General features: G+C 40.8%; 49 protein-coding genes (2 of these 49 only partly in view). 40 read left to right on the forward strand and 9 right to left on the reverse strand.

Features of this window, described 5'->3' with window-relative positions; all coding sequences use genetic code 11:
* From AC59IL_RS18965 to AC59IL_RS19045, 17 genes are all read left to right on the forward strand, one after another.
* On the forward strand, window positions 1–144 hold the 3' end of the coding sequence (locus AC59IL_RS18965) for a PstS family phosphate ABC transporter substrate-binding protein (protein WP_496553757.1). The gene continues 789 nt to the left of window position 1, outside the view; 144 of the gene's 933 nt are visible here — the last part of the coding sequence; its start codon lies off the left edge, out of view; it ends in the stop codon at window positions 142–144.
* Window positions 145–193: 49 nt separating this feature from the next.
* Window positions 194–1,909, forward strand: a complete 1,716-nt coding sequence (locus tag AC59IL_RS18970; protein WP_496553758.1) for a tetratricopeptide repeat protein — start codon at window positions 194–196, stop codon at window positions 1,907–1,909.
* A gap of 144 nt (window positions 1,910–2,053) precedes the next feature.
* Window positions 2,054–2,461, forward strand: coding sequence for an NADH-quinone oxidoreductase subunit A (locus tag AC59IL_RS18975; protein ID WP_496553759.1), 408 nt, complete (start codon window positions 2,054–2,056; stop codon window positions 2,459–2,461).
* 137 nt (window positions 2,462–2,598) lie between these two features.
* Entirely contained in the window at window positions 2,599–3,177 is a 579-nt protein-coding gene (locus AC59IL_RS18980) for an NADH-quinone oxidoreductase subunit B (protein ID WP_496553760.1), read from the forward strand.
* A 101-nt stretch (window positions 3,178–3,278) separates the two neighbouring features.
* Entirely contained in the window at window positions 3,279–3,779 is a 501-nt protein-coding gene (locus tag AC59IL_RS18985; RefSeq protein WP_496553761.1) for an NADH-quinone oxidoreductase subunit C, read from the forward strand.
* Window positions 3,780–3,874: 95 nt separating this feature from the next.
* A complete protein-coding gene (locus AC59IL_RS18990; RefSeq protein WP_496553762.1) occupies window positions 3,875–5,098 on the forward strand; it encodes an NADH-quinone oxidoreductase subunit D in 1,224 nt (407 codons plus the stop codon).
* A 122-nt stretch (window positions 5,099–5,220) separates the two neighbouring features.
* Window positions 5,221–5,721, forward strand: a complete 501-nt coding sequence (gene nuoE / locus AC59IL_RS18995) for an NADH-quinone oxidoreductase subunit NuoE (protein ID WP_496553763.1) — start codon at window positions 5,221–5,223, stop codon at window positions 5,719–5,721.
* Window positions 5,722–5,794: 73 nt separating this feature from the next.
* Entirely contained in the window at window positions 5,795–7,159 is a 1,365-nt protein-coding gene (nuoF, locus tag AC59IL_RS19000; RefSeq protein ID WP_496553764.1) for an NADH-quinone oxidoreductase subunit NuoF, read from the forward strand.
* Between the two features lie 256 nt (window positions 7,160–7,415).
* Window positions 7,416–8,510, forward strand: coding sequence for an NADH-quinone oxidoreductase subunit G (locus AC59IL_RS19005; protein ID WP_496553765.1), 1,095 nt, complete (start codon window positions 7,416–7,418; stop codon window positions 8,508–8,510).
* Window positions 8,511–8,643: 133 nt separating this feature from the next.
* A complete protein-coding gene (gene nuoH / locus AC59IL_RS19010) occupies window positions 8,644–9,717 on the forward strand; it encodes an NADH-quinone oxidoreductase subunit NuoH (RefSeq protein WP_496553766.1) in 1,074 nt (357 codons plus the stop codon).
* A gap of 119 nt (window positions 9,718–9,836) precedes the next feature.
* Window positions 9,837–10,394, forward strand: a complete 558-nt coding sequence (gene nuoI, locus AC59IL_RS19015; RefSeq protein WP_496553767.1) for an NADH-quinone oxidoreductase subunit NuoI — start codon at window positions 9,837–9,839, stop codon at window positions 10,392–10,394.
* A gap of 18 nt (window positions 10,395–10,412) precedes the next feature.
* Window positions 10,413–10,910 carry an NADH-quinone oxidoreductase subunit J family protein gene (locus AC59IL_RS19020; protein WP_496553768.1) on the forward strand — a complete coding sequence of 166 codons (498 nt, stop codon included), beginning with the start codon at window positions 10,413–10,415 and terminating at the stop codon, window positions 10,908–10,910.
* Window positions 10,911–10,996: 86 nt separating this feature from the next.
* Complete coding sequence (nuoK, locus tag AC59IL_RS19025; RefSeq protein ID WP_496553769.1) at window positions 10,997–11,326, forward strand: NADH-quinone oxidoreductase subunit NuoK; 330 nt, start codon at window positions 10,997–10,999, stop codon at window positions 11,324–11,326.
* Between the two features lie 123 nt (window positions 11,327–11,449).
* Window positions 11,450–13,384: an NADH-quinone oxidoreductase subunit L gene (gene nuoL / locus AC59IL_RS19030; RefSeq protein WP_496553770.1), complete on the forward strand. Its 1,935-nt coding sequence runs from the start codon at window positions 11,450–11,452 to the stop codon at window positions 13,382–13,384.
* Between the two features lie 69 nt (window positions 13,385–13,453).
* Window positions 13,454–14,920 (forward strand): complex I subunit 4 family protein, encoded by a 1,467-nt coding sequence (locus AC59IL_RS19035; RefSeq protein ID WP_496553771.1) that lies wholly within the window; start codon window positions 13,454–13,456, stop codon window positions 14,918–14,920.
* A gap of 21 nt (window positions 14,921–14,941) precedes the next feature.
* A complete protein-coding gene (locus AC59IL_RS19040) occupies window positions 14,942–16,327 on the forward strand; it encodes an NADH-quinone oxidoreductase subunit N (protein ID WP_496553772.1) in 1,386 nt (461 codons plus the stop codon).
* Between the two features lie 163 nt (window positions 16,328–16,490).
* Window positions 16,491–17,765, forward strand: a complete 1,275-nt coding sequence (locus AC59IL_RS19045; RefSeq protein ID WP_496553773.1) for an ABC transporter permease — start codon at window positions 16,491–16,493, stop codon at window positions 17,763–17,765.
* Window positions 17,766–17,867: 102 nt separating this feature from the next.
* Here AC59IL_RS19045 and AC59IL_RS19050 read toward each other — a convergent pair whose 3' ends face one another.
* On the reverse strand, window positions 17,868–20,396 hold the full coding sequence (locus AC59IL_RS19050) for a zinc-dependent metalloprotease (RefSeq protein ID WP_496553774.1): 2,529 nt from the start codon (window positions 20,394–20,396) through the stop codon (window positions 17,868–17,870).
* A gap of 355 nt (window positions 20,397–20,751) precedes the next feature.
* On the opposite strand from AC59IL_RS19050, the gene AC59IL_RS19055 reads away from it, so the two are divergent.
* From AC59IL_RS19055 to mnmE, 6 genes are all read left to right on the forward strand, one after another.
* Window positions 20,752–21,618: a MotA/TolQ/ExbB proton channel family protein gene (locus AC59IL_RS19055; protein ID WP_496553775.1), complete on the forward strand. Its 867-nt coding sequence runs from the start codon at window positions 20,752–20,754 to the stop codon at window positions 21,616–21,618.
* A 107-nt stretch (window positions 21,619–21,725) separates the two neighbouring features.
* Window positions 21,726–22,394, forward strand: a complete 669-nt coding sequence (locus AC59IL_RS19060) for an ExbD/TolR family protein (RefSeq protein ID WP_496553776.1) — start codon at window positions 21,726–21,728, stop codon at window positions 22,392–22,394.
* A gap of 42 nt (window positions 22,395–22,436) precedes the next feature.
* A complete protein-coding gene (locus AC59IL_RS19065) occupies window positions 22,437–22,982 on the forward strand; it encodes an ExbD/TolR family protein (protein WP_496553777.1) in 546 nt (181 codons plus the stop codon).
* A 74-nt stretch (window positions 22,983–23,056) separates the two neighbouring features.
* Complete coding sequence (locus AC59IL_RS19070) at window positions 23,057–23,893, forward strand: energy transducer TonB (protein WP_496553778.1); 837 nt, start codon at window positions 23,057–23,059, stop codon at window positions 23,891–23,893.
* A gap of 599 nt (window positions 23,894–24,492) precedes the next feature.
* Entirely contained in the window at window positions 24,493–25,317 is an 825-nt protein-coding gene (locus AC59IL_RS19075; RefSeq protein ID WP_496553779.1) for an energy transducer TonB, read from the forward strand.
* A 187-nt stretch (window positions 25,318–25,504) separates the two neighbouring features.
* On the forward strand, window positions 25,505–26,890 hold the full coding sequence (mnmE, locus tag AC59IL_RS19080) for a tRNA uridine-5-carboxymethylaminomethyl(34) synthesis GTPase MnmE (RefSeq protein WP_496553780.1): 1,386 nt from the start codon (window positions 25,505–25,507) through the stop codon (window positions 26,888–26,890).
* A 362-nt stretch (window positions 26,891–27,252) separates the two neighbouring features.
* Here mnmE and AC59IL_RS19085 read toward each other — a convergent pair whose 3' ends face one another.
* The 4 genes from AC59IL_RS19085 to AC59IL_RS19100 form a co-directional block, all read right to left on the reverse strand.
* The gene (locus tag AC59IL_RS19085; RefSeq protein ID WP_496553781.1) at window positions 27,253–28,275 is read right to left on the reverse strand and encodes a hypothetical protein; all 1,023 of its coding nucleotides are present in this window, start codon (window positions 28,273–28,275) and stop codon (window positions 27,253–27,255) included.
* Window positions 28,276–28,332: 57 nt separating this feature from the next.
* Window positions 28,333–29,880 (reverse strand): hypothetical protein, encoded by a 1,548-nt coding sequence (locus tag AC59IL_RS19090; RefSeq protein ID WP_496553782.1) that lies wholly within the window; start codon window positions 29,878–29,880, stop codon window positions 28,333–28,335.
* 1 nt (window position 29,881) lies between these two features.
* Window positions 29,882–30,925, reverse strand: coding sequence for a protein kinase domain-containing protein (locus AC59IL_RS19095; protein ID WP_496553783.1), 1,044 nt, complete (start codon window positions 30,923–30,925; stop codon window positions 29,882–29,884).
* A gap of 65 nt (window positions 30,926–30,990) precedes the next feature.
* Window positions 30,991–31,332 (reverse strand): helix-turn-helix domain-containing protein, encoded by a 342-nt coding sequence (locus AC59IL_RS19100; protein WP_496553784.1) that lies wholly within the window; start codon window positions 31,330–31,332, stop codon window positions 30,991–30,993.
* Window positions 31,333–31,527: 195 nt separating this feature from the next.
* On the opposite strand from AC59IL_RS19100, the gene AC59IL_RS19105 reads away from it, so the two are divergent.
* The 5 genes from AC59IL_RS19105 (at window position 31,528) to AC59IL_RS19125 (ending at window position 34,720) form a co-directional block, all read left to right on the forward strand.
* Complete coding sequence (locus tag AC59IL_RS19105; RefSeq protein WP_496553785.1) at window positions 31,528–31,818, forward strand: multiubiquitin domain-containing protein; 291 nt, start codon at window positions 31,528–31,530, stop codon at window positions 31,816–31,818.
* Complete coding sequence (locus AC59IL_RS19110; protein ID WP_496553786.1) at window positions 31,778–32,971, forward strand: ThiF family adenylyltransferase; 1,194 nt, start codon at window positions 31,778–31,780, stop codon at window positions 32,969–32,971. The genes AC59IL_RS19105 and AC59IL_RS19110 overlap by 41 nt, the downstream gene beginning before the upstream one ends.
* Window positions 32,961–33,365: a ubiquitination-like system serine protease family protein gene (locus AC59IL_RS19115; RefSeq protein ID WP_496553787.1), complete on the forward strand. Its 405-nt coding sequence runs from the start codon at window positions 32,961–32,963 to the stop codon at window positions 33,363–33,365. The genes AC59IL_RS19110 and AC59IL_RS19115 overlap by 11 nt, the downstream gene beginning before the upstream one ends.
* Window positions 33,366–33,407: 42 nt before the next feature.
* Window positions 33,408–34,292 carry a hypothetical protein gene (locus AC59IL_RS19120; protein ID WP_496553788.1) on the forward strand — a complete coding sequence of 295 codons (885 nt, stop codon included), beginning with the start codon at window positions 33,408–33,410 and terminating at the stop codon, window positions 34,290–34,292.
* Window positions 34,293–34,534: 242 nt separating this feature from the next.
* The gene (locus AC59IL_RS19125) at window positions 34,535–34,720 is read left to right on the forward strand and encodes a helix-turn-helix domain-containing protein (RefSeq protein ID WP_496554059.1); all 186 of its coding nucleotides are present in this window, start codon (window positions 34,535–34,537) and stop codon (window positions 34,718–34,720) included.
* A 319-nt stretch (window positions 34,721–35,039) separates the two neighbouring features.
* On the opposite strand, the gene AC59IL_RS19130 is transcribed toward AC59IL_RS19125, so the two are convergent.
* Window positions 35,040–37,817 carry a hybrid sensor histidine kinase/response regulator transcription factor gene (locus AC59IL_RS19130; protein WP_496553789.1) on the reverse strand — a complete coding sequence of 926 codons (2,778 nt, stop codon included), beginning with the start codon at window positions 37,815–37,817 and terminating at the stop codon, window positions 35,040–35,042.
* Between the two features lie 452 nt (window positions 37,818–38,269).
* Between AC59IL_RS19130 and AC59IL_RS19135 the strand changes: the two genes are divergently transcribed.
* Window positions 38,270–38,872 carry an RteC domain-containing protein gene (locus AC59IL_RS19135; RefSeq protein ID WP_496553790.1) on the forward strand — a complete coding sequence of 201 codons (603 nt, stop codon included), beginning with the start codon at window positions 38,270–38,272 and terminating at the stop codon, window positions 38,870–38,872.
* 6 nt (window positions 38,873–38,878) lie between these two features.
* Here the strand turns inward: AC59IL_RS19135 and AC59IL_RS19140 are convergent, their stop codons facing one another.
* The 3 genes from AC59IL_RS19140 to AC59IL_RS19150 all read right to left on the reverse strand — a co-directional run bounded on the left by AC59IL_RS19140 (window position 38,879) and on the right by AC59IL_RS19150 (window position 43,297).
* Complete coding sequence (locus tag AC59IL_RS19140; protein ID WP_496553791.1) at window positions 38,879–40,591, reverse strand: NPCBM/NEW2 domain-containing protein; 1,713 nt, start codon at window positions 40,589–40,591, stop codon at window positions 38,879–38,881.
* A 127-nt stretch (window positions 40,592–40,718) separates the two neighbouring features.
* Window positions 40,719–41,879 carry a glycosyltransferase family 2 protein gene (locus tag AC59IL_RS19145; protein ID WP_496553792.1) on the reverse strand — a complete coding sequence of 387 codons (1,161 nt, stop codon included), beginning with the start codon at window positions 41,877–41,879 and terminating at the stop codon, window positions 40,719–40,721.
* Between the two features lie 38 nt (window positions 41,880–41,917).
* The gene (locus AC59IL_RS19150) at window positions 41,918–43,297 is read right to left on the reverse strand and encodes a hypothetical protein (protein WP_496553793.1); all 1,380 of its coding nucleotides are present in this window, start codon (window positions 43,295–43,297) and stop codon (window positions 41,918–41,920) included.
* A 986-nt stretch (window positions 43,298–44,283) separates the two neighbouring features.
* On the opposite strand from AC59IL_RS19150, the gene AC59IL_RS19155 reads away from it, so the two are divergent.
* The 11 genes from AC59IL_RS19155 to AC59IL_RS19205 form a co-directional block, all read left to right on the forward strand.
* Window positions 44,284–44,532, forward strand: coding sequence for a helix-turn-helix domain-containing protein (locus AC59IL_RS19155; RefSeq protein ID WP_496553794.1), 249 nt, complete (start codon window positions 44,284–44,286; stop codon window positions 44,530–44,532).
* A 320-nt stretch (window positions 44,533–44,852) separates the two neighbouring features.
* Window positions 44,853–46,271, forward strand: a complete 1,419-nt coding sequence (locus AC59IL_RS19160; protein WP_496553795.1) for an FAD-dependent oxidoreductase — start codon at window positions 44,853–44,855, stop codon at window positions 46,269–46,271.
* Window positions 46,272–46,378: 107 nt separating this feature from the next.
* Complete coding sequence (lepB, locus tag AC59IL_RS19165) at window positions 46,379–47,359, forward strand: signal peptidase I (protein ID WP_496553796.1); 981 nt, start codon at window positions 46,379–46,381, stop codon at window positions 47,357–47,359.
* Window positions 47,352–48,461 (forward strand): hypothetical protein, encoded by a 1,110-nt coding sequence (locus AC59IL_RS19170; protein ID WP_496553797.1) that lies wholly within the window; start codon window positions 47,352–47,354, stop codon window positions 48,459–48,461. The genes lepB and AC59IL_RS19170 overlap by 8 nt, the downstream gene beginning before the upstream one ends.
* A 21-nt stretch (window positions 48,462–48,482) precedes the next feature.
* On the forward strand, window positions 48,483–49,904 hold the full coding sequence (locus AC59IL_RS19175) for a hypothetical protein (protein WP_496553798.1): 1,422 nt from the start codon (window positions 48,483–48,485) through the stop codon (window positions 49,902–49,904).
* Window positions 49,901–50,479, forward strand: coding sequence for a hypothetical protein (locus AC59IL_RS19180; protein WP_496553799.1), 579 nt, complete (start codon window positions 49,901–49,903; stop codon window positions 50,477–50,479). Before AC59IL_RS19175 ends, AC59IL_RS19180 begins: the two co-directional genes overlap by 4 nt.
* Window positions 50,480–50,582: 103 nt before the next feature.
* Entirely contained in the window at window positions 50,583–51,875 is a 1,293-nt protein-coding gene (locus AC59IL_RS19185; RefSeq protein ID WP_496553800.1) for a DUF4934 domain-containing protein, read from the forward strand.
* A gap of 20 nt (window positions 51,876–51,895) precedes the next feature.
* Window positions 51,896–52,546: a hypothetical protein gene (locus AC59IL_RS19190; protein ID WP_496553801.1), complete on the forward strand. Its 651-nt coding sequence runs from the start codon at window positions 51,896–51,898 to the stop codon at window positions 52,544–52,546.
* 37 nt (window positions 52,547–52,583) lie between these two features.
* Window positions 52,584–54,650, forward strand: a complete 2,067-nt coding sequence (locus AC59IL_RS19195) for a TlpA family protein disulfide reductase (RefSeq protein ID WP_496553802.1) — start codon at window positions 52,584–52,586, stop codon at window positions 54,648–54,650.
* Between the two features lie 29 nt (window positions 54,651–54,679).
* The gene (locus AC59IL_RS19200; RefSeq protein ID WP_496553803.1) at window positions 54,680–55,750 is read left to right on the forward strand and encodes an efflux RND transporter periplasmic adaptor subunit; all 1,071 of its coding nucleotides are present in this window, start codon (window positions 54,680–54,682) and stop codon (window positions 55,748–55,750) included.
* 9 nt (window positions 55,751–55,759) lie between these two features.
* A protein-coding gene (locus tag AC59IL_RS19205) for an efflux RND transporter permease subunit (RefSeq protein ID WP_496553804.1) crosses the window boundary here: on the forward strand, window positions 55,760–57,671 show its 5' portion. Its footprint extends 1,283 nt past the window's final position; the window shows 1,912 of its 3,195 coding nt (coding positions 1–1,912); the start codon lies at window positions 55,760–55,762; its stop codon lies beyond the right edge, outside the window.

A 57,671-nucleotide genomic window follows, 5' to 3' on the forward strand; every position in this document is an offset into this window, starting at 1 on the left:
ATATTAAAGGAAAATTATGACGGGCTTGGCAACGGATTTGCTAATTTTCTTATCTACGAAAAGGGGCAAAAGATTTTTTACAGGGCATATCTGCTACCTGCCAGAATGAGCTTTGAGCAGCGTAACATGCAGATATCCAAATAAAATGCGGATTCCTAATTCATTATAAAACTTAAAAAAATAGCAACTTACAATGAGCAAGCGATTCATCAGTTTTGTAACCATGGTTGTACTGGGTAGCAATGTGCTATTTGCCCAGAGTGTGGAACAGGGAAGGAAGTTCTTTTATTACGAACGCTTTAAAAGTGCCAGAGAGAATTTTGAAAAAGTGCTGGCAGCGAATCCGAATAATATAGATGCAACATACTGGCTCGGTCAAACCATGCTTGAGCAGAAAGATTCTGTTGCAGCTAAAAATTTATATCAGAAATTTCTTACGCAAAATGGCAATGCTCCTTTGATAATTGTTGGTGCAGGAGAGCTTGAACTGCGTGAAGGAAAAACCAACGATGCCCGCCAGCGTTTTGAAACAGCCATCTCCTTAACCAAAGGAAAAGATATTGAAGTGCTGAATGCTATTGGCCGCGCCAATGTTGATACAAAAGCAGGTGATGCCAGTTATGCCATTGAAAAACTGAACCTGGCCACACAGATCAAAGGATTTAAAGATCCTGAAACTTACCTGATCATGGGTGATGCCTACCGTAAATTAACCGATGGCGGTAATGCAATCACTTCTTATAATAAAGCGCTCGCTCTTGATCCCAAACTGGCCGCTGCAAAACATAAGATCGGTAAAGTATATCTTACCCAAAGAAATACCGACTTTTTTATGCCTGCTTTCGAAGATGCCATTAAACTGGATCCGGCTTATGCGCCCACTTACTTTGAATTATTTTATTACTGGTATTTCAGAGATGTAAATAAAGCCGCTCCCTTATTGGATAGCTATATTGCCAATACCGATCAGGGACCGGATGCTGAATATTTAAAAACCGACTTTTTATATGCCTCGGGCAAACATGCCGAAGCAAAAGAAAAAGCATTGGGTTTAATTAACCAGTTGGGCACCAAAGTAGCTCCCAGAATGTATAAACTGGTGGCTTACGCCTGCGATACCCTTAAGGATATAGCCTGCGCCAATAAATACATGACCGATTATTTTGCCAAACAATCGCCCGATGATGTTTTGGCCGCTGACTATGAAGAGTTTGCCAGCATCAACGCTAAAACACCGGGCAGTGAAGCACAGGCTTTTGTAAACCTGCAAAAAGCAGTTGATAAAGACACCGTTGTAGAAAACAAAGTAAAATACATTAACAAGGCTGCCGCACTGGCTAAAAAAATGGGCGACCGCAAACAGGAAGCTAATTGGCTGGGTGTTACTATTGCCTTAAAACCCGCTCCTTCGCAAACCGACTATTTCAACTGGGGTATGGCCCATTACCAGGCTGGTAATTACAAAACAGCTGATAGTGTTTTCTGCGGATTATACCAATCGAAATTCCCCGACCAGATCTATGGCTACCTGTGGTGCGCCAAAAGCAAACTGGCTCAGGATACTACCATGACATTAGGACTGGCAGCGCCGGCTTATGAAAAACTGGGAGAAATGGCCATGAAGCTCGATTCTGTGAAATTCAAATCACAGGCAACCAGTGCCTGGACTTTGCTGACCACCTATTATAATGACGTTAAAAAAGACAGCAAAACAGCCCTGGCATATGTTGACAGAATTTTACAGGTAGATCCTACCAATGCATTTGCCTTACAGGTGAAACCGATTCTGCAAAAAGCCAGCAGCAAACCTTCTACTCCCGCCCAAAAACCTAAATCGGGCGGTGGCGGCGGAAGCAGCAGTACCAATACGGGAAAATCTGCAACGGCAACAGACGCAAAGAAAAAATAACTGTTTAACAAACAGTAATTGCATCATATTCAATCCCCCCGACCGGTTTTTTATAAAATCGGTCGGGGGGAATTTTATTTTATTGGTTTTGAAGTTGAAAATTACAACCGCTGTCTTATTTTTGCGACTAAACCAAAGCGGGTTATGATTATGTACCTGTTACAAGCCTCCGCCGTTGCCCACGATTCCAATAGTTCCTTCTGGTATCTTCCGATTGCTATTCAGTTAATTTTTGCTATACTTTTTGTGGCGGTAATGATGGGTGTTACCCATTGGCTCGGCCCCAAACGTAAAACAGCCGACAAGCTCGAAACATTTGCCAGCGGTATCAAAAGTCACGGCGACGCACGTCAGCCCATGGCCATTAAGTATTTTCTGGTAGCCATATTATTTGTATTGTTCGATGTGGAAGTGATCTTTTTTTACCCCTATGCGGTGAATTTTAAAGAACTGGGGTGGAGTGGATTTGGCGCCGTTTTAATGTTCATCGGGTTTTTTCTGGCCGGTTTTATATACATTATCAAAAAAGGAGCGTTAAAGTGGGAAGATTAAAAATTAATATGCTAATGTAAAAATATGCTAATGTGCTAATGCTTTTGCACAGCGTAAAGGAACATAATGGTTGTGCGGGGTGTTATACTTTGAAACGTTATCCAATTAGCTAATTAGCAAATTATCAAATTATTATTATGGCACGTCCTGTTCAATATAATATATACGGTCAAACCGATGTGAAACTGGTTAAGGAAGGCCCCGAAGGGTATATGGGCGAAGGATTTTTTGGTACCAGCCTCGATAAAGTAGTGGGGCTGGCCCGTAAAAATTCTATCTGGCCCCTGCCTTTTGCCACCTCCTGCTGCGGAATTGAATTTATGGCAACGATGGGATCGCATTACGACCTGGCCCGCTTTGGGTCGGAGCGCGTAGGTTTTTCGCCCCGTCAGTGCGATTTATTGATGGTTATGGGTACAATTGCCAAAAAAATGGCACCGGTAGTAAAACAGGTATATTTGCAAATGGCAGAACCGCGCTGGGTTTTAGCCATGGGTGCCTGCGCCAGCAGTGGCGGCATCTTTGATACCTACAGCGTATTACAGGGAATCGACCAGATAATACCTGTTGACGTATATGTTCCTGGTTGTCCTCCACGGCCTGAAGCTGTTATCGACGGTATTATCAAAATTCAGGACCTGATAGGAAAAGAAAGCTTGCGCAGAAGAAACAGCGAAAAGTATAAACAATTAATGGAGAGTTACGGAATACAGTAACTAATTTGAAAATTTGAAAATGAGCAAATTTGAAAATGCTCAAAAGACCTGAACAGGTATTTAATTTTCAAATTTTCAGATTCACAAATTTTCAAATTGCAATGTTGACGAACGACTATATTAAACAACGGTTAACAGAAAAGTTTGGCGACCAGGTTCAGCAATTTCAGGAGCCTTATGGGATGCTTACGTTTGAAGCACCCAAAGACCTGAACCTGAAAGTGCTTCAGTTTTTGTACGACGAGGAGGCGCTGGCATTTCGCTTTTTAACCGATCTGCAGGCAGTTCACTATCCTGATAATAAAGGACGCGAACTGGCGGTTGTATACCACCTGCATAGCCTTACCGCTAATGTGCGTATCCGTTTTAAAGTATTTACAGAAATTGAAAAACCCGATGTGTACAGCGCAACCGCCCTGTTTTCGGGCGCAAACTGGATGGAAAGGGAAACCTATGATTTTTACGGGGTCAATTTCATTGGACATCCTAACCTGAAGCGGATATTGAATGTAGATGAAATGGACTACTTTCCTATGCGAAAAGAATTTCCGCTCGAAGAGCAGACCCGTGTTGATAAAGACGATGATATGTTTGGTAGATAATTTGAAAATTTGAAAATGAATTAATTTGAAAATGGAGGCCAATCCGTTTTCGTTAATTTTCAAATTTTCAAATTGAATTATTTTCAAATTAATTTATGAGTGATCATCATATAAAGTTACCCGAAGGCTCAATTGAGAAACAAACCACCACGCTTAATTTAGGACCTACGCATCCTGCCACCCATGGTGTATTTCAGAACATCCTGGAACTGGATGGCGAGCGGATCATATCTGCCGAACAAACCGTAGGCTATATTCACCGTGCGTTTGAAAAAATTGCAGAACGCCGACCCCTGTACCAGATCACCCCACTTACCGACCGGTTAAATTATTGTTCAGCTCCCATTAACAACATGGGCTGGCATTTGACCTGCGAAAAACTGCTTGGTGTAAAAACGCCCAAGCGGGTTGATTATCTGCGTATCATTATAATGGAACTGGCGCGTATATCCGATCACCTCATTTGCAATTCAATTGTAGGGGTTGATACCGGGGCCTATACCGGTTTTTTGTATGTAATGCAGTACCGCGAGCTGATTTACGAAATATACGAAGAAGTATGCGGCTCACGCCTTACTACCAATATCGGGCGCGTTGGCGGTTTTGAAAGGAATTTCACCAACACAGCATTTGAGAAGCTCGAAAAATTCCTGAACGAATATCCCAAAGTGCTCAGGGAATTTGAAAACCTGTTTACCCGCAACCGTATTTTCATGGAGCGTACGATTGGCGTTGGTCCTATCAGCGCCGAAAGAGCCCTGAACTATGGTTTTACCGGGCCTAACCTGCGTGCAGCCGGTGTTGATTACGACGTAAGAGTACATTCTCCATACAGCAGCTACGAAGATTTTGAATTTGAAATACCTGTAGGCAGTACTGGCGATTGCTACGATCGTTACCTGGTAAGGAACGGCGAAATGTGGCAGTCGTTGAGCATTATTGAGCAGGCTTATCGCAAAGTGAAAGAGTTCAAAGGCAAAGAAGCGGAAGTATTTCATGCCGATGTGCCTGAATATTATCTGCCCGAGAAAAAGGATGTTTATACAAAAATGGAAGCGCTGATATGGCACTTCAAAATAATAATGGGTGAGGTTGATATTCCACCGGGAGAAATATATTTTTCGGTAGAAGGAGGAAATGGCGAATTAGGATATTACCTGATCACCGATGGTGGCCGTACACCGTACCGCCTGCACTTCCGCCGGCCTTGTTTTATTTATTACCAGGCTTACGAAGAACTGACCAAAGGAAGCATGCTGAGCGACGCCATTATTACCATGAGTAGTTTGAATTTGATTGCCGGAGAAATGGATGCGTAATAATTTGAAAATTTGAAAATGTGCTAATTTGAAAATGTTAGCACCCTGAGTGTTGAACCTGATTTTAAATTTTCAAATTTTCAAATTCACAAATTTTCAAATTAATTATCAAATTAAATAAAGTGGTTCAATTTTCTGCAGAGAAACTGAGTAAAGTAAACGAGATCATCGCACGTTATCCGGCAGGAAAACAAAAAAGTGCATTGATCCCTGTGCTGCATATAGCCCAGGAAGAATTTGGAGGATGGTTGAGTGCTGAAGCCATGGATTATGTAGCTTCTTTATTGAAACTGGAGCCAATTGAAGTATACGAAGTGGCTACCTTTTATTCGATGTACAATTTAAAACCGGTGGGCAAATATGTGTTTGAAGTTTGCCAAACCGGTCCATGTATGTTGAACGGCAGCGACGACATTATTGATTATATAAAACAAAAACTGGGTATAAAACCCGGTGAAACTACCGCCGACGGTTTGTTCACTTTAAAAACCGTTGAGTGTTTGGGCGCCTGCGGTTATGCTCCCATGATGCAACTGGGCAAGCATTACCGCGAACACCTGACCAAGGAAAAGATCGATGCAATAATTGATGAGTGTGAGAGGAATGCAGTAACGAATAATTAAGCTTAAAGCCGAACGCTTAACGCTGAACGCGGCGTTAAGCATTTTGCGTTAAGCGTTGAGCATATAAAATAATATGGGAAGAAAATTATTATTAGAAAAAGCGCATGTTCAGGGGATCCGGAATTACGATGTGTACCGTCGTGAGGGAGGTTATCGCAGCGTTGAAAAAGCGCTGAAGACCATGAGCCCCGACCAGGTGACCGAAGAAGTTAAGAAAAGTGGTTTGCGCGGTCGTGGTGGTGCAGGGTTTCCTGCGGGTATGAAGTGGAGCTTTCTGGCCAAACCCGAAGGCGTTCCCCGTTACCTGGTATGCAATGCCGATGAATCGGAGCCCGGTACTTTCAAGGACCGTTACCTGATGGAGTTTATTCCGCATTTGCTCGTCGAAGGGTTGATCGTTTCGTCGTATGCGTTAGGTTCGAACAGAACTTATATATATATCCGCGGTGAATACGCGTGGATCGTTGATATTCTTGAGCAGGCGATTGCCGAGGCAAAGAACAATGGCTGGCTGGGTAAAAATATCCTGGGCAGCGGGTTTGATTGTGAAATTTATGTGCAGCGCGGCGCCGGTGCCTATATCTGTGGTGAGGAAACCGCCCTGCTCGAATCGCTCGAAGGTAAAAGAGGCAACCCCCGTATAAAACCACCGTTCCCTGCGGTAAAAGGTTTGTGGGATAGCCCCACTGTGGTAAACAATGTAGAAACCCTGGCAGCCGTAGTGCCTATTTTGAATATCGGCGGCGAAGAATATGCTAAAATCGGCGTGGGTAAATCTACCGGTACCAAACTCCTTTCGGCCTGCGGCAATATTAACAAGCCCGGCGTTTATGAAATAGACATGACCATTTCGGTTGAAGAATTTATATACAGCGATGAATACTGTGGTGGCATAGCCAATGGCAAACGCTTAAAGGCATGTATTCCCGGTGGTTCATCTGTTCCCATTTTGCCGGCCAACCTGTTGCTGAAAACAGCTAAGGGTGAATCGCGCATGATGAACTACGAAAGTTTGGCCGACGGTGGTTTTGCCACCGGCACCATGATGGGGTCAGGCGGATTTATTGTGCTGGATGAAGACCAGTGCGTGGTTCGCCATACGTTAACACTGGCCCGTTTTTATCGCCATGAAAGTTGCGGACAATGTTCGCCCTGCCGCGAAGGAACCGGCTGGATGGAAAAGATTTTAAAGAACATTGAATACGGAAAGGGCAAGAAGAGTGATATTGATCTGTTGTGGGATATTCAACGCAAAATAGAAGGCAATACCATTTGCCCCTTAGGCGATGCAGCCGCCTGGCCGGTAGCAGCAGCTATTCGTCATTTCAGAGATGAGTTTGAATGGCATGTGCAATACCCGAATGCTGCACAAAACAGGAATTATGGATTAGCGCATTATGCAGATCCCTTACCCCTGGCCCCTAAAGGGGTATCATAACCCCCTTATCCCCTAAAGGGGAATCAAAATGGGCGATATGAAGAAAAATACACGACCTTGAAGAAGTAAAAAGGGAAGACGAAGAGAGGCAAAAGCAACTTGAAATGGAGAGATTGAAAGTGGTAAGATTTACAAACGAAAAAGTATTGAAGACCGGAGAAGTTTAATTCAAAAGATATATCTATTAATAACCGAACTTTCTAAGGTTTAATTAAAACGTAGAGAGTTTTTAAAAGCCCCTTTAGGGGTTTGGGGTATGGCTGAAGAAAAAAAATTATTTAAGGTAACTATCGATAACATCACCGTTGAGGTGGAGCCGGGAACAAGCATCCTGAATGCAGCGCGTAAGATAGGAGGAGATGTAACACCGCCTGCAATGTGTTATTATAGCAAGCTGAAAGGCAGTGGTGGTAAATGCCGTACCTGTTTGGTCGAAGTATCGGCAGGCTCTACGGCCGATCCGCGTCCGATGCCCAAGCTGGTTGCCAGCTGCCGTACCAATGTAATGGATGGCATGGTGGTGAAAAATATTACCAGCGAACGCGTACTGGAAGCAAGAAAAGGCGTAGTAGAGTTACTGCTCATCAATCACCCGCTCGATTGCCCTATTTGCGATCAGGCCGGTGAATGTCACCTGCAGGATTTAAGCTTCGAACATGGCGCTGAAGGTACCCGCTACGAATTTTCGCGCCGTACATTCGAAAAGCACGCCCTCGGCCCCTATATACAACTGCACATGACGCGTTGCATTTTGTGCTACCGTTGCGTGTATACGGCCGATCAGCTCACAAACAAACGCGTACACGGCGTATTAGACAGGGGCGATCATGCAGAAATTGCTACCTACATCGAAAAATCGCTTGATAACGACTTTATCGGCAACGTGATCGACGTTTGTCCGGTAGGAGCATTGACCGATAAAACCTTCCGCTTTAAAAACAGGGTATGGTTCCTGAAACCTGAAGATGGGCACCGCAATTGTCCTAAATGTTCGGGCAAGGTAACGCTGTGGTACCGGGGCGATGAGGTATTTCGTGTAACTGCCCGTAAAGATCAGTGGGGCGAAGTGGAAGACTGGATCTGTAATGAATGCCGCTTTGAGAAAAAGAAAACCAGCGACTGGGTTATCGACGGACCAACCAAAGTAAGCCGTCATTCGGTGATCAGTGCTAACCATTATGTTGATGTGAAAAAACCGCATGAAACATTACCCGAAGTTATGGGTGGCCGCCAGCCGCGTTTGCTGATGGACATTCATACAATAAGCGAAGTGAATAAACCCGAAATAGATCTGTCGAAGATAAAAGGACCGGCGCACTCGAATGATTTTAAAAACGGAAGTCAGAAGTAGGATGTCTGAAGTCGGAAGTACGAAGTAAAAGGTTGATAAGTTAAAAAGTTTACAAGTTAACAGGTTTACGGATTGACAGAAACGGAGGCAATTGCCGTTTGCCGATTCACGATTCACGCAATAAAAATTTAAAATGCAATCTGCTTTATTAGCTATTGATCTGTTTTTTGTGATAGAGAAATTAGTGCTAATCATAGGTATAGTTTCTATATCACTGGTTATTGCCATGTACGAAACCTATGCCGAACGTAAAGTAGCGGCTTTTATTCAGGATCGCCGGGGACCCAACCGGGCTGGTCCGTTTGGTTTGTTACAACCGCTGGCCGACGGATTGAAGCTGTTCATGAAAGAAGAGATCATTCCCAATACTTCGAACCGCTTTTTGTTTATTCTGGGCCCTTGTTTGGCCATGCTGGCGGCGATGATGACATCGGCCGTTATTCCCTGGGCCGGCAAGCTGAATGTATTTGGTCGTGAAGTAAACCTGCAGATCGCCGATATTAATATTGGAATTTTATATGTGTTTGGTGTGGTGAGCATGGGTGTGTATGGTATTATGATCGGAGGATGGGCTTCGAACAATAAGTTTTCTCTGATGGCCGCTTTGCGTGGCGCATCGCAGGTAATCAGTTATGAATTGCCGATGGGTTTATCGCTCATCGCCCTGCTGATGCTTACCGGTTCTTTAAAAATGAGTGAGATCGTTGGTCAGCAAATCGACAGCTGGTACAACGTACTATATCAGCCACTGGGCTTTTTTATTTTCCTGGTTTGCGCTTTTGCAGAATGTAACCGTACGCCGTTCGACCTGCCTGAAGCAGAAAACGAGCTGAACTTTGGTTACCACCAGGAATACTCATCCATGAAACTGGGTTTTTACCTGTTTGCAGAATATATTAATATGTTCATCAGCAGCGTGGTAATGGCTACCTTGTTCTGGGGTGGATACGATATTCCGTTTGTGAACGATGCCCATCTTACGCAATCTGTTGGGGTTAACCTGATGGCGCTGTTTCAGGGACTGTCGCTGTTTATAAAAGTGGCGATATTTATTTTTGTGTTCATGTGGGTGCGCTGGACGATTCCGCGCTTCCGCTATGATCAGCTGATGAACCTGGGATGGAAAGGATTGATTCCTTTAAGCCTGATCAACATGGTTGTTACCGCCGCTTTGGTATTATTGAAGGCCAACGGCTGGAAATTTTAATCCCGCGAAAACGCGGGACGTAGACGTGGGAAATTAATTGGAGTATTGAAGGGAGAAAAATACTTTTGCGGTTTTATAGTAGTGAAGATTGTTCAGCAGATTTAAGTTAACTATTTATAATGCAAACATTAACAAGCAGAGCCAAGCCGGTAAGTCGTAAGCCCATGACACTCGTGGAGCGACTCTACGTGTGGAATATTGCAAAGGGCATGATGATTACCCTCGGCCACCTTTTTAAAAAGAAAGCCACCATTAGCTATCCCGAGCAAAAACGCCCGTTTAGCCCGGTATTTCGTGGTTTGCACATCCTCAACCGCGATGAAGAAGGACGCGAGCGTTGCACAGCCTGTGGCTTATGTGCACTGGCTTGTCCGGCCGAAGCCATAACTATGGAAGCTGCCGAGCGTTTGCCGGGTGAAGAAAATTTATATCGCGAAGAAAAATATGCCGCCAAATATGAGATCAACATGCTGCGGTGTATTTTCTGCGGATTATGTGAAGAAGCCTGTCCGAAAGATGCTGTTTATTTAAGCGAAACCTTTGCGCCTTCAAATTATCAGCGTAAAGGATTTATATATGGAAAAGATGATTTATTAATTCCAAACCCCAAAGAAAACCCAGGCGAGTATCAGAAAGCTGTGGGCAACCGGCGAATTAATAAAGAACAGGCCAATTAACCGAACCAACAAGCTGCAATGGATATATCACAAGTATTATTTTATGCTTTAAGTGCGCTGGCACTCGGCAGCGCCATTATGGTAGTGATCAGCCGTAACCCGGTACATAGTGTATTGTGGCTCATCGTCACTTTTTTTGCTATTTCAGGACATTATATTTTAATGAATGCCCAGTTTTTGGGTATTGTGAACCTCATAGTTTATGCAGGTGCCATTATGGTATTGTTCCTGTTTGTGATCATGTTAATGAACCTGAATGTTGAAACAGAGCCGCAAAAAAATAAATGGCTTAAGCTGGCCGGTGTGGTTGCCGGCGGATGTTTACTGCTGGTGCTCGTAGCTGCCCTTAAACAGGCCGAAGTAAAAGGAAAAGTGGCGCTGCTGGGAACCGGCGATATTGGTTTGATACGCAATCTCGGCAAAGCTTTATTCACCGATTATGTAGTGCCTTTTGAAATCAGCAGCGTTCTGTTTTTAAGTGCTATGGTAGGCGCTGTGGTGATCGGCAAAAAATAATGAACAGATGAATAACGAATGTCGAATGATGAAGTAAATACAACTTCGATGTTCAACATTCTACATTTAATATTCGATATTTTATTATGGTAATTGAAAGATATATCTACCTCGCTATTGCCCTTTTTTGTATTGGAATTGTAGGGGTGCTGGCACGTCGCAATGCCATCATTATTTTCATGTGCATTGAGCTGATGCTGAATGCCGTGAACTTATTGCTGGTTGCGTTTTCAAAAATGCATCACCTGGCCGGTGTTGCTAAAAATGCATCGGCGGGTATCGACGGGCAATTATTCGTATTCTTTATTATGGTAGTGGCGGCCGCTGAAGTAAGTGTGGGACTGGCCATTATTGTTATGATGTATCGAAACACCCATTCGGTAGATGTGAATTTTTTAAACAGGCTCAAACATTAAAATGCTAAACGCACAACGCTAAACGCATAACGCATAACGCCAAAAGCAAAATGTTTTTTACTACGCATTCGGCGTTCAGCGTTCAGCATTAAGCGTTCGGCATTCAGCATTAAGCTTAAAAATATGAACGTGTTACAATTAGTTTGGCTGGTTCCCTTTTTTCCGCTGGTTGGCTTCCTGCTCAACGGTTTGTTCAGGAAACAACTGAGTAAACCGCTGATCAGCATCATTGGCTGCGGTATGGTACTGGGTTCCTTTATTGTGAGCATTCTTCTGTTTGCAGAAGTAAAGACTGGTAACACCTATGTTGCCAATTTGTTTGATTTTATCAGCTTCGGAAACCTGTCGATCCCTTTTGCTTTTCAGATCGACCAGCTTTCTTCGTTGTTCTTACTGATCATAACCGGTGTAGGTTTTTTGATACACGTATATTCTGCCGCCTACATGCATGAAGAAAGAAATGAGCATTATGGCCGCTACTTCTGTTACCTGAACCTGTTTGTGTTTTCGATGCTGTTGCTGGTACTGGGCGCCAACTATGTGATCATGTTCATTGGCTGGGAAGGTGTGGGATTATGTTCGTACTTACTCATCGGTTACTGGTTTAAAAATACCGAATACAATAATGCCGCGAAGAAAGCCTTCATCATGAACCGCATTGGTGACTTAGGCTTTTTGATCGCAATCTTCTGGCTCATTGCCAAACTGGGTACTGTGACCTTTAATACACCCGGTCATACCGGTGTTTTTGACCTGTATAGCAAACTCACCAGAACCGATCTTATTGGTATAACGGTGTTGTTGTTTGTAGGCGCTACCGGTAAAAGTGCGCAAATACCATTATACACCTGGTTACCCGATGCCATGGCGGGTCCAACACCTGTATCGGCCCTCATCCATGCTGCTACGATGGTTACTGCCGGTATTTACATGATCGCCCGCAGTAATGTTTTATATACCAAAGCGCCTGAAACGCAAAGTCTGGTGGCTGCCATCGGTTTGGCCACTGCGTTATTTGCTGCTACCATTGCTTTAAAACAGAACGATATTAAAAAGGTGCTGGCTTACAGTACCGTAAGCCAGTTGGGTTATATGTTCCTGGGTTTGGGAGTAGGGGCTTACACCGGTGCTGTGTTTCATGTTATGACGCATGCCTTTTTTAAAGCTCTGTTGTTCCTCGGCGCCGGTTCTGTAATTCATGCCATGCACCACGAACAGGATATCCGCCGTATGGGTGGATTGAAAAAATATTTACCGGTAACGCATATTACCTTTTTAATTGGCTGTATTGCCATTGCCGGTATTCCTCCTTTCAGCGGTTTCTTTTCAAAAGATGAAATATTATCGGCGGCTTATACCAAAGACCCGATTTATTATTACCTGGGTGTTGCCGGCGCTATGATGACGGCCTTTTATATGTTCCGTTTATATGCCACTACCTTCCTCGGCAGTTTCCGCGGAACGGAAGATCAAAAGCATCATTTGAATGAAAGCCCCGCAGCCATGACTATACCGTTGGTGGTATTAGCCATATTAAGTATTGCCGGCGGCTTTTTGGGTATTCCCGAAGTGCTGATGCCGGATGCACACTGGCTCGAACATTTTCTGGCCCCGGTATTTGAGCCTTCGGCCCGGATAGTACAAGCTGCACATGCAGGTGAGGTTGTTCATCCCGACCATAATACCGAGTACATGCTGATGGGCATTTCGGTTGGACTGGCATTTATTGCATTGATTGTTGCATTGGTACGATACAGCAAAAAGCCCGAATTGAACGAACCAGCCGGCTTTGGCAAAGTGCTGGCCGATAAATGGTATATTGATGAAATTTACAATTTCATCGTTGTAAAGCCCATGCAATGGCTGGCTAAAGTGCTGAATAGTTTTGTTGAAAGAGATCTGATCGATTGGATCGTTAATGGTATTGGCCGTGCCGTGAATTATACCAGCCGCCAGGTTCGCCTGTTGCAAAGCGGACTGGTTGGTAACTATGTGTTGCTGATGGTGCTGAGCATGCTGGTGTTTTTTGTAGTGCAGTTCTTTTTGAAAGGCAAGTAAAGAGTGGTCCCGATAGCTATCGGGTAGGGAAATCTCAAAATCAAAAAATTTCGAAATCAAGAAATCGCAATGATACCTGTTCTGCTGATAGTTATTCCGTTGGTGAGTGGTTTGCTTGCATTCCTGATAAAACAGGAAAAGGGCGTAAAAACCTGGGCGTTATTTTCTTCTTTAGTTACGCTTGTAATAGCTATACTGGGTGTAGCTGTTCTTCATAAAGAATCTTACCTGCAAACGCAGGTGGCCTGGTTGCCCGAGTTGGGCAGCAGCTTTTCAGTTACCATGGATGGCATGAGCAAACTATTGTGTTTGCTTACAGGTGTTGCCTTTCCCGGTATTTTTATCGCTACCTGGAATACCAGTTATAAAAATGTGCATCAGTTTTATGCCCTGATGTTGTTGATGCAAACCGGTTTACTCGGTGTGTTTGTTGCATCGGATGCACTGTTGTTTTACTTCTTCTGGGAACTGGCATTGATACCCGCTTACTTTCTGTGTTCAATTTGGGGTGGGGAAAGAAGAATTGCTGTTACTTTTAAATTTTTCATATACACGTTTGTAGGCTCCCTGTTAATGCTGGTGGGCATCATCTGGGTATATTATCATACCGGCGACCATTCATTTGCCATGACCTCTTTTTACAAGGTGAACCTGCCGGGTAATCAACAGGGCTGGCTGTTTTGGTTGTTCTTTCTGGCCTTTGCTATTAAAATGCCCATATTTCCTTTTCATACATGGCAGCCCGATACCTACGAACAATCGCCTACTGCGGTAACTATGGTACTGAGCGGTGTGATGGTTAAAATGGGTGTGTTCGGCATATTGCGTTGGCTGGCGCCCGTATTACCCATTGGCGTTTGGGCCTGGGGCGATACTGCTGCTACCTTATGTGTGATAGGAATGATCTATGCATCGCTGGTGGCCATGCAGCAGGATGATATGAAACGCCTGATTGCCTATTCATCTATTGCCCACATGGGTTTGATGGGGCTCGCTATTTTTGTTACTTCATCGGTAGGTATACAGGGCGTGATGGTGCAAATGTTCAATCACGGTATTAATATAATCGGCATGTGGATAGTGGTTGAGCTGATCGAACGCCAGTTTCATACGCGTAAAATGTCGGAACTGGGCGGGCTGGCACAGCAGGCGCCTTCACTGGCCATTATGCTGGTGGTAGTGGCATTGGCCAACGTGGCCTTACCGCTTACCAATGCATTCATTGGCGAGTTCATGATGTTCAACGGTGTGTTCGGATCAAAGTCAAGTAACTATCATTATATTTTCATGGTAGTGGGTGGTATCAGCATCATTTTGTCGGCCATTTATACCCTGAACATGATTCAGAAAGTATTTTTTGGCAATACCAATACGTTAACAGCCGGCGCGAAAGATATCCGGTTAAACGAAAAACTGGTATTGGCTGCACTGCTCATTGGCATTGTAGTAATGGGTGTATATCCCAAACCTATGATAGAAGCAACCCGCCATGCGGTGGATGCTATTTACTCGAAAATGTTTGTCAAATTACCATAAGCGAACGTATAGAATTGAATTATGAATGCAATTGTAATTTCGGCTGTTCTTGGTGTAGTGATGATGTTTAGTGGTGTGTTCACGAATAATAAAACCGCTATTCGCACAGTAGCTGTTATTGGTTTATTGTTCTTAACCATAGCGAATGTGATGGATTTGGGGGGGTATCATTTTTTTAACGTGAATGTTAAAAATATGCTGGTCTTTGAAGTGTTTGGTTTGTTGTTCAATACCATAGCATTTGCCAGCACCTGGATATACTTTTTGTTATCGGGCCGCGAAATGGACCGTGTGGGTGTAAACGTAGCCGAATACTATGCACTGATATTTTTTGTATTGTGCGGTATTGCCATTGCATCTACTTTCAATTCGTTGCTGATGCTGTTCTTAGGTATAGAAATCATTTCTATTCCTTTATACATTTTAACAGGCAGCGACAAACGTAACCTGAAGAGCAACGAAGCTTCGCTGAAATATTTTTTAATGGGTGCTTTTTCTACCGGTCTTATGCTGATGGGTATCACCCTCATCTACGGCGTAAAAGGTAGTTTTGATATGGATGTGATTCGCATGGGCGCTACCACATTAACACCTATGATGGCAGCCGGATTATTGCTGCTGTTGTTTTCAATGGCGTTTAAAGTATCGGCCGCACCTTTTCACTTTTGGACGCCCGATGTATACGACGGGTCGCCTACCGTATTTACTTCTTTTATGGCAACCATTGTAAAGGCAGCTGTGTTTATTGCCTTTATCCGTTTGTTCGAAGGTTGCTTTGGCGACATGCACCGCCAGTGGCAATTGCTGGTGGCCATTATTACTGCCGCTACTTTGTTTATCGGAAATATCACCGCCGTGTTTCAGCAGAGCGTTAAAAGAATGCTGGCCTATTCGAGTATTGCACAGGCCGGCTTTATGCTGTTTGCCCTGGTTGCGATGAACAACACGGCCAAAGAAGGATTGATTTTTTATACAGCGGCTTATAGCCTTGCTACCATCGGCATTTTTGCCGTGCTGCTGAAAATGAAAGATTATACGTTCGAAGGCTTTAACGGACTGGCCAAACGCCAACCCGTGCTGGCTGCTACCAATACCATATTTCTGCTGTCACTGGCCGGTATTCCTGCAACCGCCGGTTTCTGGGCCAAATTCTATATGTTATCTGCCGCCATTAACGAAGGCCATGTATTGTGGTTGGTGATTGTTGGGGTGCTGTGTGCGGCCATCAGCGTTTATTATTACTTCCGCGTTATACAGGCCATGTATTTTAAAGACGGCGAGCCGCAGGAAATTGAAACTTCTGCCGGCTTTAAAGGATTGCTCATTTGCATTGCTGCGGTGGTAATTCTGCTCGGCATCTTCCCGCAATGGCTGATCAATCAGTTGTATTCGTTTTTTTATCTATAATTGAAAAACTCTTTCAGTCCGTCGGCAGACGGGCTGCTTTAAATACGCTATTACGCCCCGGATTACCCGGGGCTCTTTATTTTATACCATAACTCCTTCACCATCCATCCATCTTTTGGTGTGTCGCCCGTAATATTTCTTACATTAGTCGTACCAATTCAGTATGACACTTCGCGACACCCTTTCGCTGTCTTTTCGTACGGTACGCAGCAATAAGTTACGTACGGGTATTACCGTGGCCATCATTGCCCTCGGTATTACCGCCCTTATCGGCATCAATACCGCTATTGCGGCCATCAAACAAAAGTTTGTCGAAAGCTTTTCTTCCATGGGCGCTACCGGTTTTACCATCCGCTACCAGGAACCCCGGCGATTTTTCAGGAACGAAGAAGTTAAAAAAGAAAAAAGAGGGGCAAAGAAAGAAAAGAAGTCGAACATGGGTAAGCCCGTTACCGAGCGACAGGCCGAAGAATTTAAACAATACTACCATTTCCCTTCACTGGTTAGTATCAACATTCAGGGCGCCCGCGATGCTATCGTTTCTTACGGAAATAAAAAAACGAACCCTACTGTTTGGGTGGCAGGCGGCGATGAGAATTATGTAAACCTCAATGGCTTTTCGATTTTATATGGCCGCGACCTGAATTCGCTTGATATTCAAACCGGTCGTAATGTATGTTTGATTGGAAAAGATGTTGCTGTAAAGTTTTTTGGAGAGAACATGGAACGGCCGATCGATAAAATCATTCGTATCAACAATATTCCTTTTCGTATAGTTGGTACGTTAAAACCGAAAGGATCAACCTTTGGCCGCAGTTTGGATAATTGCATTTTTACATCTTATACAAGCGTTCGCCGTTTTTTTAATTCAAACCCCAATGCATCGTTTAATGTACAGGTAAAAGTGAGTGATATTAAAATGATCGATGGCGCCATTGGCGAAGCAACTGCCATTTTCAGACCCATTCGCAAACTTGCCGTTACCGAATCGGATAATTTTCTGATCGACAAAAGCGACAGCTTTGCCGAAATGCTCATTCGCAACCTGAGCTTTATTACTATTGCAGCCCTGCTCATTGGTGTAATTACGCTGGCAGGCGCGGCCATCGGATTAATGAATATCATGCTGGTGGCCGTTACCGAACGTACCAAGGAAATTGGACTGGTAAAAGCCATTGGTGGTAAAAGAAAGAATGTACGCTACCAGTTTTTATATGAATCGATCATCATCAGCCTGCTGGGCGCCGCCTTTGGCATTGTGCTGGGTATTATTTTAGGAAATGTGGTGGGTATTTTACTGAGCACCAGTTTTGTAATTCCGTGGGATTGGGTGATTACCGGCGTAATTATCTGTTCGCTGGTTGGTTTGCTGGCCGGTTTGTATCCTGCACTGAAAGCGGCGAGACTGAATCCGATTGAGGCTCTGCGTTATGAATAAAACAAGTGGGGCGGTGCTATAACCTGCCGCCTGATAAAAGAAAAAGCCCGAAAGAAAGTTGCCATGCAACTGTCTTTCGGGCTCGCTTATTTTTTGAGCTTTTTATCTCGGATTTAATATTCTGTCTATACGTTCATTCAGATCCTGCAAATGATAACGGCTCATTTTATCGGTGTAAGCAGGTAAGGCTGCGGCAATTTCTGCTTTTAGCGCACGCAGGGTTCCGCGGGCTATTGAAATAATATCGGTTTTCTTTACTTCAACTGCCGGGCCAAAGGAGATCATAATTCCGCCACCTCCGCCAAAAGAGGGCGATGATGCGCTTGAAGCCAATGCACCAAGCCGCTCAACGAATGCCTTTTGCAGGTTGCGCCGGTAGTTGTCGATAGGTTTACGGGTGGGCAATTCGCTCCAGATGCCTTTTTTAAGGTCGTCGATAAATTCATCGAGGTGATAGGCACTGGCATCGCGGTTGGTTGAAGAAATAAGGCGTTGCAAGCGGGGCGTGCTTAACAGGCTGCCCAGCCAGGTATCCTGTAAACTGCTGATGCGATCATCTATCGGGGCATCTATTTTATCAAGAATAGATTTATTCATTAACCAGTTAGGTGTGGTGAACAGGTTCTTTTGCAAAAAGGCAACGGCTTCTTTTTGAAGTGATTTGGGTACAACGGTATAAACTGATCCTTCCTGATCGGTGGTTTTAAAATCGGTATATACACCACCGATATAGGTAACCGCATGGCCCATATACCGGCTGAAGGTGCCAATCACTTCATCGTACACTTCATCGAGCGTTTTATAATTCTCCCCTTTTTCATTTACCCATTTAGGCAACTGGGGCACGATCCATTTCAGATTTTTAATGCCATATTCGTTGGCCTTCATATTGTTGTCGCCCAGGCATTCGGTTTGCGCACGCGGGTCGATATTATCCATATGTAAAAAGCGCAGCCGGGGATCGTTGTAATGACTTTTCACCCAGTCGTTTAAAATGGCTTTTTCTTCTTCTTCAGTTTTGCCGGGCAGCATTTTGTAGCCCCATTCAATACTCCACAGGTCGTAATCGCCAATACGCGGGTACAAACCGGCGGGGCCAATATGGTCTTCAGGTTGCGCCACATAATTAAAGCGGGCATAGTCCATAATAGAAGATGTATGGCCGTGGGCTTCAACCCAGGCTTTATCGCGCAGCTTTTCAACCGGCGTGGCAGACGAAGCGCCCATGTTGTGTGGAAGTCCGAGGGTATGGCCAACCTCATGCGATGATACAAAGCGGATCAGTTCACCCATCAGCGTATCGTCGAAATGAGCTTTGCGGGCGCGTGGATCGCTGGGCGAGGCCTGAATCAGGTACCAGTCGCGCAGCAACTGCATTACATTATGGTACCAGTCGATATGCGACTCCAGAATTTCGCCGCTACGGGGGTCATGAACGTGCGGGCCACGGGCATTGGGTATTTCGGAAGGTTTATATACGATGGCCGAATACCGGGCATCTTCAAGGCTCCAGGTGCTGTCTTCACCGGTGACCGGGGCTCTGCGGGCCACAATAGCGTTTTTAAAACCCGCTTTTTCAAAGGCTTTTTGCCAGTCGTTTACCCCCTGTATAAGGTAGGGTATCCATTTTTCGGGGGTATTGGGGTCAACATAAAAGATGATGGGCTTTTTGGGTTCAACCAGTTCGCCGCGTTTATATTTTTCCATATCCTCATCTTTAGGTTCCAGGCGCCAGCGGGTGATGAGGCTTATATCTTTTACACCTTGCGGATCGGCATCAAAATCGGTATATTCTGTTGTAAAATAAGCTACCCGGTCGTCGTAAAACCTCGGCCGCATGGGGTTTTTGGGTAACAACACCAGGCTGCTGTTCAGCTCAAAGGTAGCATTACCGGCAGGTGCAATAGAGACGCCCGGCATCAGACCGGGAGCTGGCATTTTACTGTATGTTTTAACCGTTTTTATTTCGGTATTGATGGGATAGGTTCTTATATCGGTTATATATGATTTATCAGTTTGCACGCCTCCTAAACGCAATGATGATTTAAAGAAGGATGCAAAAAACAGGATATCGTTATCGCTGTTTATAAAATCGGTAATATCAATTACAACACCGGCGCTGTCTTTCGAAAACGTTTTAATATCAAATGCGGCGGCAATAGGTTGAATATTGGAATTTTGCACCGACTTGAACATGGGCTTTGATGAATCTTTGGCATATACCGAGTACGATATATTACGCAGGAAGATTTTATTATTGGGGCCTTTATCAAATCTTATAACGTTTTCATTGATTTCATCGCCGGCATATCCGAAAAAGCCGGCGCGGGTATTAATAGGGGCTTTTGAAATGCGATTCACTACCAGAATATCTCTGCCTAAAACAGAATCACTGATTTCGAAATACCATTTATCTTCTAACTTATGAACTGTAAAAAGACCTTTGCGGGTTATTGCTTTGTCGGTTATAATCTCTTTATAAGGCTTCGGGCCCAGTGACCGGGGAGGCGCTACCGGCGGGCGTTTTGCAGTGTCAACCGCAAGGGGAGCGGGGGTGGATTTTTTGTTTTGTGCGAAACCGGTTTCGCTGATGCAACATATCAACCCCACAAATAAAATGTACTTTTTCATTTGAATCATACAAACCATTATCAGTAGTTTAATGGATGAAGATAGGGAAAACAAAATGTGTGAGTACCAGACAGCCGGTGCGTTAACTAAAAATGTATAATTGCTTATTCAACAAATACATTGATTTATACATAGCTTGTTTTGTTTCTAATTATGACATATATTGTTGCCGTTTTATTCAATGAAAAGGCCTGTTTTTTAGGCTACCAGTTAAGAAATTTCTTAACTTGTGAACCTTATCAAAAAATTTTCCTGATCAAATTGATCGGGGAAAAAGACTTTTTCCTTAGAATTGTGAGCCCATTTAGAATCTACTGATAGCTTAAAATTTATAAAACACTAAAAAAAAACAATCATGGCTGAAACAAGACCCGTTGCGACTGCAACCGCAGCGAAGAGTAGTACATCCGTTCAACCAAAAAAGAAGAGCAATGCCATTTCATGGGTAGCCCCTGTTATTTGTATTATTGCCGGTTTCTGTATCTGGCGTTTTATTCTCGGCAATCCTAATAATTTCAATCAGCCCGATCTTTCCGGTGGTTTCTGGCCTCAGCATAAAGGACCCAAAGGCGGTCTGGTGAGAATGTATGAAGGTGGTATCATTGTGCCTATTCTTATCGCTACGTTATTAACCGTTATTACTTTCGTTATCGAGCGTTTATTAACTATCAGCAAAGCTACCGGTACAGGTAATATTGCAGAGTTCATTCGTAAAGTACAATATCACCTGGCTAATAAAAATGTTGACCAGGCAATTTCTGAGTGCGATCGTCAGCGTGGCAGTGTTGGTAATGTAATGAAAGCCGGCTTACGCAAGTACAAAGAAATGATTTCAAATACTGAGTTGGATACCGAGCAAAAAGTATTAGCAATTCAAAAAGAGGTAGAAGAAGCTACTGCGCTTGAACTGCCCATGCTCGAGAAAAACCTCGTGTTCCTTTCAACCATTGCCTCTGTTGCAACCCTGTTGGGTCTGTTAGGAACGGTATTAGGTATGATCACTTCATTCGCGGCCCTGTCTGCAGAAGGTGGTGGCGGAGCAGCCGCAGAACTTTCAAGAGGTATCTCTGAGGCCCTGTACAATACCGCATTGGGTATCGGTACATCAGCATTCGCCATCATCATGTATAACATCTTTACCACAAAGATCGACTCAATAACTTATGGTATAGATGAATCTGGTTTTACGTTAACACAAAGCTTCGCATCTCTGTACAAATAAGCGATAATTCCCCAAAATGGGGTGTATTTGCTTTGCAAAAATGTACGGGATGTTTGTGGAAACTGGAAGAAAGTGTATCTAATAACAGAATCAGAAATTATTAAATCATGCCAAAAGTAAAATTGCCGCGCAAGAGTACGTCTGTTGATATGACAGCGATGTGTGATGTGGCGTTCCTGTTGCTTTCTTTCTTCATCTTAACTACCAAATTCAAAGCTCCTGATCAGTTGGCGGTCATTACCCCAAAATCTGTATCTACTAAACCAGTAGACCAAAAAAGAGTGGTACAGATACTTATGGATAAAGATGGTAAAGTATACTTTACTGTCGGTGACGAAAGCGTTAGCGAAAAGCAGGATATAATTGATATGGTAGACCAGCAGAAATCGCTGGGATTAAGCGCCCAGGAAAAAGCAGCTTTTGCGAAAGTCGGCTCATATATCGGGGTTCCTTTTACGCAGTTAAAGTCGTTTTTATCGTTGAACGCCGATCAGCTAAAGAGATTTAGCGCTCCGGGTATTCCTATCGATACGGCTAATAACGAACTGACAATATGGATGAACGCTGCTGTCCGTGCCTTTTCCAGTTCCGGTGACAAAAAAATGAACCTGTTTGTTAAAGGCGATAACAGCGCGAAATACCCATCTTTCAAAGGAGTGATCGACGCATTCAAAAAGAATGAAATATTTAAGTTCTCGATGATCACTGATCCTGAGGGAGTTCCTGAAGGTACCGCCTTGTTCAAAAAGAGACAATCAGGCGGCAAAGAGGAATGATGTTGAGGGTAATAAAATTTTTAACTAAAAAAACAGTGTGACATGGCAGAAATGGATACCTCGTCGAAAGGCGGGGGACATAAAAAAGGGCCTGGCGTTAAGAAAGGGAAAAAACTTTCTACACGCGTTGACCTTACGCCAATGGTGGACTTAGGATTTCTGTTGATAACCTTCTTCATATTCACCACTACCATGAGCCAACCCACTGCTATGAAGCTTTTCCTGCCGAAAGACACGGAAAAGCCCGAAGAGCAGAATAAAGTAAAAGCGTCTGGTGCTTTGACCATTATGCTGGGTAAAGCCAATGGGGTATATTATTACGAAGGTGAATTGTTACCGGATGGTTCGAACTTTAAAATGACCAATTTTAAAGATATCCGCGAAGAGATTATCAATAAAAAGAAAGCTACCAATCCCGAAGACTTTGTAGTGGTGATAAAGCCAGGGCCCGAAGCCACCTACAAAAACACCGTTGATATACTTGATGAAATGACAATCAACGATGTAAAGCGGTATGCAATGGTCGATATCTTTGATACGGAAATTCAGTTAATGAAGGCGACTGAAGCCAGTGCAGGAATAAAATAAAATTTCGTTATGGAATTTTATCTTCGTTGCATCTTAGTTGAGATCGCTTTCGATTTATTGTAACAATTTTTAATATGGAAGTCAATAAAATATTAAGCGCTGATGTTCTTGACATCATCTTTGAGGGCAGGAATAAAGACTACGGTGCTTATGAGTTGCGTAAAACCTATAATAAGCGGCTGGTAATGTCGCTTCTTGCGGTGGCCGCACTTTGTCTTCTGTTGTTCATCGGGTACATTGTTTCAAATTTGCTCGAAAACAACAAGGCGAATAAGGACGTAGTGGTGCAGGACGTGCAGCTCGAAGAGATTAAACAGGAAGAAAAGAAGGAGGAACCACCTCCGCCACCGCCACCAAAACCACCGGAACCACCAAAAGTGGAAATGGCCAAATTTACTCCTCCCAAAATCGTAAAGGATGAGGAAGTGAAAGAGGAAGAAAAACCACCAGAGGTAGAAAAACTGGAAGAGACCAAGATTGGTACTATGAACCAGGAAGGTGTGAAAGATGAAGGTATTGTTGCTCCTCCTGCAGATGATGCAGGCAAAGGGGTGGTAGAAGCACCAAGAAAAGAAGACGAAGACTGGGATAAAACATTCACCAAAGTAGAAATTGAGTCTGAATATCCCGGTGGTGCAGCTGCCTGGCAACGTTACCTCAACCGTAACCTTCGCTATCCGCAGGAAGCAATCGATAATGAAGTACAAGGTGCTGTAGTAGTACAGTTCATTGTTGATAAAGAAGGAAACGTGAGTGATGTTGAAGCGATTAGCGGACCTCAGGAATTGCGTGCAGAAGCGGTGCGTGTAATTAAGAAAAGTGGTAAATGGACACCAGCTGTACAAAATGGCCGTCAGGTAAAATCCTACAAGAAACAGCCGATCGTATTCCGTCTTGAAACAGAAGGATAAATTGGTTGGTCAATAAAAAGATTTCAAATCCTCTCCATAATGGAGGGGATTTTTTTATTTGTAGTCGGGAAGACGGGAAGTCCGAAAGACCACAAGACCGCAAGACCGAAAGATGAAGACGGGAAGATTGAGAGGCGGTAAAGAATTGTTGAAAGAAAATATTTTACAGGTTTAATTACTTCGTTTGCGCTGAATTGTTATGATTGTATAACAGCCCTGCTATACACTTTCTTTCCGTCTTCCGGACTTTCTGACTTTACTGACTTTATTATATGGAATGATTCAGATTATGCATCTAAAATATAAGGAGTATAGCCATGGAAATTTCAACCATTTTAACTGCCGATATAGAAGGGTAGGTTGGTTTATCATTAAAATGATTGCAGGATCCTCTCCATAACGGAGGGGATTTTTCATTTATAGTCCGGAAGACTGATAAACAGTATGATGGTTTTACCTTGCTTCGATTATTCTGCATTGATATACTAATATCAGTCCTTGCTAATCATTTCTTTCCGACTTGCGGACTTTACTGACTTTTCCGACTTTTTTTATGGAAACCCACAAGACTATGCATCTAATATATAAAGAGTATAGCCATGGAAATTTCAACCATTCTGACAGCTGATATCCTCGATATCATCTTCGAAGGGCGCAATAAAGACTACGGCGCGTATGAGCTGCGCCGTTCGTACAAGCGCCGTTTGGCAATGTCCATAACTGTTATGTTATCGGTGATATTGCTTATATTCGTCGGGTTTGCGTTTAGCAATAAAATTAAAAAGCCAAACGCACAATTATTGGTGAAGGATGTAATACTTGAACCACCACCTCCGGCTGAAAAACCGGTACCACCCCCGCCACCGTTAAAGCCACTGCCTCCTCCGCCACAGGTTCAAATGGCGAGGTTTACGCCTCCAAGGATTGTACAGGATGACAAGGTGCCGCCGGATGAAAAACCTCCGGTAAATGACGATCTTGATGATGTTAAAATCGGAGATAAAACTCAGGACGGAATTAAAGATGATGGGGCAATAGCACCTCCCGCCGACGAACCAGGAAAAGGAATTATAGAAACACCTAAAAAAGAAGAAGAAGACTGGGATAAAACATTTACCAGTGTACAAATTGAATCAGAATATCCCGGTGGTTCGGCTGCCTGGCAGCGATTCCTGAACAAAAATTTTCGGTATCCGCAGGAAGCGCTTGATAACGAAATACAGGGTTCTGTAGTGGTTCAGTTCATAGTAGATAAGGACGGTTTTGTAAGCGATGTAGAAGCGGTCAGTGGCCCGCAGGAGTTACGGGCAGAAGCTGTTCGTGTAATTAAAAAGAGTGGTAAATGGACGCCGGCTATACAAAACGGCCGCCAGGTAAAATCGTATAAGAAACAACCGATATCATTTCAAATACCTAATGAGTAAGTAATTCTGGTAATGCATTCGGTTCATTGGTCTCATTGTAATTCTAAATAGGGTCATTTGAGTGGGCTGCCTTTTATTGGGCGGCTCACTCTGTTTTAGGGAATAACTCCCTTTACACCATTTAACCCCTAACCTGTATTTTTGCACCTGCTAAAAACAGCGTTACTTTTGATAAAATAGTGATCATATGCAGGGAAAAACAGCAGGATGGGATGATACGATCGTTGCACTGGCTACACCGCAGGGGATAGGGGCCATTGGCATTATACGGTTAAGCGGCAGGCAGTCGTTCAACATTATAAACCACTTATTTCCCTCAAAAGACCTTACCCAACAGGCTTCACATACTCTGCATGTTGGTTATTTAAAACAAAACGGAAAAGTGCTCGATGAAGTGGTGGTTTCGCTGTTTAAAGGCCCAAGGTCGTATACCGGCGAAGATGTGGTAGAAATATCAGGTCACGGTTCACCCTACGTATTGCAGCAAATTATACAGGCCTGTGTAAACGAAGGTGCGCGGGTAGCCAAACCCGGCGAATTTACCCAGCGGGCGTTTTTGAATGGTAAATTAGATCTGGCGCAGGCCGAAGCCGTAGCCGATTTAATTGCCAGCAACACCGAAGCTTCGCGCAAAACAGCCCTGCACAATATTCGCGGCGGGTTTTCAGACAAACTAAAAGATCTGCGCGAACGGCTTATCCGTTTTTCGGCATTGATAGAACTGGAGCTCGACTTTTCGCAGGAAGATGTGGAGTTTGCCGATAGAACGCAGCTATTTGCCCTGATCGATGAAGCACAGCAAACAACGCAACAACTAGCTTCCTCCTTTCAGTTAGGCAACGTAATAAAAAATGGGGTAAGTGTTGCCATCATCGGCAAACCCAATGCCGGTAAAAGCACCCTGCTCAATACACTGCTCAATGAAAACCGCGCCATTGTAAGCGACATTGCCGGCACTACCCGCGACACTATTGAAGAAATACTCAACATCGATGGCATTTTATTCAGACTGATAGATACCGCCGGTATACGCGAACATACGCACGATGTAATTGAAAGCATCGGTATGGAAAAAACGCTGGCCAAAATGCAACAGGCCGATGTGGTGATTTACCTGTTCGATGTAAGTGAAACAACAGCCACTGAGTTAAAGCAAACCATCACTGAGTTCAACAACAAAAAACTGAAATACATACTCGCCGGCAATAAATCAGATACGTTGCCCGACACCGAACTGCAAACCCGCTTCAGCCCCATCCCCGGTATTGTTTTCATATCGGCCAAAGACAACCGCCAAACCGACTTATTAAAAGAAAAATTAGTTGACCTGGTACTGCAGGGCAAAGTACAAACCGACGATACCATTATCACCAATGCACGCCATTACCATGCACTGCAGGAAGTGTTGCAATCACTGGTTGATATTCGCACGGGTTTCGAAAATAAGATCCCCGGCGATCTGGTGGCTCTCGACATACGCAGGTGCTTACATTATTTAGGTGAGATAACGGGCGAAATCACAACAGAGGATCAGTTGGATTATATTTTTAGTAAGTTTTGTATTGGCAAATAAATATATGTAACTTAATGATTTTCAATAAGTTAAAAATTCTAAATCCTTCATTTTTATTGGCATTTATGTCTGGTAATCAATCTGTTATAAAATTGGCCCTATAATTTTACCTCTGTTTCTGGACACTTTTTGACATTCCCTGCCAGGCTATTTTAAACCATTATTGCTTTCTTTTTTTGTTTTGCAATTCGTTTTATTCCGATTTTCTAAGCAAATATGGGGCGTTGGAAAAGCGATTATTCACAGATAGGAGAAAGCTGGGAGAAATGATTTGCAAAAGAGGGAAAAGATGATTCGTACATTTACTAAATTTTTCAAGCCAGGCACAAATTGTTCAAAATCGCCCACCCATTTGTTGACTGTCAAAGTAGAAATGAAAGGCCAAGTAATTGTGCTTTGCCGTTCATGCAGAGGCTAGGCATTGATTCTGCATTTTTGTAAAGTTTAGTTTTATAGTTTTCCACTTTCTCTGCGTTGTTTTTTAGATCCTCTGCGACGTCTTTTACAAAGTCATATTCTGGATCGAAAATGTCTGTTCCTTCAAACATTCCTGATGAAAAGTTATCTGCGTCAATAATCGCCTTCTCAGCATCGAATTGCAAGTGTTTAGGCAGATACTTCCGTACTTTATCTATTATATTATGTGTTATGATTTCCTTTCTGATTTGTGGATCTGGGTATTTGCCTTTTTCGAGTTGGAGATCTTTCTCTCGAATCGCTCGATAAAGAAAATTGGTAATTGCCGCTAGCTCGATGCTAAGTTCGCCTTCGATGTCTTCGGGGGATGGCGTGGTCAATGCGCCGTCATTGTCTTGAAATTTATTGACGATTCGTTGAGCAAGTTGTTCGGTAGCGAACCAATCGGCATCAATTTCCCGAACATGGCTGTCAAGGATAGTGTTATTATGTTCTTTAAGCCGTATGCTTTCTTCGCTAGCGGTAGTTGGTTCTACCAAATCTTGAAGTTGGTGTGCAAACTCATGGTCAGTTTGAAATTCTGCGATGTCTGAAATCAGTACTTCGGCGGCTGGCTTGCCACGCTTAGCAAAAGCTTTCTTTAAATTTTCACTAGCATGGTTTTCGACAACGTATTGTGCATTGTCAAAACGCTCGTAGAGACCGCTGACGATTTTGTCACTTAATGTTATTGTCTTAAAAGACGACCTGGAAATTCCAGTGGGGTCAGGGTCGGACTCATAGGCGAAGGCAATCTCAATAAGTCCTGTTTTTTCGGCCAGTTTTTGGATGTTAGTATTACAGGTTATGAAAACTGAATTATACAACGGTACCAAGTTTCCTTCACTGCTATAGTCAAATACACCCATGAAGCGAGGTCCGGTTCCCTCTCTATATTGTTTTAAAATAGTCGCGTATTGCTCTATCATGTTTGTTGGTATCAATAGCATCAACTAAGGCGCCTGCCTTCCTGATTCTAGCTTTTTTTATCTGTGTGACGCTTTTTCGTATGCTTTTTTAACCGCAGCAATAATATGCCTTAATTGTTCTTCAAGATCGTACTCTTTACCGTCTTTGAGTAGCCTTTCTAAGGCACTAACAACTATCGGATAAGGACGTTCTCCGGAAAAGTAGCTTTCGCGTAGATAGTTTGCTTCAGCAAGTCGCTTTAGGCCTTGGAAGTTATTCTTAGTGGCGACTTCAATAGCTTTTTGATAATACTCTTTTCCAGCGATTATATCCTTTGATCGATAGTGATAATATCCTGTTGTTGCAAGCGCAAAGCATTGTTGCCTAGGGTTCGAAACCAATTGATCTAAATGTGGCAACAATTCTTGAGCTTTAAAAAGATTATTATCTGAGATATATGCAAATACAAGGTTGTTGATAATTGGAAAATAATCCCAGTTTGTTTTTGCGCCAAGTTCTCCAACCTCTATCGCAGTTTCATAATTTTCGGTAAGTCCAGTGCAAAGGTATGATACAAAATGGCATGCCCGTTTTGAGAAGGGTTGATCCATTACCCAAAGAAGCGCTTCGTTAAGGCATTTATCATATACTTTCTTGTGTAAGTACTCAAATGTTCGGGCTTCAAATCCAAAAGATATGGTATCAAGCCAAGGCTCAATGGAAATTTCATTGATTTCATGAGCAATCCATTCAGCTTGCGCTAGGCTATTGTCGTTAGGCGATAAAAGCGACTGGCGAGTCAGCTTACGTGCTTTCCTAAAAGAATCGTTTTTAAATTCCATTGTTCCAAGCACTCCGGCAAGCTCAGATATAGATTCTGGGCTGTAGTTATTGGAGCCGAGGATTTCAAAGCCCCGTTTGGCGTTTACAGCATGTCGTTCCATTTTATTCGCATACGATATATCAACAGATAAAAGCCAAGGGTCAGATTTTAAATATGGGGAACGTCTTATGAGACTTTGAGCTTCATCGTACCGTCCGATGTGATAAAAAAAGCGAGATACACTTCTTAAAAAGTATTTATTCTGATTGTTGGAAAAATGCATAGCAATGTAAATGCATTTTTCAGCTTTTTTGACGTCACCAGTAATCGAATATAACCGTGCGAGCTCTAACCATAGGAATTCATTTCTCAGATAGAACGATATCTTTCGCTTGATGGATACAATTTCACGTTTCGTTGACTCAAAGAGCCTCAAAACCGGGACAACGGTAATGTCTTCCGCTTGTTCGTTAGTCGAGTCGTCAATCAATATCTCCTTTATGATTTTCCGCAATATGGGCGATAAGTTCGCAGCATGTTGTTTTAAATATATTGCTGCTCCACGGGCAAGTTCAAATTCTCGATTAACATATGCGGAATGTACTAGCTCCCAAGCTTCGCCCACTGTACCATTAATATGCCATTCCTTAACTTTTTTGTCAAGTGTTCTAGCTATTACAGTGGCAGCGTCAGCATTTTCTTTTGGAAACAATAGTTTATGTTCACCTGTAATGATTTGAGGGCTGAATTTTCTCCAGCGTGGGATGATTAGCCGATTAGTCTGTTCGAAGTAGATTGCCATATTACAATAGTTTACTTTCGAACTTGTTTGCAAGTACGTCGAAAGTTGTAATGAATCTCTCCATAGAGTATTGGTCAATAGGTAGACTATCCGGATGTCCTCTTTTCGCAGGGTCGGGATCACATAAATATTTTACGAGCTTTGTTATATTGCGTACAATTTCCTTATCAGAAAAGGTAATGGTCAGTTGCTCCTCCAAAAATTCAAGAATCTCTTGGAACGCGACCTTGAGAACAGCGAGGACTTGGTCAAAGTAGCCTCGCCAGGCTCCTTTTTTAAACTCAGGAGCTAAATAAGTTTCATACAGGGCAGTCATCGGCATTTGTGTATAATAAAATGAAACCAGGCTACCAAGGTGATATAAATCCGTAGCTCTTCTCCTTACATCCCACGTAGAGCCCACAAAATCTAGGCGCTGTTCTGGGGGCGCATAGTCAGGATCTCCGGCGATAATATTGTTAAAGAAAATTGATTGCTTTGAGTTGATTTCCGCATGACCAAGATCAGCTACTTTGCATGATCCGTTGTTGTTGAAAAGCAAAATATTTGAACCTTTCAAATCCTGATGAACAATTCCCGCCGCATGAAGTTGTGAAATTGCAACAGCGACATTATGCAAAGACCGCATAAGAGAAGCATTGTCTAAATTGTGAGCGATTTGAAGCACGTGCTCTCGAATTGTGGTCTCTGCTAATTCAAAAATTAAATATGGCACAATTGTCGGCACATGTGCCAAGGGCATAACATCTCCGGCGCCAAGAATTCTCACCACACGATCCATCTTTTTTCCTTCGCATGTACTACAAAGTTCCTTTTCATACTCAAAAGCATTAAAAAGTATACGGAGTTGATTGGTTGGATTGGGGCCTCGCATTGCCCTGGATACATCCAGAGCCTTTAGAAATGCTATTTGTCCGTTCCTTTTTACTTTGTAACAAATAGAAAAATTGCCACCTGAATGGTCTTCGCCATGTTCAATTTTTTCTGTAACAAGCCAACCGTCGACAAGAATTAGCCCTGTCAGATGCTCTGCGGGATTTTCCATGTAGTTCGGATTTAAGTATGGGCATTAAGTTTACTGTGGATCCCGGCGATATGAGCAGGATATCCTTACTTGCTGTTCTGATAACGTAGGTATCGCAGGTATTTAATCAGTTCCTGTTCTTCCTCATCTGTTATTTTTTCAGTACTTAGTACTTGTGAATTGGAAAAAAAGCCTCCTTTCTGTGGTTTGTAATCGGGAATGATACCAGCGGCACCTAAAAAATTTTCAAGAGGTACATTATATATAGTAGCTAGCTTATACAAAACGGCGGCCGAAGGCTTCTTGATTTTGTCGTTTTCAAGTTGACTAAGATAAGCATTCGAAATACCCGTGGCTTCCTCTACCTGGCGCAACGTAAAAGGTATTAATTCCCGGGCGTCTTTGAGAGTTTTGCCTAAAGTATCCATGCTTAGAATTTAACGAAGCACAAAGCTACGGAATAATCTCAGTTTAGCAAACGAATCTAAGTTATTGCTTGATTAATATTTTTTCACTAAATATTTGCTTGATAAATTTAGATTTGCTATTTTTGCTTTGATTTGATCATGGGAAGTGGATAATAAGTGTTTATAGTCAATCAGTTATATTATAAAAAAAACAAGATGAATCAATTTACAGAAAACAAAGGTGGGGGCCAGGGGCCTGACAAAGACAAGAAGAAAGTCACAATTATTATTAACGGTTCAGCAGAGGAGGTGGAGAAGGAGGAAATGACCTACGAGGAGATCGTAACATTGGCGTTTCCTGATTTCCCACAGCACCCAGAACGGAATTATTCAGTAAAATATACCAGGGGGCATGGTAATAAGCCGGAAGGCATTCTGTCTCCTGGTGGTAAAATAAAAGTTAAAGATGGAATGGAATTTACGGTTACGCCAACTGGTCAGTCATAATGAAGATCTGAAAAAGCTTTTGGAAAGGGGGTACGCTATTGCGCTGGATAATAACCATTTAGTGATAAGAGATATCCCGTACTTGGATGAACATGGCGCGCTTAAGAAGGGCGCAATTGTATCTAAGCTCGTGGATATTGGTCAAGATCGGGTTCAGCAGAGTGACCACCAAATCTATTTTTGCGGTTCTCATCCTTGTGAACTAAATGGCCAAAAGATCGCAAATCTTGGTGGAGGAGCTGCGGTGATACCATTAGGCTCATCCGATTTAAAAGTGGAAAGGTCTTTTTCCAATAAACCTACAGCAACTGGAGTATTTGCCGACCATTTCGAAAAAATTGAAAATTATGTGGCGTTATTTTCGGGGCCGGCTATGGAAAAATACCCTACTGAAACACCATATACTTTTAGGCAATATGAAAGCGTTGGAGATTCGGTGTTCAAGATCAGCGATACCCTTACAAGTCGCGCAGAAATAGTAGATCTTTCGGCCAGGTTTCAAGATGACGTTATTGCAATTATTGGGCTGGGAGGTACCGGGGCGTATATTCTCGACTTTCTTGTAAAAACGCCTGTGAAAGAAATACGAGGATTTGATGGCGATAGATTTCATGTACATAATGCATTTAGGTCACCAGGAGCGCTGGATAACGATGAACTCGGAAAAAGCAAGGCGGAAATATATCAAAACAGATATGATAACTTTCGGCATGGCCTTATGCTCAATTCTAAATTTATCCTGGCAGATTCTGAAGATGACCTAAATGGTGCAACTTTTGCATTCGTTTGTGTTGATAAGGGCTCGGCTCGCGCAGGTATATTCGAGTTGCTGTTGAAAATGGGCATTCCCTTTATTGATGTCGGAATGGGGCTCAACCGTGAAAAGGGATCGATTGGTGGAATGGTTAGAACAACTTATTATTCTCCCGACGACGCTGCCGTGATAGCCGCGAAAAAGCTTGCGCCGATGGCGGACTATCCTGATGATGTCTACAAGGCGAACATTCAAATTTCCGAACTGAACGCATTAAACGCGTGCCTTGCCGTGCTCAAATACAAGCAGCTGCGTGGTTTCTACAAAGATAGCAACATGTTTTATAACATGCTTTTTGATATAAGCGATAACCGAAATGTTGGCGAAAATGAACTCTAAGATTCAGTTAATGCTTGTAGAGTTTTTACCCAAGAGTCTTGAAACCGGGATACTCTACGTGTCAGAACGTTTCAACATCGCAGCCCACATGTGCCCCTGCGGATGTGGAAACAAAATTGTCACACCGCTTGGTCCCAGCGAATGGTCATTCTATGAAAAAAACGGAAAACCGACGCTATCACCATCAATCGGGAATTGGCAGATACCCTGCAGATCACACTATTGGATCAGGGAGGGCGAAATTGAGTGGTCGTATCAATGGTCTGAAGAAAAGATAGAAGCTGGACGAAAAAGAGATCACGCCAGGTTGATGGCCTACTTTAAGCAAAAGGAACATGCGAAAAAGTATTCGATTTGGAGACGTTTTAAAAACTGGCTCTTCAGAAACAGGTAAATGACCAAATTGAAATATCCGCGTAGCGGATAGGAATGTTGTATGAATCAAAAGAAGTACTTAACTCCAGAATTAATTAAAGAAGTATTGCGCCAGGCGAGCGATATCGTCTGGCAAATGGGTGTACTTGCCAAATTCACGAAGAAGTGGTATGATGTGCTGACCGTATCGCCGCTTGGGTTAATTCATATTGAAGGAAATGAAGATACCGGCTGGAAGCATATTTCAGAAAGGCATGGTTTCTTTTCTGATAAGCGTTACTTCGGGGATGGCGCAATAGGAAACCCGAATAAATTTACCCGCAGAAGCGTTCCGATCGAGGACTACAGAAGGATTGCCGATGACATTTACAGGCAGCATCAAATAGACAATAAAGAACATGCTGACGCAGCACTTTTTGTAAAATACAGGGGTAAGTCAGCCATGTACAATGGGTCAAATGGTATGGAGATGGAGTTTCACTTAGTGCTGTATAGGGGAACAAAAATAGTTCACTCGCTGTACCCGGCTAAAAACTTGGAGGGAAAGCTTCCCAAAAAAGTGTTGAAAGAATTTATCAGGGCCAATGATAAAATCCGAGCAGAACATAAAATAGCCGATGACTATTTTATGGTGTATATACCGTACGAAAATAAGGAGGACGTTATTCGATACACTATAATTTTCAAAATTGACAAAGAATCGTTGATGACAAAGGGATATATCCAGACACATGCGTTGAATGGTTGCCCTATATTTATTACCTACTCGGAGCTTTGCCATTTTAAGATTAACACCGTTCTGCCGAAAGGCTTCGAAGAAGCCGATATTGAATTCGTAAGATTTATAAACGGGCTCACTCTGGCTGATTTGTCTAAATTAGAAGCAATTATCGAAAAAATAGAAGAACAGGTTCAGATCGTGGTGGAAAGAGGCGAAGAGTTATAAGTCAATATATGGAAATAGCAGGTAATCTGTTTAGTAATACTGTTTATAATTGACTGGCTTTATGCATATTTTTGTTCATCGAACAGATTTACTGGAGAAACATTTAAACAGGAAGTGCAGTAGTACTTCTTGCTGTATTTTTTATGAGACGTGAAATATTATTTGTGGGATATACTGAGGATGAAGCGAAAAGTTTCATTAAAAACATCGTTAAAGACTGCTTGAATGAATATAAACTACAAATGGGGAATGAAGAGCAACAGTTGACAATAAAGCAAGCTTGTAAATATATGAGTGTATCGGCGCCTACGTTGCGGAGATATGTGCAATTAGGATATATCAGACGGCACGATTTAGGGCCTAAGAAAAAATATTTTTACTTGTCGGAATTGAAAGAAGATATCAAATCGTTTTCAAACCTACAGTAGGTTTAAATTCGTTAACAGAAAATATTTCGATGTGAAGACTCTTGTTGTGAAGGCAGTCACAGGTATATCGTTTGTACATTGTGAACCTCTTATTATTCTAATCAGGCATTCTTAACAGGTAGCTAGCCTGCTTATTTATCGGTAGCATCAGGAACATATAATCGTTTTATGGGGATGTCTTCCTGGTGTTAACGTAAAGCAAGAAACGAAAAATATTGAGATAGGCATGGCCGTGGATTGTACCTCTTGATAGGCAAATATTTGAAAGTCAAAGGAATGTAAATTCTGTATTGGAAGTAGTTAAAGCAGGATTCACCATTCACCTCTCCCTGAACTCTTTCGGTGTAACCCCCACTTTTGATTTAAAAACGGTTGAGAAATAAGCGGGAGATGTGAACCCTGTTCTGGATGCTATCTCTGCAATAGTAAAGGATTCATTCTTTAAAAGATATTTAGCCTTCTGCAATCTCGTACTTAAAATATAATCATTGACATTCATGTTCAATAATGTTTTCACCTTCTTGTACAACTGAACTCTTGAAACACCCATGTTCTTACAAATGCTGTCTACGCTGAAATCTTCGTTCGACAAATTACTTTCTACCAAAGCCGTAAATTCACTGATGAATTTCCTATCGGGTTTACTTATTATTTGTGTATTTAAAGCAACAGGCGTTTCACCGGTAAAATGTTCTTTCAACCGCGCGCGGTTGGTGAGCAGGCTTTTTATAGTTTGATCAAGAAACGCTGTGTTGAATGGCTTTGCAACATAGGCATCTGCCCAGTTTTTCATGCCTTCAATTTGTTGTTCTATCGAAGTTTTGGCAGTTAATAAAACAACAGGAATATGCGAAGTACGGAAATCAGTTTTAATAATACGGGTTAGCGCCAGGCCGTCTTTACCAGGAATCACCACATCGCAAATGATCAGATCCGGAATATGATCGAAAGCCTGCTGCAAAGCCGTTTGACCGTTATCTGCTTCCAGTATTTCGTATTGCGTATTTAATTTTCCTGCCAAAAAATGTCGCAGATCTGCATTGTCTTCGATAATCAAAACCGTATATTCTTTTTTTGTTTGTTTGGTTTCTTCTTCATGCTTTACAGTTTGTTCGGTAGTAAGATCAGCAGTATATATTTTTTCATGTTCGTATAAAATTGAGCTGATTGCCTCAGGCGATGAATCTGCCATTTCATCTTTTGAAAGATGTTCATTGCCCAGCGGAAGGTAAATTTCGAACGTTGTACCTTTCAAATTTTCACTTGCTACAGTAATGGAACCTTTATGCAGTTCAATCAGATTTTTCGACAACGCCAGTCCAAGCCCTGATCCCTTGTAGTTCTCATATTCACCCTGGTAAAATACATCAAAGGCGTGTTCAATAGCATCTTTCGACATGCCCACTCCATTATCTTCAATTTTTATAACTGCGTTGTTGCTGTTTTCGCTTTTGCTGATGTAAATATGTATATAACCATTGTCTTTGGTAAACTTGAAAGCATTGGACAGCAAATTAAAAATAACTTTGTCCAGCATCGTTACATCCATCCAGGTATTCAAATGTGGTTCCGTTGTAATCAACCTTAAATCAATATTTCTTTTTTGAGCAATGCTTTTATACGATTGAACAATATCGGAAACAAAAATTATCAAATCGTTTTCAGATGCTTTTAATTTCATTTTATCCACCTCTATCTTTCTGAAATCCATTAACTGGTTCACCAGTCGCAACAACCGCATTACATTCTTTTGAATTAAACCAAGGGTTTGGCTGGTGCTGTACTGGTTTTTGTTACTGGCCATCAATTCTTCCAGTGGTCCCAAAATGAGGGTTAAAGGCGTTCTGAACTCATGGGAGATATTGGTGAAAAAGTTCACTTTTGCCTCATTGGCAGCTTTTGCTTTTTCCGACATTTGTACCAATTGCGCCTGCTGTTCAAGAATTTCCTGGTTTTGCAGCTGCAACTTTTTACTGATTTTACGATATTGCTGCAGCGAGTAAAATGCCAGGCCCCCTAAAATAAGTGATAAAAAAAGCGATGAAACCAGTATATATACAAAAGTGCGCTGGTTGTTATAAATCCTTTTTTGTTCCTGTAACATGTTTTTCTGCCGCTCTATTTGTGTTTGCTGACTGGCAGCTTTCGCAACCTGCAATTGCATAATACGCACGTTGGTTGAATCGATGACCGTAGTTTGAATCAGATTTTCTTTAGGAAAACTTTCTTTATTAAGAATCTTTACGGCTGTTCTGATAATTTCCTCACCCCCTGTAGGGTTTAGCATGGTAGCTGTTATTGTTTTGTCGGAAACGAATTTCAAACCGGTACTCGGCAAACCATCCACTCCAATGATAGCCGGTTTAATGCCCACCCTATTTTTAAATACCTCGTAAGCAGCTTGCGCCATCATATCGTTTTGGGCAAATACCAGGTTCACATCCGGATAGCGTGCTGCTATTTTCGACAATTCATTTTTTGCCGTTTCGTGTAACCACTCGCCGTTTATCTGCTGTATCACCTGTAGCGAAGGATAGTTTTTGATAGCATCGGCAAATCCGTTGTGTCGTTCTATGGCAGGCGACGATTTGGGCAACCCGGTAATTTCAATGATCTTTCCTTTGCCGTTGAGCAGATGCACAGCATACTGGCCAGCCATTTTGCCGATTGCATAATTGTCGCTGCCTATATAAGCGGTGTAATGGGGCGTAGCTACTTTGCGGTCGACTACTATTACAGGTATACCTTTAAGAAAAGCCTGTTTTACCACAGGGGTTAATGGTTCGCCTTCGTTGGGAGAGATGATAAACAGATCAATAGCCGACTGCAGCAACTCGTTCGCCTGCACTACCTGCTTTTGACTGTTGCCATCTGCTTGCCGGTAAATGAAATGTATATTAGGATGAAAAGCCAGTTCGCGATTCATTTCCTGCAGCATGGTTTTTCGCCAGTCGTCTGATTCAACGCATTGAGAGAACCCGATTGTATAATACCGCTGCTTCTGATCATTGGTACAGCCCCCTAAAAATATAAGCAAAACCATGGTGCTTAAAACCAGGCGGGCTATATAAAAGCTACCCCGTTCGGTTGATGACAAGCAATTCGTTATTGATGGTATAAAAAACATGCTGGCGGCAATGCAAAGTGGAAAAACAACTCCTTTTAAAATATAAATTTACGCAGTCGATATGGGGTGTTCAGCTTTTGAGCAACTTGTAGGGTGCTATGATGAAACAAATTCGAAAGACCACATTACAATTTCTAAAGACCGTAAAAATTTAAATTATACTATTCATTGAACATTAGTCTTTTATAAAAGCATAAGGCTGTTTTATTAATTAGAAATTATTTGAAACAGGATCAGAATATCCGCGGCCACCAATTAAAGTATTTTGCAGAGAATTGCTTGTTGTATGGCCAAAATAAAATTGCTTCTGTGCAGTTGACGGATACCATACTTTTTAATTGAAATAATCTGCCTTTGTGAATGATTGAATGCCGGGGTTTGTATTTACTTACCCTATTTTTCAATTACTTAAGTAAAAATGTATGAAATATTCATCCCTATTAACAGAAAGCAGCCAGGTTTATAAATCGATTGAACAGCAAATTGAAAAGGGTACATTGGAAACCGACGAGGGAAAATGGATAGAGCGGGCGTTTGGGTTGGCTATGAAAACCTGGCTCGACATTGAGGAAATGGCCAGTAATTACCGGTTTTTGAATCGGGAGGAAGAAATATATTTTTATAAAAACCTGAAGCCGGGGTTTACTGGGTTGATTGAATATTTTACACTTTTATATAAATGTGTTGTATTTCAGCCAGAGGATTCTCTGGCAAGAGGGGAATACTGGAAACATGAATTGAAGAATTGCAGGGAATCGATCTCCATATATGAGTCAGGCTGCCTGTATTATGAGCAACAACAGTCCAATACGGATATGTGTTTTTTGCAACAAAACAATCAGCAACCGTTACTTTTCGGACTCAAATTAAATCGGTTTAATTTTACGGCTACTTCTTACAGCCATTTGCGTGGCAGGTTGAATGCTATGAAAAGATATAAAAAGTACATACAGTTTAAATTGTATGAAAACACAGGTTCATTGGAATACCAACCATTTTTTGAACGCCATTCCTCTGCTAATTGAACGTTCTTATTTCACGCTGGTAAGTCGGTATAATCCTGCACCATGTTTTCTAATACTAATAGAAAATTTATCCTTAAACAGACCTAATTGCTTACCGGTCCATAAATCCACGATTTTACATTGCTGCAAACCCAATGTAGCCAAATCTATATCAATGATGGCCGAAGCGGGTGGCACAGGACCGAAAGGCTTCTCGGTAAAAACCATAAACTTAATGGTTGCACCGATGTTCTGATCGGCTGCTGCTTTATCAAGGCCAGCCATAGCTGTAAATCGGGTAACTCCTTCAGGAAGGTCATATTCAATTACCGAATTGGCATGTACTCCCAAACCCGAAACATATTTTTTGCCTTCGACTGTTAACTCACCGCCGGATACTGATTTGTTAACACCGGGCTTTCCCCATCCTGACGTAGCCTTCGTCCACTTTAGCGTAGTTAATAAAATGGAATCATTTCCCTTATATAATATGGGATTTATCCAGTCTGCATGGTCGCAGTCAATATTATCTATTGCTGAAGCGGCCAGATAGAGTTTTTTATCACCGTTTATTTTAATATCCAGCATTTCGGATTGCCGTTGCCTGTTGATTACCTTGCTTTTCCATATCGCTTTGCTTTCTATTATATCCTCTTCGTCGGCAATGTTGAATACGGCCAAAAATGTAGAGCCATTGGCCGGGTCTTCTGCTATCCAGGCAGCCTGTTTTTCATTGCGAAAAATGGGTCTGTTGCCGATGCTCTTATTCAATACATACAACACGTTTTTATTTGTAATAAGCAAATCTGTAAAAGGATCGTTATCAGGAAGGTTACCACCGAACATCAGCGGCGATTTAAATATACTCCAAAGCGTCATCAATGTGTATTGTTCATCTCTGGTTAAACTGGTCATTCTCGGATCCCCTATTTCAGCGCGTATGCCTATTCGACCCAGCGGCAATATATCACCATCAGGATATGCGCCGGATGAACGCCATTTGTTCCATCGCTCAAACAGTTCAAAGTGTTCTTTTATTTGTCGCCATTTATCCCAGAAATCGTTTGCTATGCGAAACGTATTGGCATGTTGTTGCAGATGCGCCGCATAATTAAGCGATGTTTCACCCGGTGAGGTGCTTAACACTATCTTACGGCCTGTTTTTTCAATGGCCCTTCTGATCATTTCTACTTCACCGGAAAAATAAGTGGGCGATGTAAGGTCATCTACCTTTACCAAATCAACTCCCCAGGAAGCGTACAATTCAAAAATGGAATTATAATATTCCTGAGAGCCCGCTTTGCCGGGAATAATGGTGCACATATCATGCAGCCAGCGGCAATTATCGGAAAGTGAATAAATGTCATTGGCGGTGAGCGGTGTGCCTTTAATGGGAAGGTTTCGTTTTACTGCTTCTATCGGCACGCCACGCATAATCTGAATTCCAAACTTCAGCCCTTTTTTATGCAGGTAATCGGCCAGAGGTTTGAATCCCTTGCCGCCGGCAGCAGACGGAAACCTGTTTATGGCAGGCAAAAACCTGCCGAAGCTGTCGATTGAATATTCCGGGTTTTTTTCGTTATAACCATGTGCTTTACCGTTACCAACATACCAACGGATATCTACAACAATATAGTCCCATCCGTACAGCAATAAATGATTGGCCATAAAATCTGCATTGGCCTTTACTTCTTCCTCTGTAACGGTTGAACCAAAACAATCCCAACTATCCCAACCCATGGGAGGGCTTGGCGTCCAATTGTGAAAATCATTTTTTTTGTGTGGCTGCGTACATGCGGCACATACAGTAATTGCGAAAAGTACAAACTTAAATAAAGTTTTATTTGATATTGACTTTATTGCCATCCTAAAAAGTTACCTGACTATTGTATTTTTGAAGATGCAGAATACTGGTAAAAAAACTGTTGAATATAATTTGAATCCCCAGCAACAGGCATGTGACAGCCGGTATAACAAAACGCAATACCTGCAACGGATCAAGATCTCCAAAGAACTGCCTGTTCCAGATACTGAAACTATAAACTGTTAATATAATTCCTGATAATAAAACAAAGACGCCGGTGCCAAGCCCTCTTTCTAATGAAAAGTATTTGTTGAAGTTTTTAAGCCATTCATTGTTATTATCCAGTCCGGCTTTTATAGCGAAAATTCTTGCTAAAAAATAAAATGTTACCGACTGAAAGCCTATAACTATTGTTATGGCAGAATAAAGCATGGTATGAATATCAAAATGCACAGAGCCGATTTTTACTGGGCCATGAAAAAGCACTGCGGTAGTAAATATGCCAGCCATCATAAACACAAAGCCAGGATATAGGAATAACCATTTAGGACTAAACAATAAAAGGAAACGCAAATGCCGCCATCCATCGCGCCAGGTTCTAAGGTGTGAACGCTTGCTTCTGCCATCGGGATATAGCTTTGTTGGAACCTCGGTAATTTTTAATTTATTCAATGACGATTTTACTATCATTTCTGAAGCAAATTCCATCCCCGGCGAACACAACCCGATGCTTAAAATCGAGTTTCTGTTAAATCCTCTTAGTCCGCAATGAAAATCGCCTATGGTTGTTTTGAAAAAAAGCCTGCCGATAAACGACAGAACAGGATTGCCAAGATACCTGTGTAAAAAGGGCATCGCATTCTTTTCAATTCCACCTTTGAACCTGTTCCCCATTACGAGGTCATAACCATCTCTTAATCTATTCATAAACGGAATAATATCAGTAAAGTCGTAGCTATCATCAGAATCACCCATTATTACATACGTTCCGTTTGCCTGTTCAATACCTGCATGCAAAGCTTTACCGTATCCCTTTTCAGCCACATGTATAACTCTTGCACCCATGCTTTCTGCAATAGTTGGCGAACAATCGATGCTACCGTTATCTGCAATTAAAATTTCGCCCTGTATGTTATTTGTGTTCAGTGCATATTGCGCTTTTAAAACGCATGCCCTGATCGTTTCCTCTTCGTTCAGGCATGGCATTAAAATGGTTAATTCCATAAAAATAACCTTGTTGTTTTTATGTAAGATTGGGTTAATTATCGTGCTGTTTTTATAACAGGAAGTTTCCTATGGATGTAGTTCGTAAGTTTATCTATAAAACCAAACATACTAATGATGACGAATGGCAGTGCTGGTACCAATACCCTTTCCTGGGTATTATCGTTTATGCCGGTTGTTAAAACAGTAAATATCCAACCTGCTAAAGCCAGAAAAACAAAAACTCCGGCCCACTGCACTTTTCTCAAATAAAAAGCGGCATATCCTGTTAATAATAATTCTGCCAGCAAGAGTGCATACAATACATAGCCCTTAATAAATAACAGTTTAAATTGAACGAAGTGTGTGAATCTGTCAATTGTATATTGCAGGTATTTTTTCGTCAACATAGCTTTCCTTATATAGGAGTCAAGCTGCGCTATACTATAATTGTACCGGCTGGGAGGCACATTGAATACGCCGGTCATATCTCTTGTAAACCCATAATCTGTAGGGAAGTTATTATAAACACGCTGGTATTTATAATAATCGTTATTCAGATAGTATATGGCATAATAATGTCCTTCTCCCTTTATGCTATCTATAATTGAAATAAATGTAGGGTCTTCCAGTGTTTTATAGGCATTGCTTAGTATTACGTTGGCAAAATTATTATCATGACTTACAGATGATATATTGAAATGACCGTTTTGCTTTTTATTTGCCAGGCAATAACCTGAAATTATTAAAACACTCACCATTAGGCCGGCAATTTCGAACCTAAGAAATTTACTGTTCTTTTCGTAAACGTATCGTAGTATCCATAACAATCCCATTACGCCATATAAATAAATACAAACCGGTTTTAGCATAACGAGGAACACCATCATGCCATTCACTGCAACAGACTTACCGTATCCGGGATGAATAATATAGTTTGAAATCAAATAAAGCAGGAATGGAAGCGATGATATTAATAATGACTCCGGACAAATTCCATGGTTATAATGTAAAATAACCGGCAAACAGCCATATAAAATGGTAGCGGAATACCCGATAATTTTACTGCGAAACCATTGCCGGCAAAATAAATAAAACGGAACTATACTTATTCCGGAAATAACGCTTTGCACTACTACCACGTTGTCAAAGAAGTCCCCGTTGCTGATTAGCTCTATAAGTTTTAAAAAAAACGGGTATACGGGTGTTCTGAACGCATCTACTTTTCCTTCGAGAATCTGCCGCGATGCGTAATAATAAGTGGCAGTATCCGAGTACCACCATACTCCTTGCTGGTTTACATATTGATATAAATTTCTGAAAGTAACGCACAGTAACAGCAACCACATCACCTCGCAGCCTATTAACCATGAAACAAAGTTTCCTGTTTTTTTCATAACGTTCCACCTGTCGGCTTCCCTGTTATTTATTTCGATCATAATATTATCGGGCTATATTTATATTACTGCATAGGAATCCCTGTTATGCAGTGCTTTATATAACCTGCATAATAAAATAATTACTAAATCATTTTGGCATTTTGATTAACGCACAGTTGCTACAATAAGTAAAACGCTTACCAGTTAGGTTAATGACATGCAACTCTTATTCATAATCTTACTATTATTACAGCATTATAGAGTGTTTGTAAAAGCTGAATCCAAAATTACAATCCGGCACTGCAAATAACTTGCAGCAGATAGAAGTAAGTTTTTTTTTGTGAATTTTAGCTATCTGGTAATGACTGAATATGAGTGTACCAGTACAACATGTGTAGTAGGATATTCTTCTGTTACGTTCATAACTACAAAACCGATATGTCATACAATTGCATTTGAAAATCAATAATCCCCAAATACCCTTGGTAAGGTACTTTTCATACAGTGAAGTAGTAAAACGATTTTGTTTGAATAACGCAATGATGAATGTCTGAAATGCCCGCCGGGTCTTAATTCCATACATCTCTGATAGTAGTAGAATGTGCTTGTATAGGTTAACCTTATTAGATCAATTAAGATTTTATTAAATGTAATTATCACACTTATCGTCAGAAATTACACGTTTTTACTTTAAAACTGCACACTTATCAAATTGATGACATTTAATTACTTTTTCTATTAAATCATTTTTATCTTTAGATAGATTAAACGATACCTTAAACCTAAACAAACTTTGCCATGATGAAAATTAGTTGGCTTTTGAAAGAAGCAACGTGTTTTTCCTTGCTACTAAGTCAAATTACATTGTTCGTGCAAAGGCAACCGATTGGGATGCCACTGCCTGTTTCGCTTCTTCCCTGTTGCCTGCTACACCTTCCCCGCACCAAACGGGTTACAATATAAATCATAGAAAAGCTTCTGGCATAAACGCCTTCACCTACAGGGTGTTGATTGAATTATCTATACGCTTAACCTTATTGCACCATATGGCAAGACACCATTTTAATCGCCTTGAATACCTCGATTATTTAATCCGGCTTAAGGCAACCGGCAGCCCCGATAGTCTGGCAAAAAAATTACACCTCTCAGTACGAACTGTTTTTGGCTATATTGATATATTGAAATCACTCGGAGCACCCATTGCTTATAATAAAGAAAAAGAAACCTATTATTATACCGAAAGTGGCAGCTTTTACTTTAAGTTTCAAAAAGACAAAAGTATATCCGAAAATTGATCATTCCTGCCCTTGTCTTTTTATGTTAAGCTGTTCAAAAAATTAACTACTGATTCATCGCTGCAAGTAATTTGCAGCAGCGGTATGTAATTTTGTTTTAAATGTGAAGAGCGATTTCCTGATTGAAATTATGTTGTTCGTTTTTACGTGATTTTATAGTAGTTATTCTGCAATGATCCGGCTCTTGGCAAAGAGCCGGCAGCTACACCATTACCATAAGTTACTATTTTATAAAGGGCGATACCATGTATCGTTACAAAGAATGCAGTTTACAGGAGTATTAAAACTTCAGGAAGCTGATTTTTTACCAAACTTAATATATGAAGATTGCTGTTATAGGAGCAGGTGTAGCAGGCATAACAACTGCTTATTCCCTAACTAAAAGTAATTGCCATGTCGATGTGTTTGAATCAGGCGGTAGGGTTGGAGGTATGGCAGCCACTTTTACTTTATGGAATCAGAAAGTTGATATTGGCCCACACCGGTTTTTTAGTAACGACAAACAAGTGAACGACCTATGGTTAGAGGTAGCAGGGGATGATTATGAAATGGTAAACAGGCTTACCCGTATTTACTATAATAATAAATTTTATAAATACCCTCTTAACATAGGCAATACATTAAGTAATCTCGGAATTTTTGAAGCAGGCAGGTGTGTTTTTAGTTATTTAATGGAAAAGTTTAACACATCAAAAGAGGAAGGGTCTTTTGAAGCCTGGGTACAAAGCAAATTTGGAAAGAGACTGTTTTCTATCTTCTTTAAAACCTATTCAGAAAAGCTATGGGGCATACCTTGCAACGAACTTGATTCAGATTTCGCAGCCCAGCGAATCAAAAAGTTATCCTTGTATGAGGCCGTAAAGAATGCAGCTTTAAAAGGGAGAGGTAATAAACATAAAACGCTGGTTGATCAATTCGCCTACCCCCTGGGCGGCACAGGTATGGTGTACGAAAGAATGGCCAGGTTTGTAAAGCAATCCGGAAATCATGTTTATATGAATACGCCGGTTTACAGAGTGGTTAATTATAATAGCAAGGTAATAGGAATTGAACTGGAAGACGGAACTTTTAAAGAATATGACCAGGTGGTTTCTACCATGCCTTATACTTTAATGGTACAAACCTTAACCGAAGTGCCGTACGAAATCACCGCTCTTGCCAATAAACTTACATTTAGAAATACCGTAATTGTGTATTTATTGGTTAACAGTACTAACATTTTTCCCGATAACTGGATCTACATTCATTCATCCGAATTATTAATGGGCAGAGTGACCAATTTCAGAAATTGGGTGCCACATATTTATAACGATGAACAAAAAACAATTTTAGCCATTGAATACTGGTGTAACCATGATTCGGAATTATGGAAAAATAAAGATGAGGATTTTGTTAAGCTTGCTTCAACAGAGATCGCTAAAACAGGATTGGTAAAGCCCGAATTAATCGAAGATGGGTATGTTTACCGGGTCAACAAATGTTATCCGGTGTATAACAAAGGGTATAAAGAAATCCTGAAGCCCATCAACGACTATGTTTCCACAATTGAGAACCTTTCTGTTATAGGACGATACGGTTCTTTTAAGTATAACAATCAGGATCATAGTATTCTTATGGGTTTAAAAGCTGCTGAAAATATAGTGGCAAAAACGAGGCACAACCTGTTTGAGATTAATACTGATTATGAAACCTATCAGGAAGCCTATGTTATCACCGAAACCGGATTGCAAAAACAATAATTTCCGTTGCACTTATTCAACCAATGAAATCAGCCTTTCCAAATATAACTAACATAAAGGCAAAGTTGTTTTCGAAAAAAAGATTTTTCGTTAAAACAGCAAAGAAGATGATATGGCTTTTTATTGTCATCGTTTTCATTCGTGTTTTCGTAATTGGTTGTTACCTCGTTAGTTCAGGCAGCATGGAAGAAACGCTATACCCCGGGGATGTAATGTTGATTAATAAATTTCAATACGGAACGCGTTTGCCTGTAAGGCCGAAAGACATTCCGTTTGTTGAACTGATTGCCTGGTTCACAGGAGCCTATAAGTGGGCGCAAACACCCTGCTGGAACTACAGGCGTTTACCCGGATTGGGTGAGGTAAAGCGTAACGACATCATTGTTTTTGATAAACCGGGTTCAGAAAAAATTATTGTGAAGAGATGTGTTGGATTGCCGGGCGATACTATTGAAGTAGCGCATAATATAAGGTATGTGAATACTCAGCTGCAAAAGGAACCTTTATCAGTAAAATATTCTTATTGTATCAAAACAAATTATGAATCTTTTGATCTTGACTCTCTTAAAAAATATGGGATCGACGAAAAAAATTTGTTATGGAACGATGGCGATTCCATACACATATCTATAACAAAGAAAACCGCATCAGATTTGCAAAGGAGTGATTTGATAGATACTGTATCGATAGATGATTATCCCAAAGGCGCCAATGGTCCATTATTATTTACAGGCTCACGTTTCAATAATCAAACAAGAGAGAATTATGGCCCTGTTGTGATTCCTGCCAAAGGAAAAACCATTTCATTACATAAAGAGAATATTGAGCTATACAGGGAAGTAATTGTTAATTATGAACAAAATAATATGTTGGTTAATAACGATAGCATTTATATAAATGGTAAAAAAGTTACCAGCTACACTTTTAAAAGCAACTATTATTTTGTTATGGGTGATAACCGGTACCATTCCATTGATTCACGCTATTGGGGATTTTTACCTGAAAGTTCAATAATCGGAAAGGTTTCCTGCGTATTGTTTTCTGTTGATCATTTATCGAGGATTTTGAAATTTATAAACAATGATTAAGAAGATTGTTTTAATATTATTGGGCGCTTTTATCCTCAGCTTTACTTCGTTTTACAATCGTTTTCCATTGTTAACGGAAAATTCAGGCGCTTATCTGGATTCAGGATTTGGAAAAAGTGTCCCGCAGGGGAGCACACCTGTTTACGGATTTTTTATAGCGCATGCCAGTTGGGGATTCTCTTTATGGTTAGTAGTTTTTTGCCAGGCCTTTTTGCTTTCTCTTATCATTTACTATTACCTCCGTTACTTTTCGAATGGTACCGCTTTGGCGATTTATTTTCTGGCCTTTGTTTTCAGCATAACTTTTTTAACTGCAGCATCAGTAACCGTAAGCACTATTGGAACAGGGGTATTTTCGGGTATTTCAATGTTGGCCATTGGCCTTTTGTTATTTGCAGAAAAATTATCGAAACGTGATGTTTATATTATTGGTACAATCGCCCTCGTTAGCACCGGAATAAGCATAGTAAATCTTATCGCTAATGTTTTACTTATTCTCACTGTTTCGATAAGTTTAGTCAGAAAACAAACCGCACTTAATGCATATAATATTAAAACGAATTGGCGCAGGGTCATTCTTAGCATAACGGTTGCTGCAGTTTCCTGGCTGTTGGTATGCGGGTCGAATTATGCTTTAAAAAACACTTTCATCGTCACTGATGCAAATAAAGTAAGGGCGCCAAAAAATCAAAAATTGGATTATTTTTTCAATAAGCAGAATTATATAATTGCCACGTATCCCAAAAGTATAAAACGTACAGCAACATTTTCTTCTTTGTCGAAATGGTATAACTGGGAATTAAGAGAAGCCTGTTTGTCGAAGCAGTATTTCGGTGGCGTACGATTTATAATATTAAGTAATGTTCAAATAATAGTTTGTATGGTGTCTGTGTTGCTTTTTATATACTTGGCATCTGTTAGGGGTATGAAAAAGTACTATATGTTTTTGGTTTTTGGTATAGCCGGCTTTTTGATTTTTTTAGTAACTGCCTGTTTTCTGAATGCTGAAAAAAACAATCTCAGCTGGCAATTGATTTGGGTATTAATGTTACCGCTTTTTATTTCGGTTGCCGGGTATGAAAGAAAAATACAAAACAGTTGATTTAACGACCAAATTCTTAAAATGTTCATACAAAATCTGCAAAGAAGATTATTTCATATAGCCGCCATTTTATTGAGCACGTTTCTATATTGCACACTAGCTCTTTATAATGGGTTTCCTTTCACTTTCAACAACGATACGGCTGTTTATATAGAACGTGGTATTACCGGTGTGATTCGGGAAGACAGACCAATTACGTACGGATTATTTATCGCTGTTTCAGCTATGCATTATTCCCTGTGGCTGGTTATTATAACTCAGGCGTTAATTGTTTCTTTGGTTGTGTATTTTATTTTCAGCTATACAAATAAATACTACTACTCAAATAATAGGCAACGATTTTTATTTTATTATATAGGATTTACTGGTTTTGTTTGCGCTTTTACGGGGGCCTCCTGTGAAGTGACCATGCTGATGCCCGACATTTTTATAGCAGTCGCAATTCTATGCATGGCCCTGCTTATTATTTTTAAATTAAAAACAAGAGATTTTATCATTGTATCAGCAATGCTGGTATTAAGCATAATAGTTCATAACTCTCATTTTTTCATCTGTATCTTTTTATGCTGCTTATTGTTAACCGGATATCTTTTCAGGCGTTTCCGGCTGACGTACAAAAATGCCGAAATAAGGTTTAAGGCTGTTCTTTTCGTTATTGGTTTATCAGTATTTAGCAACTTCCTCAGTGCAGGTATTCATAATCATTATGGCGCCGGTTTTAAAAGTTCTTTTGGGGGCGCTGTCTTTTTAATGAATAACCTTATTGAAATGGGCGTTGTAGACCCGTATCTGGCTGAAAACTGCGGAAAGAAAAATTATAAGTTATGCCCCTATAAAGATTCTATACCCAATAATTTTTTATGGGTGCAAAACAGCCCATTAAAAAAAACAGGAGGTTGGGGAAAAGCAAACGACTCAGAATTTGTGGCTATAGAAAAGGATCTTTTAACAACACCGAAACATCTTTCAAGAGTTATTTACAGGTCGGGTATTTATACCATTAAGCAGTTCTTTAATTATGACATGGAACATGTAAATAAGCCAACAACATTTGTTAATAATACAATACGTACTTATTTTAATGATGATTATGAAAGTTATATAAACTCACAGCAGCCCAATGAAGACATACGATTCGGATTTATAAATTTCTCGCAAAACATAGTCGTCGGCATATCCTGTTTATTTTATTGTTTAATAGGCTTCTATGCCCGGCCTTCACAAAAGTTTTTGATATTTAGTTTTTTCATATTGGCAGCATTAATTATTAATGCCTGGTTTTGCAGCACTTTTTCAGGCGTTTATTCGCGTTACCAAACCCGGGTGGCCTGGTTACTACCTCTTCCTTTATTTATTTGTGCTATTGAATATTTTGATCTGAAGAACATAAAATCTTTTCTTTTATATATTTTAATTTTTAAACCAAAAACAGAAATCAAATGAAAAGAAAACTTTTCAGTGCATCTTTAGTCATTGCAATTGCACTTATTGCAATGATGAATGTTAAGGTCGTGTTAGACAGTAAAACACGACCTATTGTAAAACTCACTACGTTGGCAACTGCCTCGGCAGATGAGTTTTCTTCATCCGCTTCATCCGGAACTTCTTCCAGTTCTTCCGATAATTCCGGAGGTTCCGGATTGACCGAATCATGGGAGGATGATTCGTCCAATACGACTGGCTATTACGATTCAGAAGGCTATGTGCCACCTGGAAAAAAAAGAAAAAAAATGAGTGATTACTTCAATGGAAGTACTGAATCTAAGGGTAATCCGGTAGTTTTTAACGACATAAGCGATGTAGTAAGAGGTCAGGGCACATGGAAATTAACAGCAGGAGGCACAATGGCAGAAGCCGCGACTACAAGTGGAAACAATACCACAAGTACAGTTAGTGCAGGTGTTAGTTATGAGTTAGCAAAAAATAATGTTCTCACCTACAATAGCCATGATTGTGACGGAAAGACCTCCGATCGATGTCTGAAATATAATACATTTGTTAAAGTGCAGGGATACTAATCAATAATTAAGTATTTGCAATTGAAAGGCTATTATAGTTGTAATAGCCTTTCATTAAGCTTTAAATTTCCTGCATTAATAAATAGAATCTTTATTCAATCCAATGAAATTAAAGTCTTTTGTTTCGCTTGCTTTTGGAGTAATGGTTTTAGGTTCATGTACTTCGAAAAACAGACCAACTGTCAAAAGCATCAATAACGACATCTGTAAAAAAATTGCTTCGGGTACTACATCGATTATTCCTGATGGCAATGAATACAATGCAAAGATTACTATCAATGTAAAGTCAAAGCGAATTATAAATACTTCAGAATTGATAGATGTCGATTCTTCTCAGTTAATATTTCTTGAAACCAACGGGAATAATCTGATAGGAAGCATCGACAAGCTTATGTTTTGGGCCGACAAAATTATAATAGTTGATAAGCGAATCGTTAATGGCTTTTTTGTTTTTAACAATAAAGGTGCATTCATAAAAAAAGTAAATGCCGTAGGAAGAGGGTTTGCCGAGTATAATCATATAACAGACGTAACCATTAATAAAAAAAATGGTCTGATTGTATTATATGATCATACATCAAAGAAGGTTTTATTGTTTACTCCTGAAGGGGATTTTGTGAACGAAAAGAAGGTGAATGACTTTTACAAAAACATTGCTTTCTTTTCGGAGAATAAGTACCTCGCTTATTCAGACTATTCGTCAGCAACGGGTAACAATAAACATTATAGCCTTACATTACTGGATAGTAATTTTAATAAGGTCGAAGAATTTTTGGAAACCCCAAACGGGTTAAAAGTTATTTCTCCGGGAAGTTTATATGAAGGCCAAAATGGTCTTTTTCTGGTTTCTCCTTATTATAATAATATCGCCTTATTCAAAGGAAATAAAATGTATCCTTTTGCAGATATAAAAGTAAAAAACGGATCTGAAATCGACTATGCCTGGTTGGAAGGGATTACCAATTTATCGGTTAATGATCAATTGAAGGCGCTGCAGGAAACCGATCAGATTAACAGCTTAATGAATTTACAGGTAAATACCTCCAAAGTACTATTTACCTATGCCTGTAAAGATACCAGAAACTCTGTTCTGTTTGATTTAAATACAAAAAAAAGTATCAGTTGTAATGGATTGTTTTTTGACGATTTATTCATGAATAATATTGTTTGCTGGCCATTAGCGAGCTTCGACAATAACTGGGTATTTCCTTTGTACCCCGGGCCCATTGTTACCGGATATGAACGCAGCTTGCTCGCTAATAGTAAAGATGGTGTAGGCAAAGATGTTTTCGACGGTACGTTAAATAAGTATAATAAACTGTTATATAATATAACACAGCGTTCAAAAGAAAATGATAATCCGGTTTTATTAGTTGCCCGTGTTAAACCATTTTGATAGAAATTCAATTCATGTAAATGAATCATTCTAACTATAGAACAAAAAGAAATCTTATTACTGGTGGCATCATCATATTGCTTTTAGGAGTAAACTGTTTTTTATTGTTTCGCCTGTGGCAGCACCAAAAGCATATTCAAATAATGCAGGAAGCTAATAGTGATATATATAGCAATTATAATGCATTTAAGTTTCAGGTACAATTGACAAACCAATTTCAGTTCCGGCTCCTCCATACCCAGCTTAATAACTTATCATTGGAAAATGTTGCCAATGGAGAAGTTAATACGCTTGATCAATTACTGGCGCCGGTATCGTCAAAAATCATATTTTACTTTTCTCCAACGCAGTGCCATAAGTGCATCGATAAAGAAGTGCCAAATATTAAAACCTTTGCCGACAGCATTGGTAGTAATAATATTATTGCTATCGCTTCTGAAACTAACCAGGAATTTTTAAGAAGGTTTTCTTTAATAAAAAAAATTAATATACCTTTTTACCTGATCAGGCAGCCCAATGAGATCAATAGGGAAATTTATGATTCTGATGTGCCATTTGCTTTTTTGGTTGGTAAGGATCGAAAAATTCTCAAAGCGTGTAGTCTTTCTTCCTCTTTAGATAACTGGTCGGGCGGGTTTTATCAAAGTTTTAAAAAGGGAAGTAGTTTGTAGGTCGTTAATATGGTTTAGGTTAAACAAATTGTTATTCATGCAAAAATGTATATCCGGTAACGTAAGGTGGCTTATATGCATAGTTATAATGTTTATTATGAGCAATGCCCGGTCGCAGCCGTATACCGCTTTACCCGTACATCTGAGAGGCAACTGGTTTCTTCAAAATAATACAAACGAATGGGTGATTGGATTTTATGACAAGCTCGTTTATTTCAAAAATGATTTTTGGCAATACAAAATGGTTGCAAAAAAGGAGAATGATATACAGTTTCTGTTACAAAAAGGGAAGAAGAGCTTTATATTGCCTGTATCCATTAACAGCGATAGTACAATACAACTAACCTCCAATGAGGCAGAACTTTTACTAACTAATAAGCAACGCCGGGTGTCATCATTGAATCATAATGAACTGCGCCAGATTCAAAAAACCGGCAACGACACCGTTATTATAAAAGGTTACGTTGACCACCGGCAATTGACCAGCTTAAAGCTCATGGAATTCATGGTTGACGATTTAATTTTAGGAAATACGGCGATTCGAAATGTAGCGGTTGATAAAAACGGGCAATTCAATGTTCGCTTTCCGCTTCCATTTCCCTGTGCTGAAGTGATTGTTAAATTCGGAGGGGTATTTGAGTACATATTTATGCAACCGGGCGATACAGCCATCGTTTACATTGATCTTTTCCCTTACGTAAATGCAAAGAGCGAAGATGAAATACGCGCAACCAATTGTAACATGGTGGTAGCAGGGACCATGGGCGCATTTAACAATGAATACAGGGACTACAGACGGTATGTAAAAAGATGGGATGATCATCAGGAACAAGCTGAAATGATTCAGAAAAGTGATCAAAACACATACAAAGAGTATGAGCTTGCCAAAAAGCGATTCACAGATTCTTTGCTGGCAGCATACCGGGCACAATTCACAATGAGCAACCTGTTATGGCAAACGATTCAGGAAACAAATAAGTATCATCTTGCCAATTCGCTATATCGCTACCGGTGGCTGCATGAGCCAGATAAAGAAGTGAGTCTTTCTGCAGAGTATCTTAATCTGCTTGATTCATTTACTGCAGATGATAATTATGCCCATTTGGCCGGGTATGAATTTGATGGTTTTACAAGAGAGGGTTTGAATAGGGTGGCGCGGGAGCACCTGTTGGACAGGAAAAAAATTGACAGTTTTACTTCTGTTAATTCTTCTTTGAACAAATACCTCGAATATGTTCAGGAGCATGATAAATCATTAACGGAGGAACTGATAAAGAGTATCAACAATTTAAAAAAGTCAGGGGCTTCCCTTATTGGTTCTATGGGCAGTTTTTCAATTCACTTCCCCGCCAAAGATTCGGCCGAAACCAAAAAGGTGATGCAACAATATGAGCATCTGATGCGATATTTAGACGAAAGCGATTATTGGATATATTATTATTCGGGCATGGATTTGTTGTATGGTCTTTCTCAAATTGACTCATTATTTCCCAGGGGTATTTTCAGAGATTATTTAATAGGCCATTATATATATTCTTACTTTTTAAAACCGGGACGGCTCAACCCCGGTAACGACGTTTTAAATAAGTTGAAAACAATTTGCAGCGACCCAACAATTTATACCATCATCTCGCAGGAGAGTTTACGAATAAAGCAGCAGTTTGAAGAACAAAAATATGAGAATCTCCTTTCATTGGTTTCGTCGCGGGAAAAAGAAACTTATATCAATAAAATTGCCCGCGAAAACAAAGGGAAGGTAATATATATAGATTTTTGGGCAACCTGGTGTGGACCCTGCATAGAGCAATTCCCTTACAGTAAGGCGTTGCAAAAGCATTTTGAAGGAAAGCCCGTTGCCTTTGTTTATTTATGTGCAAATTCTGAAAAAAATAACTGGCAAAGTTCAATAAATAAGTATGGACTTACAGGGCAGCATTTTCTGCTCACCGCTGATGAAATTTCAAGGGTGCGGGCAAGATATAATTTTAGCGGTTACCCCCGTTACATGATTGTTAATAAAGAAGGAAGACTTATTACCAGTAATGGTTTGCCACCTCAGAACAAGGAAGCACTTATTACAATAGTTGAAGATCTGCTTAAGTAACCTTATTATATTTTTCAATGTGTAAAGCAATGACTTGCTCAACATCAACCTGCGCCCTGGTTTTATCTTTTGTTTTTATAAGCGCCTGCTCAAATGATAAAAATGCCGGCATTACAGCTGCGCCTGTTGCAAAAAGTACTTTTAGAGAAGAAACAACAGTTGTAGATGTTGCGCGGGTAAGTCAGGGGACCTTTGATCTTGAAATTCTTAGCAACGGAAAAGCATTGGCTGTAACGAATGCCGACATCAGATTTCCTTTAAATGAAAATATAACCGAAGTTCTTATCAAAAATGGAGACCGCGTTGCACGTTCTCAGGTATTAGCCCGGTTAAACGATACCGATCTTAAAAATAATTTGGAAAGAAAGCGGGAGGCCCTTGACAAAGCGACAGTAGAACTCGACGACAGGTTAATTGACTATGGGTACCGGTTAAAAGATTCCCTGAAAGTGCCGGTTGAAATTATGCGGATGGCAAAAATTAAAAGCGGTTACAATAATGCCCGGTACGATTATGCCGACGCAAAAACATTGCTCGGGAAAACTGTGATTGTTGCACCCTTTTCAGGAAAAGTAGCCAACCTCGAAGCAAGGGTGTACAATAAACCGGATGCTTTCAAGAGGCTTTGTACCCTCATTGATGATAGTAAGTTACTGGTAGAATTTAATGTGCTCGAAAGCGAGTATCGGTTTGTTGCCAAAGGTTCTGTTGTTGAAATAGCTCCATTTGGTCAGGATGTTACAGTAAAAGGTATAGTAACACATGTAAACCCGGTTATAGATGGAAACGGCATGATTAAAATCACTGCATTAACGGATAATTCCGCAGGCAATATGCTCGATGGAATGAGTGTGAAGGTTATTGTGAAGAAACCCGTGCCCAATAAAATGTTCGTGCCTAAAGAGGCGGTTGTTCAAAGAGATAACCGGCAGGTTGTGTTCACTTATGAAGACGGTTTTGCCAAATGGAATTATGTGCAAACAGACTTGCAAAACAGTAAAAGCATATGTATCACTTCGGGCCTGAAAGCAAACCAGAAGGTGATAGTTAGTAATAATATTAACCTTGCCCACGGTGCCGAAGTACAACCTGCAAAATAAAAGTAAGCTTTGAATAATACCCGGCCCATACGATTTCATAAATTGCCATTGCCTGCCTTTAGCATCATTATCATCTTCGTTATCTTTGTAATAGTTGGCATTGCGGTAATGCCTTTATTATCAGTCAGGCTTGAACCATCTTACACATCGAACGGTGTTACCGTTAAAATCTACTGGCCGGCGGCATCTTCCGAAAAGCTGGAACGTGAGGTAACGGCAAAACTTGAAGGAATAATAGCTACGGTTAAAGGCATAAAGAATATTCGTTCTGTTTCTGCAAACAGCCAGGCATATATACAGGTAGAACTGAACGGCTATGTTTCGCAGGAGGCATGCCGGTTCGAAATTGCCACTTTAATACGCCAGGTATATCCCCATTTACCCAGGGGGGTACGTTATCCAATCGTTTATGCGAATGGAGTAACCGGAGAAAAAGATAGATCTATTTTATCATATACGATTAATGGTAAAGCAACTGCTGCAAATATTAAACAGGTTGCAGAAAAATTATTAAAACCCTCATTAGCCCTTACTGAGGGCGTTTCACAAATAAATATATACGGAACTACTGATTTTGCGTGGGAGTTGCAATTCAACAATGCCGAATTGTTGCGGTATGGACTTTCAACGCGGGATATCAGTACTGCTATTACTAATTATTTTCAAACGTTTGAGGCCGGAAAAGCATACGTTGCCAATGAAACAAAAAAAGGTAATTCCGATTACATCTATCTAACACTTAGAACAAACCGGTCGGAAGATATAGACTGGAAAAAAATTCCTGTAACAAAACAGGCAGAACGGGTCCTTTTTTTAACTGATATTGCGCGGGTGCAGTACGTTGAGCAGGAGCCCGGCTCTTATTATAGGGTAAACGGTTTAAATACAGTAAACCTTGAAATTGTAGCAGCAGCAAACACAAACTATATCACACTGGCCGAAAAGATCAAAGCCCGGATGAATAGTCTTCAGAAAAGTTTACCACAGGAGTATTCTATCCTTTTGTCGTATGATGCAACTGCATATTTGAAAAACGAACTAAATAAAATCACCGGGCGCACACTGGCCACCTTATTCATTCTGCTGGTATTTGTATTGGTTACAAGTCGTTCCCTGCGGTATTTATTGTTTATCCTGCTTTCATTAGTGGCTAATTTGCTTGTTTCAAATATCTTTTACTATTTTCTAAAATTAGAGATCAACCTTTACTCACTGGCCGGCATAACTATTTCCATGGGATTGATGATCGATAAAAGCATTGTTATTATTGATCATATCCGAAATAAAGGAAATGTAAAGGTGTTTTTGGCTGTTGCAGGCGCCTCTTTTACTACCATAGGAGCTGTTTGTATTATTTTTTTCCTGGATCACCAGCAGCAGATGAGGCTGTTAGATTTTACGTGGGTTATTATCATTAACCTGGGCGTTTCTTTAATGATCGCTCTCTTTTTCATTCCGGCGCTGATGGAGAAACTGCCTTTAAATAAACCTCCATTTTCGTCGCAGATCAAAAGAAAAAAAAGGGTAATTGTCTGGAACAGGTGGTATTTACGCCGTCTCCGCTTTGCCACCCGTTTCAAACCTGTTGTTGTTCTTATAATGATCTTATTATTTGGCATTCCCGTTTTTATGCTTCCCGCAAAGATTGAAAAAAGTAACGTCTTCGCTAAAGTATATAATTCGGTAATGGGTAATCAGTTTTATAATGAACAGGTAAAACCCTGGATCGACATTGGTATGGGTGGCACATTACGTTTATTCGTTTCCGGGTCATCAAGATTTTCATATGCTGAGACATCAGTTGCAAACACATACATAAAAGTCGACATTGGTATGCCGGCAGAAGCAACTACCCGGCAAATGAATGATGTTGTGCTGAAATGGGAGAATTATCTTAGCCAGTTTAAACAGATAGAACAGG

The sequence above is a fragment of the Niastella sp. sgz303648 genome (assembly GCF_059587045.1).

Excerpts from the sequence above, each read along its gene's own strand:
- AC59IL_RS18970 (WP_496553758.1), top strand. The coding sequence starts at position 194 with ATGAGCAAGCGATTCATCAGTTTTGTAACCATGGTTGTACTGGGTAGC.
- AC59IL_RS18975 (WP_496553759.1), top strand. The coding sequence starts at position 2,054 with ATGATTATGTACCTGTTACAAGCCTCCGCCGTTGCCCACGATTCCAAT.
- AC59IL_RS18980 (WP_496553760.1), top strand. The coding sequence starts at position 2,599 with ATGGCACGTCCTGTTCAATATAATATATACGGTCAAACCGATGTGAAA.
- AC59IL_RS18985 (WP_496553761.1), top strand. The coding sequence starts at position 3,279 with ATGTTGACGAACGACTATATTAAACAACGGTTAACAGAAAAGTTTGGC.
- AC59IL_RS18990 (WP_496553762.1), top strand. The coding sequence starts at position 3,875 with ATGAGTGATCATCATATAAAGTTACCCGAAGGCTCAATTGAGAAACAA.
- nuoF (WP_496553764.1), top strand. The coding sequence starts at position 5,795 with ATGGGAAGAAAATTATTATTAGAAAAAGCGCATGTTCAGGGGATCCGG.
- AC59IL_RS19005 (WP_496553765.1), top strand. The coding sequence starts at position 7,416 with ATGGCTGAAGAAAAAAAATTATTTAAGGTAACTATCGATAACATCACC.
- nuoH (WP_496553766.1), top strand. The coding sequence starts at position 8,644 with ATGCAATCTGCTTTATTAGCTATTGATCTGTTTTTTGTGATAGAGAAA.
- nuoI (WP_496553767.1), top strand. The coding sequence starts at position 9,837 with ATGCAAACATTAACAAGCAGAGCCAAGCCGGTAAGTCGTAAGCCCATG.
- AC59IL_RS19020 (WP_496553768.1), top strand. The coding sequence starts at position 10,413 with ATGGATATATCACAAGTATTATTTTATGCTTTAAGTGCGCTGGCACTC.
- nuoK (WP_496553769.1), top strand. The coding sequence starts at position 10,997 with ATGGTAATTGAAAGATATATCTACCTCGCTATTGCCCTTTTTTGTATT.
- nuoL (WP_496553770.1), top strand. The coding sequence starts at position 11,450 with ATGAACGTGTTACAATTAGTTTGGCTGGTTCCCTTTTTTCCGCTGGTT.
- AC59IL_RS19035 (WP_496553771.1), top strand. The coding sequence starts at position 13,454 with ATGATACCTGTTCTGCTGATAGTTATTCCGTTGGTGAGTGGTTTGCTT.
- AC59IL_RS19040 (WP_496553772.1), top strand. The coding sequence starts at position 14,942 with ATGAATGCAATTGTAATTTCGGCTGTTCTTGGTGTAGTGATGATGTTT.
- AC59IL_RS19045 (WP_496553773.1), top strand. The coding sequence starts at position 16,491 with ATGACACTTCGCGACACCCTTTCGCTGTCTTTTCGTACGGTACGCAGC.
- AC59IL_RS19050 (WP_496553774.1), bottom strand. The coding sequence starts at position 20,396 with ATGAAAAAGTACATTTTATTTGTGGGGTTGATATGTTGCATCAGCGAA.
- AC59IL_RS19055 (WP_496553775.1), top strand. The coding sequence starts at position 20,752 with ATGGCTGAAACAAGACCCGTTGCGACTGCAACCGCAGCGAAGAGTAGT.
- AC59IL_RS19060 (WP_496553776.1), top strand. The coding sequence starts at position 21,726 with ATGCCAAAAGTAAAATTGCCGCGCAAGAGTACGTCTGTTGATATGACA.
- AC59IL_RS19065 (WP_496553777.1), top strand. The coding sequence starts at position 22,437 with ATGGCAGAAATGGATACCTCGTCGAAAGGCGGGGGACATAAAAAAGGG.
- AC59IL_RS19070 (WP_496553778.1), top strand. The coding sequence starts at position 23,057 with ATGGAAGTCAATAAAATATTAAGCGCTGATGTTCTTGACATCATCTTT.
- AC59IL_RS19075 (WP_496553779.1), top strand. The coding sequence starts at position 24,493 with ATGGAAATTTCAACCATTCTGACAGCTGATATCCTCGATATCATCTTC.
- mnmE (WP_496553780.1), top strand. The coding sequence starts at position 25,505 with ATGCAGGGAAAAACAGCAGGATGGGATGATACGATCGTTGCACTGGCT.
- AC59IL_RS19085 (WP_496553781.1), bottom strand. The coding sequence starts at position 28,275 with ATGATAGAGCAATACGCGACTATTTTAAAACAATATAGAGAGGGAACC.
- AC59IL_RS19090 (WP_496553782.1), bottom strand. The coding sequence starts at position 29,880 with ATGGCAATCTACTTCGAACAGACTAATCGGCTAATCATCCCACGCTGG.
- AC59IL_RS19095 (WP_496553783.1), bottom strand. The coding sequence starts at position 30,925 with ATGGAAAATCCCGCAGAGCATCTGACAGGGCTAATTCTTGTCGACGGT.
- AC59IL_RS19100 (WP_496553784.1), bottom strand. The coding sequence starts at position 31,332 with ATGGATACTTTAGGCAAAACTCTCAAAGACGCCCGGGAATTAATACCT.
- AC59IL_RS19105 (WP_496553785.1), top strand. The coding sequence starts at position 31,528 with ATGAATCAATTTACAGAAAACAAAGGTGGGGGCCAGGGGCCTGACAAA.
- AC59IL_RS19110 (WP_496553786.1), top strand. The coding sequence starts at position 31,778 with ATGGAATGGAATTTACGGTTACGCCAACTGGTCAGTCATAATGAAGAT.
- AC59IL_RS19115 (WP_496553787.1), top strand. The coding sequence starts at position 32,961 with ATGAACTCTAAGATTCAGTTAATGCTTGTAGAGTTTTTACCCAAGAGT.
- AC59IL_RS19120 (WP_496553788.1), top strand. The coding sequence starts at position 33,408 with ATGAATCAAAAGAAGTACTTAACTCCAGAATTAATTAAAGAAGTATTG.
- AC59IL_RS19125 (WP_496554059.1), top strand. The coding sequence starts at position 34,535 with ATGGGGAATGAAGAGCAACAGTTGACAATAAAGCAAGCTTGTAAATAT.
- AC59IL_RS19135 (WP_496553790.1), top strand. The coding sequence starts at position 38,270 with ATGAAATATTCATCCCTATTAACAGAAAGCAGCCAGGTTTATAAATCG.
- AC59IL_RS19140 (WP_496553791.1), bottom strand. The coding sequence starts at position 40,591 with ATGGGTTGGGATAGTTGGGATTGTTTTGGTTCAACCGTTACAGAGGAA.
- AC59IL_RS19145 (WP_496553792.1), bottom strand. The coding sequence starts at position 41,879 with ATGGAATTAACCATTTTAATGCCATGCCTGAACGAAGAGGAAACGATC.
- AC59IL_RS19150 (WP_496553793.1), bottom strand. The coding sequence starts at position 43,297 with ATGATCGAAATAAATAACAGGGAAGCCGACAGGTGGAACGTTATGAAA.
- AC59IL_RS19155 (WP_496553794.1), top strand. The coding sequence starts at position 44,284 with ATGGCAAGACACCATTTTAATCGCCTTGAATACCTCGATTATTTAATC.
- AC59IL_RS19160 (WP_496553795.1), top strand. The coding sequence starts at position 44,853 with ATGAAGATTGCTGTTATAGGAGCAGGTGTAGCAGGCATAACAACTGCT.
- lepB (WP_496553796.1), top strand. The coding sequence starts at position 46,379 with ATGATATGGCTTTTTATTGTCATCGTTTTCATTCGTGTTTTCGTAATT.
- AC59IL_RS19170 (WP_496553797.1), top strand. The coding sequence starts at position 47,352 with ATGATTAAGAAGATTGTTTTAATATTATTGGGCGCTTTTATCCTCAGC.
- AC59IL_RS19175 (WP_496553798.1), top strand. The coding sequence starts at position 48,483 with ATGTTCATACAAAATCTGCAAAGAAGATTATTTCATATAGCCGCCATT.
- AC59IL_RS19180 (WP_496553799.1), top strand. The coding sequence starts at position 49,901 with ATGAAAAGAAAACTTTTCAGTGCATCTTTAGTCATTGCAATTGCACTT.
- AC59IL_RS19185 (WP_496553800.1), top strand. The coding sequence starts at position 50,583 with ATGAAATTAAAGTCTTTTGTTTCGCTTGCTTTTGGAGTAATGGTTTTA.
- AC59IL_RS19190 (WP_496553801.1), top strand. The coding sequence starts at position 51,896 with ATGAATCATTCTAACTATAGAACAAAAAGAAATCTTATTACTGGTGGC.
- AC59IL_RS19195 (WP_496553802.1), top strand. The coding sequence starts at position 52,584 with ATGCAAAAATGTATATCCGGTAACGTAAGGTGGCTTATATGCATAGTT.
- AC59IL_RS19200 (WP_496553803.1), top strand. The coding sequence starts at position 54,680 with ATGACTTGCTCAACATCAACCTGCGCCCTGGTTTTATCTTTTGTTTTT.